Source organism: Rhizobium sp. 57MFTsu3.2 (assembly GCF_012932765.1).
GTDB lineage: Bacteria > Pseudomonadota > Alphaproteobacteria > Rhizobiales > Rhizobiaceae > Rhizobium > Rhizobium altiplani.
Window position 1 is genome coordinate 1 of sequence record NZ_JDWI01000016.1, and the last position, 57,671, is coordinate 57,671.

At 61.4% G+C, this 57,671-nt stretch carries 50 protein-coding genes (1 of these 50 running past the window's edge); 30 read left to right on the forward strand and 20 right to left on the reverse strand.

All coding sequences use genetic code 11. The features are described from left to right. The 3 genes from AF71_RS17405 to AF71_RS17415 form a co-directional block, all read right to left on the reverse strand. Positions 1-267: reverse transcriptase domain-containing protein (locus AF71_RS17405; RefSeq protein ID WP_246733723.1), on the reverse strand; the 267-nt coding region annotated here is incomplete at its 3' end. 214 nt (positions 268-481) lie between these two features. After that, the gene (gene pyk / locus AF71_RS17410; protein WP_018860297.1) at positions 482-1,921 is read right to left on the reverse strand and encodes a pyruvate kinase; all 1,440 of its coding nucleotides are present in this window, start codon (positions 1,919-1,921) and stop codon (positions 482-484) included. Beyond that, the gene (locus AF71_RS17415) at positions 1,918-2,406 is read right to left on the reverse strand and encodes a DUF1036 domain-containing protein (protein ID WP_025658050.1); all 489 of its coding nucleotides are present in this window, start codon (positions 2,404-2,406) and stop codon (positions 1,918-1,920) included. Before AF71_RS17415 ends, pyk begins: the two co-directional genes overlap by 4 nt. 198 nt (positions 2,407-2,604) lie before the next feature. Here AF71_RS17415 and AF71_RS17420 point away from each other — a divergent pair, with 198 nt between their 5' ends. The 3 genes from AF71_RS17420 to AF71_RS17430 all read left to right on the forward strand — a co-directional run bounded on the left by AF71_RS17420 (position 2,605) and on the right by AF71_RS17430 (position 4,068). Next, on the forward strand, positions 2,605-3,396 hold the full coding sequence (locus AF71_RS17420) for an N-formylglutamate amidohydrolase (RefSeq protein WP_025658049.1): 792 nt from the start codon (positions 2,605-2,607) through the stop codon (positions 3,394-3,396). An 11-nt stretch (positions 3,397-3,407) separates the two neighbouring features. Next, on the forward strand, positions 3,408-3,713 hold the full coding sequence (locus AF71_RS17425; protein WP_018860293.1) for a DUF1244 domain-containing protein: 306 nt from the start codon (positions 3,408-3,410) through the stop codon (positions 3,711-3,713). A 91-nt stretch (positions 3,714-3,804) separates the two neighbouring features. Then, positions 3,805-4,068 carry a DUF2312 domain-containing protein gene (locus AF71_RS17430; protein WP_007527482.1) on the forward strand — a complete coding sequence of 88 codons (264 nt, stop codon included), beginning with the start codon at positions 3,805-3,807 and terminating at the stop codon, positions 4,066-4,068. A 74-nt stretch (positions 4,069-4,142) separates the two neighbouring features. Here AF71_RS17430 and AF71_RS17435 read toward each other — a convergent pair whose 3' ends face one another. Then, on the reverse strand, positions 4,143-4,901 hold the full coding sequence (locus AF71_RS17435) for an alpha/beta hydrolase (RefSeq protein ID WP_169682292.1): 759 nt from the start codon (positions 4,899-4,901) through the stop codon (positions 4,143-4,145). Between the two features lie 388 nt (positions 4,902-5,289). Between AF71_RS17435 and AF71_RS17440 the strand changes: the two genes are divergently transcribed. The 8 genes from AF71_RS17440 to AF71_RS17475 all read left to right on the forward strand — a co-directional run bounded on the left by AF71_RS17440 (position 5,290) and on the right by AF71_RS17475 (position 15,950). Continuing rightward, positions 5,290-5,907 (forward strand): ANTAR domain-containing response regulator, encoded by a 618-nt coding sequence (locus AF71_RS17440; protein WP_169682294.1) that lies wholly within the window; start codon positions 5,290-5,292, stop codon positions 5,905-5,907. Next, positions 5,904-7,118 carry a CmpA/NrtA family ABC transporter substrate-binding protein gene (locus tag AF71_RS17445; protein WP_169682296.1) on the forward strand — a complete coding sequence of 405 codons (1,215 nt, stop codon included), beginning with the start codon at positions 5,904-5,906 and terminating at the stop codon, positions 7,116-7,118. The genes AF71_RS17440 and AF71_RS17445 overlap by 4 nt, the downstream gene beginning before the upstream one ends. A gap of 319 nt (positions 7,119-7,437) precedes the next feature. Further along, positions 7,438-8,700, forward strand: a complete 1,263-nt coding sequence (locus tag AF71_RS17450; protein ID WP_025658044.1) for a nitrate/nitrite transporter — start codon at positions 7,438-7,440, stop codon at positions 8,698-8,700. 17 nt (positions 8,701-8,717) lie between these two features. Continuing rightward, the gene (nirB, locus tag AF71_RS17455; protein WP_018860288.1) at positions 8,718-11,168 is read left to right on the forward strand and encodes a nitrite reductase large subunit NirB; all 2,451 of its coding nucleotides are present in this window, start codon (positions 8,718-8,720) and stop codon (positions 11,166-11,168) included. A gap of 4 nt (positions 11,169-11,172) precedes the next feature. Continuing rightward, on the forward strand, positions 11,173-11,508 hold the full coding sequence (gene nirD, locus AF71_RS17460) for a nitrite reductase small subunit NirD (protein WP_025658043.1): 336 nt from the start codon (positions 11,173-11,175) through the stop codon (positions 11,506-11,508). Beyond that, entirely contained in the window at positions 11,508-14,165 is a 2,658-nt protein-coding gene (locus AF71_RS17465) for a nitrate reductase (RefSeq protein ID WP_169682355.1), read from the forward strand. The genes nirD and AF71_RS17465 overlap by 1 nt, the downstream gene beginning before the upstream one ends. Further along, positions 14,137-15,633: a siroheme synthase CysG gene (gene cysG / locus AF71_RS17470; RefSeq protein WP_169682299.1), complete on the forward strand. Its 1,497-nt coding sequence runs from the start codon at positions 14,137-14,139 to the stop codon at positions 15,631-15,633. Before AF71_RS17465 ends, cysG begins: the two co-directional genes overlap by 29 nt. Further along, entirely contained in the window at positions 15,633-15,950 is a 318-nt protein-coding gene (locus tag AF71_RS17475; RefSeq protein WP_169682301.1) for a hypothetical protein, read from the forward strand. The genes cysG and AF71_RS17475 overlap by 1 nt, the downstream gene beginning before the upstream one ends. A gap of 7 nt (positions 15,951-15,957) precedes the next feature. Here the strand turns inward: AF71_RS17475 and AF71_RS17480 are convergent, their stop codons facing one another. From AF71_RS17480 to AF71_RS17495, 4 genes are all read right to left on the reverse strand, one after another. Continuing rightward, a complete protein-coding gene (locus AF71_RS17480; RefSeq protein WP_169682303.1) occupies positions 15,958-17,064 on the reverse strand; it encodes an HPP family protein in 1,107 nt (368 codons plus the stop codon). A gap of 60 nt (positions 17,065-17,124) precedes the next feature. Next, on the reverse strand, positions 17,125-18,033 hold the full coding sequence (locus tag AF71_RS17485; protein WP_113471945.1) for a LysR family transcriptional regulator: 909 nt from the start codon (positions 18,031-18,033) through the stop codon (positions 17,125-17,127). A 170-nt stretch (positions 18,034-18,203) separates the two neighbouring features. After that, positions 18,204-20,096: a DUF882 domain-containing protein gene (locus AF71_RS17490; protein WP_169682305.1), complete on the reverse strand. Its 1,893-nt coding sequence runs from the start codon at positions 20,094-20,096 to the stop codon at positions 18,204-18,206. Between the two features lie 178 nt (positions 20,097-20,274). Beyond that, a complete protein-coding gene (locus AF71_RS17495) occupies positions 20,275-21,828 on the reverse strand; it encodes a sigma-54 dependent transcriptional regulator (protein ID WP_113470654.1) in 1,554 nt (517 codons plus the stop codon). 205 nt (positions 21,829-22,033) lie between these two features. On the opposite strand from AF71_RS17495, the gene AF71_RS17500 reads away from it, so the two are divergent. From AF71_RS17500 to AF71_RS17510, 3 genes are read left to right on the forward strand one after another with little or no spacing between them, the layout of a single operon-like run. Then, the gene (locus tag AF71_RS17500) at positions 22,034-23,893 is read left to right on the forward strand and encodes a M3 family oligoendopeptidase (RefSeq protein ID WP_113470653.1); all 1,860 of its coding nucleotides are present in this window, start codon (positions 22,034-22,036) and stop codon (positions 23,891-23,893) included. 21 nt (positions 23,894-23,914) lie between these two features. Beyond that, the gene (locus AF71_RS17505) at positions 23,915-25,075 is read left to right on the forward strand and encodes an aminodeoxychorismate synthase component I (RefSeq protein WP_169682307.1); all 1,161 of its coding nucleotides are present in this window, start codon (positions 23,915-23,917) and stop codon (positions 25,073-25,075) included. Beyond that, positions 25,072-25,698 (forward strand): aminotransferase class IV family protein, encoded by a 627-nt coding sequence (locus AF71_RS17510; protein ID WP_169682309.1) that lies wholly within the window; start codon positions 25,072-25,074, stop codon positions 25,696-25,698. The genes AF71_RS17505 and AF71_RS17510 overlap by 4 nt, the downstream gene beginning before the upstream one ends. Here AF71_RS17510 and AF71_RS17515 read toward each other — a convergent pair. Continuing rightward, entirely contained in the window at positions 25,695-26,603 is a 909-nt protein-coding gene (locus AF71_RS17515; RefSeq protein ID WP_169682311.1) for a GGDEF domain-containing protein, read from the reverse strand. The two genes, AF71_RS17510 and AF71_RS17515, sit on opposite strands and share 4 nt — an antisense overlap. Positions 26,604-26,736: 133 nt before the next feature. Here AF71_RS17515 and AF71_RS17520 point away from each other — a divergent pair, with 133 nt between their 5' ends. The 7 genes from AF71_RS17520 (at position 26,737) to hemH (ending at position 34,684) form a co-directional block, all read left to right on the forward strand. Then, positions 26,737-27,021, forward strand: a complete 285-nt coding sequence (locus AF71_RS17520; RefSeq protein WP_018856047.1) for a YciI family protein — start codon at positions 26,737-26,739, stop codon at positions 27,019-27,021. Between the two features lie 150 nt (positions 27,022-27,171). Beyond that, positions 27,172-28,140, forward strand: coding sequence for an MBL fold metallo-hydrolase (locus tag AF71_RS17525; protein ID WP_169682314.1), 969 nt, complete (start codon positions 27,172-27,174; stop codon positions 28,138-28,140). Between the two features lie 100 nt (positions 28,141-28,240). Continuing rightward, positions 28,241-29,116, forward strand: a complete 876-nt coding sequence (locus AF71_RS17530; protein WP_169682316.1) for a DUF3445 domain-containing protein — start codon at positions 28,241-28,243, stop codon at positions 29,114-29,116. Between the two features lie 133 nt (positions 29,117-29,249). Continuing rightward, positions 29,250-30,701: a homospermidine synthase gene (locus AF71_RS17535; RefSeq protein ID WP_062373039.1), complete on the forward strand. Its 1,452-nt coding sequence runs from the start codon at positions 29,250-29,252 to the stop codon at positions 30,699-30,701. Between the two features lie 170 nt (positions 30,702-30,871). Continuing rightward, a complete protein-coding gene (omp10, locus tag AF71_RS17540) occupies positions 30,872-31,240 on the forward strand; it encodes an outer membrane lipoprotein Omp10 (RefSeq protein WP_018859923.1) in 369 nt (122 codons plus the stop codon). Positions 31,241-31,640: 400 nt separating this feature from the next. Then, the gene (locus tag AF71_RS17545; protein ID WP_169682318.1) at positions 31,641-33,524 is read left to right on the forward strand and encodes a bifunctional metallophosphatase/5'-nucleotidase; all 1,884 of its coding nucleotides are present in this window, start codon (positions 31,641-31,643) and stop codon (positions 33,522-33,524) included. Between the two features lie 122 nt (positions 33,525-33,646). After that, positions 33,647-34,684, forward strand: a complete 1,038-nt coding sequence (hemH, locus tag AF71_RS17550) for a ferrochelatase (protein WP_169682321.1) — start codon at positions 33,647-33,649, stop codon at positions 34,682-34,684. Here hemH and queE read toward each other — a convergent pair whose 3' ends face one another. From queE to queC, 3 genes are read right to left on the reverse strand one after another with little or no spacing between them, the layout of a single operon-like run. Next, positions 34,685-35,422 carry a 7-carboxy-7-deazaguanine synthase QueE gene (queE, locus tag AF71_RS17555; protein ID WP_113470646.1) on the reverse strand — a complete coding sequence of 246 codons (738 nt, stop codon included), beginning with the start codon at positions 35,420-35,422 and terminating at the stop codon, positions 34,685-34,687. Next, positions 35,419-35,775 carry a 6-carboxytetrahydropterin synthase QueD gene (gene queD, locus AF71_RS17560; protein WP_018859919.1) on the reverse strand — a complete coding sequence of 119 codons (357 nt, stop codon included), beginning with the start codon at positions 35,773-35,775 and terminating at the stop codon, positions 35,419-35,421. Before queD ends, queE begins: the two co-directional genes overlap by 4 nt. Beyond that, complete coding sequence (gene queC / locus AF71_RS17565; RefSeq protein ID WP_018859918.1) at positions 35,775-36,485, reverse strand: 7-cyano-7-deazaguanine synthase QueC; 711 nt, start codon at positions 36,483-36,485, stop codon at positions 35,775-35,777. Before queC ends, queD begins: the two co-directional genes overlap by 1 nt. A 203-nt stretch (positions 36,486-36,688) precedes the next feature. Here queC and AF71_RS17570 point away from each other — a divergent pair, with 203 nt between their 5' ends. Together AF71_RS17570 and AF71_RS17575 are read left to right on the forward strand one after the other, a co-directional pair. Beyond that, positions 36,689-37,696: an SPFH domain-containing protein gene (locus AF71_RS17570; protein WP_018859917.1), complete on the forward strand. Its 1,008-nt coding sequence runs from the start codon at positions 36,689-36,691 to the stop codon at positions 37,694-37,696. A 3-nt stretch (positions 37,697-37,699) separates the two neighbouring features. Continuing rightward, the gene (locus AF71_RS17575; RefSeq protein ID WP_018859916.1) at positions 37,700-38,155 is read left to right on the forward strand and encodes an NfeD family protein; all 456 of its coding nucleotides are present in this window, start codon (positions 37,700-37,702) and stop codon (positions 38,153-38,155) included. Here AF71_RS17575 and AF71_RS17580 read toward each other — a convergent pair whose 3' ends face one another. Then, a complete protein-coding gene (locus AF71_RS17580) occupies positions 38,156-39,151 on the reverse strand; it encodes a KpsF/GutQ family sugar-phosphate isomerase (RefSeq protein ID WP_169682323.1) in 996 nt (331 codons plus the stop codon). A gap of 125 nt (positions 39,152-39,276) precedes the next feature. Here AF71_RS17580 and AF71_RS17585 point away from each other — a divergent pair, with 125 nt between their 5' ends. Continuing rightward, positions 39,277-40,800: an outer membrane beta-barrel protein gene (locus AF71_RS17585; RefSeq protein ID WP_169682325.1), complete on the forward strand. Its 1,524-nt coding sequence runs from the start codon at positions 39,277-39,279 to the stop codon at positions 40,798-40,800. A gap of 65 nt (positions 40,801-40,865) precedes the next feature. Here AF71_RS17585 and galU read toward each other — a convergent pair whose 3' ends face one another. Further along, the gene (gene galU / locus AF71_RS17590; RefSeq protein WP_007797839.1) at positions 40,866-41,753 is read right to left on the reverse strand and encodes a UTP--glucose-1-phosphate uridylyltransferase GalU; all 888 of its coding nucleotides are present in this window, start codon (positions 41,751-41,753) and stop codon (positions 40,866-40,868) included. A gap of 199 nt (positions 41,754-41,952) precedes the next feature. Here galU and AF71_RS17595 point away from each other — a divergent pair, with 199 nt between their 5' ends. Further along, positions 41,953-43,176, forward strand: a complete 1,224-nt coding sequence (locus AF71_RS17595) for a lytic murein transglycosylase (protein ID WP_018859913.1) — start codon at positions 41,953-41,955, stop codon at positions 43,174-43,176. A 61-nt stretch (positions 43,177-43,237) separates the two neighbouring features. Further along, entirely contained in the window at positions 43,238-44,470 is a 1,233-nt protein-coding gene (locus AF71_RS17600) for a DUF459 domain-containing protein (protein ID WP_169682327.1), read from the forward strand. Between the two features lie 118 nt (positions 44,471-44,588). On the opposite strand, the gene AF71_RS17605 is transcribed toward AF71_RS17600, so the two are convergent. Then, a complete protein-coding gene (locus AF71_RS17605) occupies positions 44,589-46,043 on the reverse strand; it encodes a glutamate synthase subunit beta (protein ID WP_026372160.1) in 1,455 nt (484 codons plus the stop codon). A 222-nt stretch (positions 46,044-46,265) separates the two neighbouring features. Further along, a complete protein-coding gene (gene gltB, locus AF71_RS17610; protein ID WP_018859910.1) occupies positions 46,266-50,987 on the reverse strand; it encodes a glutamate synthase large subunit in 4,722 nt (1,573 codons plus the stop codon). Between the two features lie 540 nt (positions 50,988-51,527). On the opposite strand from gltB, the gene AF71_RS17615 reads away from it, so the two are divergent. Beyond that, positions 51,528-52,577 (forward strand): low specificity L-threonine aldolase, encoded by a 1,050-nt coding sequence (locus AF71_RS17615; protein WP_169682329.1) that lies wholly within the window; start codon positions 51,528-51,530, stop codon positions 52,575-52,577. Positions 52,578-52,587: 10 nt separating this feature from the next. On the opposite strand, the gene AF71_RS32130 is transcribed toward AF71_RS17615, so the two are convergent. Then, a complete protein-coding gene (locus tag AF71_RS32130) occupies positions 52,588-52,716 on the reverse strand; it encodes a hypothetical protein (protein WP_019280707.1) in 129 nt (42 codons plus the stop codon). A 269-nt stretch (positions 52,717-52,985) separates the two neighbouring features. Between AF71_RS32130 and AF71_RS17620 the strand changes: the two genes are divergently transcribed. After that, positions 52,986-53,483: an N-acetyltransferase gene (locus AF71_RS17620; protein WP_169682331.1), complete on the forward strand. Its 498-nt coding sequence runs from the start codon at positions 52,986-52,988 to the stop codon at positions 53,481-53,483. 16 nt (positions 53,484-53,499) lie between these two features. Here the strand turns inward: AF71_RS17620 and AF71_RS17625 are convergent, their stop codons facing one another. After that, a complete protein-coding gene (locus AF71_RS17625) occupies positions 53,500-54,357 on the reverse strand; it encodes a LysR substrate-binding domain-containing protein (RefSeq protein WP_018859906.1) in 858 nt (285 codons plus the stop codon). Positions 54,358-54,448: 91 nt separating this feature from the next. Here AF71_RS17625 and AF71_RS17630 point away from each other — a divergent pair, with 91 nt between their 5' ends. After that, positions 54,449-55,453, forward strand: a complete 1,005-nt coding sequence (locus AF71_RS17630) for a bile acid:sodium symporter family protein (RefSeq protein WP_169682333.1) — start codon at positions 54,449-54,451, stop codon at positions 55,451-55,453. Positions 55,454-55,524: 71 nt separating this feature from the next. Here the strand turns inward: AF71_RS17630 and AF71_RS17635 are convergent, their stop codons facing one another. Next, positions 55,525-55,992, reverse strand: a complete 468-nt coding sequence (locus AF71_RS17635; RefSeq protein ID WP_018859904.1) for an Hsp20 family protein — start codon at positions 55,990-55,992, stop codon at positions 55,525-55,527. Between the two features lie 464 nt (positions 55,993-56,456). On the opposite strand from AF71_RS17635, the gene AF71_RS17640 reads away from it, so the two are divergent. Further along, a complete protein-coding gene (locus tag AF71_RS17640; RefSeq protein ID WP_169682335.1) occupies positions 56,457-57,431 on the forward strand; it encodes an alpha/beta hydrolase in 975 nt (324 codons plus the stop codon). Positions 57,432-57,474: 43 nt separating this feature from the next. On the opposite strand, the gene hisN is transcribed toward AF71_RS17640, so the two are convergent. Next, positions 57,475-57,671 carry the end of a histidinol-phosphatase gene (gene hisN / locus AF71_RS17645; RefSeq protein WP_026372158.1) on the reverse strand. Its footprint extends 577 nt past the window's final position, so only the last 197 of its 774 coding nucleotides appear in the window; the start codon falls outside the window, past its right edge; it ends in the stop codon at positions 57,475-57,477.

A 57,671-nucleotide genomic window follows, 5' to 3' on the forward strand; every position in this document is an offset into this window, starting at 1 on the left:
ACGGTCGATCAGGATGTCATGGTCAACCCGGTCGAAGAATTTCTCCAGGTCAACGTCCACGACAACCCGCCGTCCGGACTGCACGAACGATTGCGCCGCCAGGACGGCATCGTGTGCACTCCTTCCAGGACGGAAGCCGTAGCTGTGCTGACTAAAAGTCGGATCAAGAATAGGCTGGAGGACTTGCAGGAGCGCCTGTTGGATCAGACGGTCCAGCACCGTGGGGATGCCAAGCTCGCGCTCGCCGCCCCCTGGCTTCGGGATCATCACATATCCGGTTCTTGTCCATCGGCCCGCAGGTTCGATCCACGCTTCCTCCCCACGGTTGGTCACCCTTCCGCAGTTGCGCTTCACTTCGCTCGCTGTGACCAGCTTACGGTGGGACTTCCACCCACAAGAATGCGCCCATGCTGGGCGCACAACAAAAAAAGCCGTCGCCTAGGTCAGGCGACGGGCTTTCGTTCAATCCCTACGGAAAATCTTAGACGCCGCTCTGGCCGTCGGAGCCGATATAGGCGATGCGCAGCATGTTGGTGGCACCAGGTGTCCCGAGCGGCACGCCGGCCGAGATAATGATGCGGTCGCCCGGCTTGCCGAAGCCTTCATCGGCTACTATGCGGCAGGCACGGTTGACCATGTCGTCAAGGTCGGTCGCGTCATGCGTGACGACGCAGTGCAGGCCCCACACGATGGCAAGGCGGCGAGCCGTCTGGATGACAGGCGACAGCGCCAGGATCGGCACCTGCGGGCGCTCGCGCGAGGCGCGCAAGCCGGTTGTGCCTGACGAGGTATAACAGACGATGGCCGACAGGCGCAGCGTCTCGGCGATCTGCCGGGCCGCGAGCGAAATCGCGTCGGCGCCGGTTGCCTCCGGCTGCGCACGCTGCGCGTAGATAATACCAGGATAGTGCGGCTCGCGCTCGATGGCGCTGGCGATCGAGGCCATCGTCGAGACCGCTTCGACCGGGTAGTCACCCGAAGCGGATTCCGCCGATAGCATCACCGCATCGGCGCCTTCGAAGACGGCCGTGGCGACGTCGGACACCTCGGCGCGGGTCGGAACCGGCGCGGAGATCATCGATTCCAGCATCTGCGTCGCGACGACGACCGGCTTGCCCGAACGGCGGCAGGCGCGGATCAATTGCTTCTGGATGCCCGGCACGGATTCGAGCGGCATTTCGACGCCGAGGTCACCACGGGCGACCATGAGCGCGTCGGACAGCTCGATGATTTCCTCGATGCGCTCGATCGCCTGCGGCTTTTCGATCTTCGACATGATGCCGACACGGCCGCGCGCGATCTTGCGCACTTCAGCCAGATCTTCCGGGCGCTGCACGAAGGAGAGCGCGACCCAGTCGACATCGTCGGTTTCGAGAACAGCTGCGAGGTCGGTGCGGTCCTTGTCGGTCAGAACCCCGACGGTGAGCAGCGTGTCGGGAAGGCTGACGCCCTTGCGGTCGGAAATCTTCGTGCCGGAAATGACCGTCGTGACGATGCTCTTGCCGTCGCACTTTTCAGCGCGCAGGGCGAGCTTGCCGTCGTCGATCAGCAGGCGGTGACCGGGCTGCACCGATTCCAGAATTTCCGGATGCGGCAGGAACACGCGGGTGGCGTCGCCGGGAATGTCCTTGTTGTCGAGCGTGAAGGTGTCGCCCGGCTTCAGGTCGACCTTGCCTTCGGCGAACTTGCCGACGCGCAGCTTCGGGCCCTGCAGGTCGGCAAGGATGCCGATCGGACGGCCGGAGCGCGCTTCGACGGCGCGGATACGCTTGATCAGCGTGCGCATCACGTCATGGCTGGCGTGGCTCATGTTGATGCGAAAGACGTCGGCACCGGCCTGGTGCAGCTTCTCGATCATCGATTCCTCGGACGAGGCGGGTCCGAGGGTGGCGAGGATTTTAACTTTGCGGTTGCGCTTCATTGATTCGGGCTTTCTTGGGTGCCTGGGGTATCGGAAAGTTGAACCATCCAGCTGCCCTGGCGGCCCGTGTCATATTCCTTGAACCCCATCTTTTGATAGCCACGGGCGTAGCAATCATTGACTCCCGTGATCTTGAACTCGTTTTCCGCCACGCACATCTGCACGTCACCCGTCCATCGGCCTCCCCGGGCAGCGTCTTCGGCGTAGAGATAATAGTATCGGGACTGCAACTCCCCCTCGATCAGCGTCGCACAGGTCGTCGCCGGCACTTGCCACCAGCCTTCCGTCATCCAGCCATCCTTGGCTCGATATCCGATCGCCACGCCCACCAGATTCTGCGTTCCGTTGCACACACGGAAATCCGCGCGGGCCACATCGGCAATGAAGAACGGCGAGAACGCCGCAAGGACAAAAAGGGCAAAACGGGCAAGCGGCCCGGAACGCGTAAGGAAACTTGGCGCGGTCTGGATCAACACGACTTCCAATTGGCTCCCGGTTATTCGATGTTTGTGCTTTCTTGCGCTGCCTCCCGGCGAATGTCAACGCAATGCTAATCGATTATATCCTAGATGACCGACCGTACTTCGGCCGGGCCGCAGCCTTTGCTTGCCAAGCGCGCTTGAACCCATCGGTGACGCGTGCGATCAAAGACGGCCCCGTAAACTGCGATCGACATTTCATCCATGAGCACTTTCAAATCATTTGAACTACTAGCCGGCGATCATGACAAAGGCATGGTGCTGCTCGGCGATCACGCGATGAATCGACTGCCGGAGCGCTATGGACGACTTGGCTTGCCGGACAATGCCTTCGAGCGCCACATCGCCTATGACATCGGCATCGAGGGACTTGTCAGGAACCTGTCGACGAGGCTCCGAGTGCCCGCCGTCCTGGGCGGCTTTTCGCGGTTGCTGATCGACCCGAACCGGGGCGAAGACGACCCCACGCTGATCATGAAGATATCGGACGGCGCGATCGTGCCGGGCAACCATCCGATCACCGTGGAGGAGTGGAATTACCGGATCGAAACGTTCCACCGGCCCTATCACAATGCCGTCAGCGAAACGATCGACAGAGTCGCCAACAAGACCGGGAGTGCGCCGCTCGTTCTCTCGCTTCATTCCTACACGCCGGTCTGGAAACACTTTCCCCGCCCCTGGCACGCAGCCGTCCTGTGGGATACCGACAAGCGCGCAGTCGCCCCCTTGCTTGATTTGTTGCGCAGCGATCCCGATCTCGTGGTCGGTGACAACGAGCCTTACGACGGCGCGCTGAAGGGCGATACAATGTATCGACATTGCATGCTGACCGGCATTCCGCACGCGCTGCTCGAGGTACGCCAGGATCTGATCGGCGACGAGCCGGGTATTGCTGCGTGGGCGGACCGTCTCGCACCGATCTTCGAGACCATGAATGCCGATCCGGCACTGCACGAGTACAACGTGCATGTGTCGCGCACCGGTCCGTACGAATAAAGGAGACCGAGATGGCCGCCCTGACGAGACAACAACAGACCGAATTCGAGGCTGCGGCTTTTCGTCGCCTCGTGGAGCACCTGCGCGAGCGCAGCGATGTCCAGAACATCGATTTGATGAACCTTGCGGGCTTCTGCCGCAACTGCCTGTCCAACTGGTACCGCGAAGCAGCCGAGACGGACGGAGTTCCGCTCTCCAAAGACGAATCGCGCGAAATCGTCTACGGCATGCCGTATGACGATTGGAAGAACCTCCACCAGAACGACGCCTCGGCGGAGCAAAAAGCAGCGTTTGAGCTGAACAAGCCGCACAAATAATTCCTGTGCGGCTCGAATCGGCTTGACCCCGGACACGCTTCGCGGCAGTCAACGCCATCCGAATTTTCCCACCCCCAATCAGGAGAACACGATGTCTGATGCTCATGGCGTCGCCCGCGATCAGCTTCGCGCCTTTGTGGAGCGCATTGAACGCCTGGAAGAAGAAAAGAAGACCATCGCCGACGACATCAAGGACGTCTACGGCGAAGCCAAGGGCATGGGCTTCGATACCAAGATCCTCAAGAAGGTCGTTGCGCTGCGCAAAAAGGACGAGCAGGAACGTATGGAAGAGGACGCAATCCTCGACACCTATCTGCATGCACTCGGCATGATCGAAGCTCCGCCGGAAGGCTGATCGTTTCGCGCCTTACCTTCAAAGCCGCCGACATTCTCGGCGGCTATTTTGTTTGCGATTGGGTCGGGCAGAACTTATCTGCCGGCTTCCTTGGCCGCCTTCTCGATCACGTCAGCAACCTTTTTCGGCTGCGAGGCGAAGACCGCGTGACTGGACTTGATCTCGGTGACCACGCTGCCGGCACGCTTTGCCATGGTCCGCTCCAGTTCGGGGTTGATGGAGCGATCCTCGGTCGCCACGATGGACCAGCTCTTTTTCGTCCGCCAGGCAGGTTCCCCGACTTTGGTGCCAAAGACCTCTTTCGCAGCAAAGACCTGTGACTGCGCCACGAAGGCTGCTTCGGCCTTAGGCAGGTCGGCGGCAAAATCGGCGTGAAAGACGCTTGGATCGAGATAGAGATACTTGCCGTCCTTGGTTTCCTTGATGCCCTTTCCGGCCGGAGGCTTTGAGGCCGCAAGAGTAGCTACACTTTCGCCCTTGTCAGGCTGGAAGGCCGCCACATAGACAAGTCCCTCGACATGCGGGTTCCGGCCGGCTTCCGTAATGACCATGCCGCCATAGCTATGCCCGACCAGTAGCGTCGGCCCATCCTGCAGGTCCAGCACGCGGTTCGCCGCAGCGACGTCGTCGGCGAGCGAGGTCAAAGGTTCCTGTACGACCGTAACGTGAAAGCCGCGCCGCTCCAGGATTTCGGTGGCCTGGCGCCAGCCGGATCCGTCGGCGAAGGCGCCGTGAACAATGACGATGTTCTTGATGTCAGCGGCCTGGGACGCAAAGGCGATGACGCTGGTGGCGAGTGCCAGTGCGAAGGTGGAAACGATACGGCGGTTCATGCGGTCGCTCCTTTAATCTATGGGATGCCGGGCTTGAAATGGTCGGGAGGCGCGGCTGAGGTTGAAAACGTGGGTAATCTGGTCTGCGCGACGTATCGCTGATATGTCAGGCTCCATCGCGATATGTAACGCAGTGTAGGAAGCTCAACCCTGTGCAAATTTGCGTGGGAACGCTGCGCCCGCCGCCCTCGCCAATGCTCATAGAATAAGCATTGAAACAAATTGCTTGATTTTGAGGCGTCGTTCGCGCATTCAATGCCGCACAAGGGACTTCGACCTTGGCCTCAGAGATCATAGGGCAAGACAACCGCAGCATGGCACCTTTCGCGATATCAATGCCGACGCTATCTCATCTGACGCAAATCCCTGACGACCGGCGGTAGACCCCGTGGCCAACCGCTCTTCCAAGCCTGGTGACCTCAACGTGCTCGTCATCGACGAGAACAGCATCCGCGCGTCGATCATCGATGTTGGCCTGCGGGAGGCAGGCTACGACAACGTCACGATCATCGACGACATGAACGGCCTCGCGAGGCGTATCACGGAGATCAACCCCGACGTCATCGTCATCGACCTCGAGAACCCGAACCGCGACATGCTGGAAAGCATCTTCCAGATTTCCCGCGCGGTTAAGCGCCCCATTGCAATGTTCGTTGACCAGTCGGACGAGGCCTCCATCGAGGCCGCCGTCGAGGCCGGCGTCTCCGCCTATATCGTCGACGGTCTGAAGCAGGAGCGTGTCCGCCCGATCCTCAAGATGGCGATCAGCCGTTTCAATGCCTTCTCGCGCCTGAACCGCGAGTTGGAGGAAACGCGCGGCGAACTGGAAAACCGCAAGCTGATCGACCGCGCGAAGGGATTTCTGATGCGATCCCGTGGACTGAGCGAAGATGAGGCCTATGCGCTCATGCGGCGAACGGCCATGAACCAGAATAGAAAAATCGTCGAGATTGCCCAAAGCCTGATCACGGCTGCGAGCCTTCTGGATCCGGGAACCGACGCATGACGAGCACACATCAGATCACCGCCGGCTTTCTGCCGCTTCTCGACAGCGCAATTCTGGTCGCCGCCAAGGAGAAGGGCTTTGCAGCGGAACAGGACATCGAGCTGAGGCTCGTGCGTGAACGCTCATGGGCGACGATTCGCGACCGGCTTGCGGTCAGCCATTTCGACGTGGCGCATATTCTCGGCCCCATGCCGATCGCCTGCAATCTCGGACTGACCGCGCCGGCGCCGCGTATGATCGTGCCGATGGCGCTTGGACTTGGCGGCAATGCCGTGACTGTCTCCGCCGACGTCTGGAGCGAGATGGCCGCATGCGGTGCCTCGCCCGATCTCGACGCCCACGCGAGCGGCCTTGCCCTGCGGCGCGTCATTGATAACAGGAACGGCGAGCGTCTGCGCTTCGGAGTCGTCCACCCCTATTCAGGTCATAACTACGAGCTGCGCTACTGGCTCTCCGCAAGCGGCATCGATCCCGACAAGGATGTGGAGATCGGCGTCCTGCCTCCGCCCGATATGGCGGACGCGCTGACATCAGGCCTCATCGACGGCTACTGCGCCGGCGAGCCATGGAACACACTCGGCGTGCTCCATAACCGCGCGCATCTGGCGACGGTGAAGGCCGCCATCTGGAAATCGAGCCCTGAAAAGGTGCTTGGCGTCAACAGCCGCTGGGCCGACGGGCATCCGGAAGCGCTCGCGGCCCTCCTGCGGGCGCTTTACACGGCCTCCCGCTGGTGCGCCGACATCCGCAATCACGAGGAGCTTGCCAAGCTGCTCGCGAAGCCCGCCTATGTCGATCGGCCTTTGGAAAGTCTGCTACCCGCATTGACCGGTCTGCTGCACATTGGCGGGAAGGAGACGCTGAGCATCAAGGACTTCTTTGTCCCCAATGCCAAGGCAGCGACGTTCCCTTGGAAGAGCCACGCCTTGTGGTTCTACACGCAGATGGTTCGCTGGGGGCACATCCGGCATACCGCAGAAAACCAGCAGATCGCCAACGACACCTACAGGCCCGATATTTACCGAAGCGCCTTGAAGGCGCTTGATGTCTCGATGCCGGCGGCGAGTTCGAAGGTGGAGGGTGCGCTCAAGGTCGAGACGCCCGTCGGCTCGAGCGGCGCGCTAACCCTTGGGCCGGACGGCTTCTTCGACGGCGGCCTGTTCGATCCCGATGACGTCGACAGCTATATCGCGAGCCAAGCTCGCCGCTGAGCACGTGCTTATTTTATACGCATTGCACAAATTTTAGAGTGATTGTTGCACGTGCGTTGACACCGAGGACGTTCGCGGGATCTCCGCGACCAACGATTTTCATTCAAAACCAATAGCTTACTAAAACTGGCACGGCCCTTGCTTTGTTATAAGCAGGCCAACAGGCCAAGAATTCCGCGTCCAACGACGGGCGCCCACAGCAAAGCCGCTGATCAGGATATCTCGCGCACGTCTAGTGAAAGCGCGCCCTGACCAGCGGCTTTTTGTTTTTAACCCCTAGCGATGGATAGGCACGACCTTGTCGGGCCCCGGAGAAGCCATGTCTGTTATCAGGAACACGCAGTCCATGTCCGCCGGCGAACCAGCCAAAGCATTGTGGATGTCCACGATTGCCTTCACCCTCTGTTTTGCCGTCTGGACGATCTTCGCGATCATCGGCATCCGCATCAAACAGGATCTCGGCCTGAACGAAGCCGAGTTCGGATTGCTGGTCGGCACGCCCGTTCTGACCGGTTCGCTTGTCCGTATCGTCCTTGGCATCTGGACCGGCCGTTATGGCGGCCGCCTCGTCTACACGCTCACCATGTTGGCTGCTGCCCTGGCGACCTTCCTCCTCTCCTATGCCCAGACCTACACGCAGATGCTGATCGCCGGCCTCGGCGTCGGCCTTGCCGGCGGCTCCTTCGCAGTCGGCGTCGCCTATGTCTCGCCCTTCTTCCCGCCTCAAAAGCAGGGAACGGCGCTCGGCATCTTCGGTGCCGGCAACGTCGGCGCCGCAGTGACCAAATTCGCGGCACCCTTCGTCTTGATCGCCTGGGGCTGGCAGGCGGTTGCTCAGATCTGGGCGGTCGGCCTGGCATTAATGGCAATCGTCTTCTGGTTCACCACAACGGATGATCCAGCCTTCCGCCTTCGCCGCGAGGGCAAGGTTGCCTCCAAGAGCCTGGCACAGGAATTCGCGCCGCTGAAAAACGTCCAGGTCTGGCGTTTCTCCCTCTACTACTTCTTCGCCTTCGGCGGTTTCGTTGCCCTGTCGCTGTGGCTGCCCCGCTATCTGGTCGGTGTTTACGGCTTCAATCTAGCAACTGCAGGCATGGTCGCAGCCGCTTATTCCATTCCGGGCAGCATCTTTCGTGCATTCGGCGGTGTTGTCTCCGACAAGAAGGGCGCCCGCAGCGTGATGTATGTGATGTTCGCCGTCGCAGCTGTCGCGACACTCATCCTGTCACTCCCGGCTGCCGGCGCAAGCGCAACGGTCGGCATCACGCCTGCGGTCTTCATCGTCGTCATCTTCGCTCTCGGCTTCGTCATGAGCCTCGGCAAGGCCGCCGTCTACAAGCACATCCCGGCCTACTACCCTGAAAGCGTCGGCGCCGTTGGCGGCATCGTCGGCATGATGGGCGGCCTTGGCGGCTTCATCCTGCCGATCGCCTTCGGCTTTCTCAAGGATATGACCGGCCTCTGGTCGAGCTGCTTCATGCTGCTCTTTGCGATCGTGATCATTTCGCTGGTCTGGATGCACCTGTCGGTCAAGCAACTCGACCGCCGTGGCCTCTCCGCCCAAGCCGTCGCTGCCACCTGATCTGAGGACCTGAAACCATGACTGAGAAGCTTGTCATCATCGGCAACGGCATGGCGCCCGGGCGCATGCTCGAGCACCTGTTCGAAAGGACGCCGGGCCAATATCAGGTCACGATCTTCAACGCCGAGCCGCGCGTCAACTACGACCGCATCATGCTCTCGCCGGTTCTGTCCGGCGAAAAGGACTACGAAGAGATCATCATCCACGGCGATGGATGGTACATCAAGCACGGCATCACCCTCTACAAGGGCCACAAGATCATCAAGATCGACCGTGCGGCCAAGACGGTCACGTCGGATCACGGCGTCACGGAAAGCTACGACAAGCTGGTGATCGCCACTGGCTCCGTGCCCTTCATCATTCCCGTGCCCGGCAAGGATCTGCCCGGCGTCATCACCTATCGCGACCTCGACGACGTGCAGGCGATGCTGCTCGCCGCCCAGTCTCGCGAGAAAGCGATCGTCATCGGCGGCGGCCTGCTCGGCCTTGAAGCGGCGGCCGGCCTTGCCTCTCGCGGCATGGATGTCACTGTCCTGCATGTCATGCCGACACTGATGGAGCGCCAGCTCGATCCTGCTGCCGGCTATCTTCTGCAGAAGGCCGTGGAAGAGCGCGGCATCAAGGTCATCTGCAAGGCCAATACCAAGGCCATCATCGGTAACGGCAAGGTCGAGGGCATCGAGCTCGACGACGGCCGTATCATTCCGGCGACCCTCGTCGTCATGGCGGTCGGCATCCGCCCGAGCGTTGGGCTCGCCAAGGACGCCGGCATTGCCGTCAACCGCGGCATCGTCGTCGATGACGGCATGCTGACCTCGGACGGCAGCATCATGGCGCTCGGCGAATGCGCCGAAGTCGGCGGCATGGTCTACGGCCTTGTCGCTCCGCTTTACGAGATGGCCCGCGTCGCCGCCTCGCATCTATCCGGCGACCGTTCCGCTGCCTTCGTGCATTCCGACACGCCGACCAAGCTCAAAGTGACAGGCATCGAGCTCTTCTCGCTCGGTGACTTCGCCGATGGCGACGACCGAGAGGAAATCGTGCTGCGCGACGCCTCAGCCGGCGTCTATAAGCGCCTCGTGTTGAAGGACAACAGGATCATCGGCACCGTGCTCTACGGCGAAACCGCCGACGGCGCCTGGTTCAACGATCTGAAAAAGAAACAGACCGATATCAAGGAGATGCGCGAAACGCTGATCTTTGGTCAGGCCTACCAGGGAGGGTCGCCGCTGGACCCTATGGCGGCCGTTGCAGCCTTGCCGGATGACGCGGAAATCTGTGGCTGCAACGGCGTATGCAAGGGCAAGATCACGTCGACGATCACGTCCAAAGGCCTGACGTCGCTGGACGACGTGCGCGCCCACACCAAGGCGTCCGCCTCCTGCGGCTCCTGCACCGGCCTCGTTGAAAAGCTGATGACGCTGACGCTTGGCGACAGCTACAACCCGGCCGCCGTCACGCCGATGTGCACCTGCACCGAACTCAGCCATGACGACGTCCGCCGCCTCATCAAGGCCAAGGGTCTGAAGAGCATCCCTGCCGTCATGCAGGAGCTCGAATGGAAGACGTCGTGCGGTTGCGCCAAGTGTCGCCCGGCTCTCAACTACTACCTCGTCTGCGACTGGCCGGACGAATATGCCGACGACTACCAGTCGCGCTTCATCAACGAACGCGTCCACGCCAACATCCAGAAGGACGGCACCTATTCCGTCGTTCCGCGCATGTGGGGCGGCGTGACGAACTCCAACGAACTGCGCGCAATCGCTGATGTCGTCGACAAGTTCGAAATCCCGATGGTGAAGGTGACGGGCGGCCAGCGCATCGACCTGCTCGGCATCGAGAAGGAAGACCTCCCGGCTGTCTGGGCCGATCTCGGCAAGGCAGGATTTGTTTCCGGACAGGCCTATGCCAAGGGCCTGCGCACGGTGAAGACCTGCGTCGGCTCCGATTGGTGCCGCTTCGGCACGCAGGACTCCACCGGCCTCGGCATCCGCATCGAGAAGTTCATGTGGGGCTCCTGGACGCCGGCGAAGCTGAAGCTCGCCGTCTCCGGCTGCCCGCGCAACTGCGCCGAAGCGACCTGCAAGGATATAGGCGTCATCTGCGTCGACTCGGGTTTCGAGATCCACTTCGCCGGCGCCGCCGGCCTCGACATCAAGGGCACGGAGGTCCTCGGCCTCGTCAGGACCGAGGACGAGGCGCTGGAGCATATCGTGGCGCTGACACAAATGTATCGCGAGCAGGCCCGCTATCTCGAGCGCATCTACAAGTGGGCAAAGCGCGTCGGCTTGGAGGAAATACGCCGCCAGATCATGGGCGACGCCGACAAGCGCGAGGCTTACTACGATCGCTTCGTCTTCTCCCAGAAATTCGCCCAGGTCGATCCCTGGTCGGAGCGCGTCTCCGGCAAGGACAAGCATGAGTTCAAGCCGATGGCGACCATCGGTTACCCGCAGGCCGCTGAGTAAGGAGATGGATATGAACTGGATTTCAATCGGCGACATCTCCGACATTCCGCTGCGGGGCGCTCGCTGCGTGAAGACACCCCAGGGAAAGATCGCCGTCTTCCGAACGGCCGAAAACGAGGTCTTCGCCATCGAGGACCACTGCCCGCACAAGGGCGGGCCGCTCTCCCAGGGCATCGTCCATGCCAAGGCCGTCACCTGCCCGTTGCACAACTGGGTGATCTCGCTAGAAACCGGCAAGGCGCTCGGCGCCGATGAGGGCGAAGTGCGGACCATTCCCGTCCGCAACGAGGACGGCGCCCTCTACATCGCGCTCGAAAGCCTGATGATGGCAGCCGAATGATGCAGAAAGAGGTCAAGACAACCTGTCCCTATTGCGGTGTCGGCTGCGGCGTCATCGCCAAGCTCGCGGAAGACGGCAAGGTGTCCGTCAAGGGCGACCCGGACCATCCCTCCAACTTCGGGCGGCTGTGCTCGAAGGGCTCGGCGCTCGGAGAAACCGTCGATCTCGACGGGCGCATCCTCCATCCGGAAATTGCGGGGGAGCGGGCGGAATGGGGACAGGCGCTTGACCTCGTCGCGCAACGATTTTCCGATGCCATCGCCGAGCACGGCCCCGATTCCGTTGCTTTCTATGTGTCCGGCCAGCTGCTGACCGAGGACTACTATATCGCCAACAAGCTGATGAAGGGCTTCATCGGTTCGGCCAACATCGACACCAATTCGCGGCTCTGTATGTCGTCCTCCGTCGCCGGTCACCGCCGCGCCTTCGGCTCGGACACAGTGCCGGGCACCTACGAAGACATCGAGCTTGCCGATCTGGTGATCCTCACCGGCTCGAACCTCGCCTGGTGCCACCCGGTCATCTACCAGCGGCTGGCGGCGGCCAAGGCCGCGCGCCCCGGCATGAAGGTCGTCGTCATCGATCCGCGGCGGACGATGACATCAGATATCGCCGACCTGCATCTCGCCATCCGCCCGGACAGCGATGTTGCCCTTTTCGTCGGCCTTTTCGAACACCTGATCGCAAGCAACGCCATCGACCAGAACTACGTCGCCGAACATACCAACGGCTTTGCGGAGGCCTTTACGGCTGCCACAGGCGTCTCCTTCAACGAGGTGCTTGATATGACCGGCCTGCCGGCCATGCAGCTTCGCGAATTCTACCGCCTCTTTGCCACGACCGAGAAGGTCGTCACCTGCTACAGCCAGGGCGTCAACCAGTCCTCATCTGGCACCGACAAGGTCAACGCGATCATCAACTGTCATCTCGCCACCGGCCGCATCGGCCGGCCGGGCATGGGCCCGTTCTCGCTCACCGGCCAGCCGAATGCGATGGGTGGTCGCGAAGTCGGTGGGCTTGCCAACATGCTTGCCGCCCACATGGCCATCGAAAATGCCGAGGACCGCGACCGTGTCCAGCGCTTCTGGAATGCGCCGGCCATTGCGCAAACGCCGGGCCTAAAGGCCGTCGACATGTTCAGGGCTGTCGCCGACGGCCGCATCAAGGCGCTCTGGATCATGGCGACCAACCCGGTTGTTTCCATGCCGGATGCCGACGCCGTCGAGGCCGCCATCAAGGCTTGTCCCTTCGTCGTCGTCTCCGATGTCCTGAAAAGCACAGACACCGCCCGTCACGCCCATGTCCTTCTGCCCTCGCTCGGCTGGGGTGAGAAGAGCGGCACTGTCACCAACTCCGAGCGCCGCATCTCCCGCCAGCGCCCCTTCCTCGATGCACCGGGAGAGGCCCGCGCCGACTGGTGGCAGCTTGCCGAAGTGGCGCGCCGCATGGATTTTGCCCAAGCCTTCGACTTCAGCTCCAATGCCGAAATCTTCGACGAGCACGCCGCTCTCTCCGCCTTCGAGAACAACGGCCGTCGCGACTTTGATATCGGCGCATACGTCGGCTTGAACCGTCAGTCGTACGACGAACTCCCCCCTTTCCAGTGGCCACAGCCCGCAGGCCACAACGCGACCGAGACCCGCTTCTTCGCCAAGGGCGGCTTCTACCACGCCGACGGCAAGGCACGTTTCATCGCCGTCGAACCGGTCGCCTCGGATCGCACCAGCGCCGACTATCCCTTCACACTGAACACCGGCCGTATCCGCGACCAGTGGCACACGATGACCCGGACGGGCAAAAGTGCGCGGCTCTCCTCGCACATCGCCGAGCCCTTCGCAGAGCTTCATCCGCGCGACGCCATCGAGATCCGCGTCGGCAATGCCGGCCTCGTCGAAATAGAAAGCCCTCACGGCAAAGCCGTGGTTCGCGCCCTGATCACCGAGCGCCAGGCGCGCGGCAGCATTTTCGTACCGATGCACTGGAACGATCAGTTCGCCGCGAAGGCACGCATCGACGCCGTCGTCGCACCCTTGACCGACGCAATCTCCGGCCAGCCGGCATCGAAGAATGGTGCGGTTGCTGCTCGACGCTTCAAAGCGGCGCGCTACGGCTTTGCCGTTTCCGCAGCCAAGCCTGATCACCTCGATGCCGCCTATTGGGCGCTGGCAAAGGCCGAAGGCGGCTGGCGAGTGGAGCTCGCCTTCGACCAGCCGGTCGAGGACTGGTGCACGTGGTGCCGCAGCACCTTCGCTATTCCCGAGGGCGTCGAGCCGCTTGGTTACGCCGACCAGCAATCCGGCGATCTGAGGCTTGCCTTCTTTGGCGGCCAGCGACTGCTTGCCGCCTTGTTCCTGGCGCGCGAACCGGTGGCTGTTGCGCGCAACTGGGCGATCTCTCAGCTCACCGCCGAGCACACCAATCTGCGCAAGCGCTTCGCTCTCGTTGCCGGTCGCCCGGGCGCAGACAAGCCCGATCCGGGTGCCACCGTCTGCTCCTGCTTCGGCGTCGGCGTCAACCAGATCGTCGCCGCTGTACGCGGCGGCTGCCACAGCGTCGAAGCCGTCGGCAAGGAACTCAATGCCGGAACCAACTGCGGCTCGTGCCGCGCCGAAATCAGGGGGATCATCGATGGATGTCTTGCAGCAGCCGCGGAATGAAGCACCCGCCCGCATGGAACCGCTTGCCAAGCTGCCGGTGTTCTGGGCACTTGAATCCAAGCGCGTGATCGTCGCCGGCGGATCCGATGCCGCCGCCTGGAAAGCCGAGCTTCTCGCTGCCTGCGGCGCGGAGGTGCATGTCTACGCCGACGCGGTTTCCGACACTTTCGAGAAGCTGATCTCGCGCGGCGCCGAGCATCCTCGGGGCAGTTTCGTCCGTCACTGCCATGGCTGGAATGAAACCATCTTCGCCGGCGCGGCCATCGCCATCGCCGACTGTGAGGAAGAGGACGAGGCGAAAGCCTTCTTCGACGCCGCCCGCATGGCCGGCGTCCCAGTCAACGTAATAGACAAGCCTGCCTTCTGCCAGTTCCAGTTCGGCTCCATCGTCAACCGCTCACCCGTCGTCGTCTCGATCTCGACGGATGGCGCCGCCCCGATCCTCGCCCAGGCGATCCGGCGTCGCATCGAGACATTGCTGCCTTGGACACTGAAGGGTTGGGCTGAACTCGCTCAGACATTGCGCGACCGGGTCAATGAACGACTGACTCCCGGCCCGCTCCGCCGCGCCTTTTGGGAGCGATTTGTCGATCGCGCCTTTTCAAGTTCGGATACGCCGGAGGAGGGCGTCGGCGGGCTGCTTCTCGAGGAGGCCGACAGGCTTCGGGAAGCGCCCGCCCACTCCTCGCGCGGTCGCGTGACGCTGGTCGGCGCCGGCCCGGGTGATGCGGAGCTTCTGACGTTGAAGGCCGTCCGCGCCCTGCAAGCCGCAGACGTGATCCTCTTCGACGACCTGGTTTCTTCAGAGGTTCTGGAGCTTGCCCGGCGAGAAGCCAAGCGCATGTTGGTTGGCAAGCGCGGTGGCCGCACAAGCTGCCGCCAGGAAGACATCAACGCCATGATGGTGAAGCTCGCCAAATCAGGCAAGCGGGTCGTACGACTGAAGTCCGGCGATCCGATGATCTTCGGCCGCGCCGGCGAAGAGATTGCCCATCTCGATCGCGAAAACATCCCCGTCGATGTCATCCCCGGCATAACAGCCGCAAGCGCCATGGCCTCCCGCCTCGGGATTTCGCTGACGCATCGCGACCATGCCCAATCCGTCCGCTTCATCACCGGCCATTCTCGTCATGGCGGCCTGCCGATCGATGTCGACTGGGCCGCTGTCGCCGATCGCCACACCACAGCTGTCTTCTACATGGGTGGCAGGACGGCACCGCTCATCGCCGACCGGTTGATCGAGGAAGGCCTGCCGCCGGAAACGCCGGCCATCATCATCAGCGACGTGAGCCGTTCGACCGAACGTGACTGGAGCGGCACGCTCGCAACCATCCCTGAGGGAATTGCGGCGATCGGCTACGACAATCCGGTACTGATTGCGGTCGGCACTGCGCTTGCAGCACGCCTGAACGTTCGCGACACGAACGGTTTCGACGGTGATCATCGTTTGGTCATGGGTGCGCGCTGATGCAACTCCACACGATCGCCCCCGCCCTCCTCGTTCTTGCCATTGCCTTGAGCTGGCCGCGCTTCAGCAGCATCTTTCGCGGCGAAACACAGGCCGCGGTGGCAACTGCGCCGCTGACCATGATCGCCAGCGCCGTCAGCCTTTCCGCTCTCGGATTGGCCTTCGCCGGCAACGGACCATGGCTCGGCATGCTGATCGCGGCGCTAGGCCTGCTTCTCGGCTGGACGATGCGCACGCCGGCGCCGCCGTTTGCCATCTCGCTTTCCGCGCTTAGTCTGGCCGCATACCTGCAGTTCGGACAGCCCACTCTCTTCTAGCCGCCATTCAGGCCGCGATCCGCGCCGTCCGTTCCGGCAGCATGTGGGCCATGGCGCTTAGCAGGTCCGTCTGCGAGATGAGCCCGACGACATGGCCGGTGGGATCGACGATGACAACGGCGTGGGTGCGCCCGTCCGTCAAGACGGGCAACAGACTGACGGCCGGCGCATCTGGAGGAGCGGTTGCCGCCGTCACGATATGGCCGGCAACCTGCTCGGCCTGCATCAATTCGCGCAGCCCGACCGTGCCGATCAATCGCCCACTGCCATCCTTAACGGGCAGCGTGCGGATGTTGTGCTTCAAAAGCAGCGCGCGCGCATCCTCCGCCGTGGCGTTCTCCCCGACCGCAATCACATCACGCGACATGATGTCGGCGCAGCTGACGGTGCCATGGGAACGAACGGCAGCCTCCACCTCGACCTGCCGCAGCAAGCGGCTCAGGTCGCCGCGGTCGATATCGAACGTTTCCTCGAACTTCGCGAGTGCCGCGTCGACGTCTTCCTCGCGGAAGCCTATCCGTGTCACGGACGGCGGATCGATCGTCTGATGCGTATTGACCGGCGCCGGCACGGCGACGTGCGGATAGTTTCGCCGTCCCAGTTTATGGAAAACAACGCCGAGCGCCACCAGGATGCAGGAATTCAGCGCCACCGGCACAAAGGGGAAAAGCAGCCCCCAGCTCGCTACCGCCGGGCCGCCCAGCACGGCGGTCAGCGCCGCGGCGCCACCCGGCGGGTGAAGGCAGCGGGTGAACGACATGGCGCCGATCGCCAGCGAGACGCCAACGCCGATCGCGATGATCGGTTCGTGAATGAAGTGTGCGGCGAGAATGCCCATCATGGCGGAGATCGTGTTGCCACCAATGATCGACCAGGGTTGTGCCAGCGGACTTGCCGGCACGGCGAAAAGCAGCACGGCCGAAGCCCCCATCGGCGCGACAATCAGCGGCAGATGCGGACCCTGGCCGAAGAAATAGCCACAGACCATGCCTGTCAGCGCGATCGCAATCAGCGCGCCAAGGCAGGCAAGCATGCGCTCACGCAGCGTGGCGCCGGCGAGGATCGGCGAGAACAGCCGGCGGCCGAGGGCCTTGGGAGTGCTGGAATTTGACATGACGAACCGACAGTTTGTGAAAACGAAGTGCCTGGGTTGTAAGAAGGTTGCGCGCCGAGGTCAGCCGCTTGGAGGTGAGAGGCCGTCCCTGCCCCTCGAGGCAATGAGGACATCGTGAAAAGCCTCGAACGCGTCCGATCGGTCACCCTTGCGGCGAACGAGAAAGGTCTCCACTGCGCCAATATCGCGGGTGACGATATCGGCGGGCCAGCGCAGAAGGTCGTAGACGGAGCGCGGCATGACGCCGAAGGCGTTGCCGGCGACAATGCTGGCGAGGATCGCATGATAGGAGCCGAGCTCGAGCGTGCGCGGCGAAGCGGCGTCCTCAGCCCACTCCTCGGCCATGCGCCGATAGGTGCAGCCTGGTTCCATCACGGCGAGCGTCCCGACACGCAGATCGGCTGCGGCTTTCACCTCGGGATGCTTCGGCGGAAGGACGAGGATCAGATCCTCGAGATAGATCCGCCGCGCTTCAAACCGGCCGAGGTCGAGATCGGCATAGCGCGTCTCGTCCAGCGACGTCTGCGGCGGCCGCGCGATCAACGCGCAATCCAGCTCTTCGGCGAGCACGCTCTGCATGAGCTCCCGTGTCGCCCCCATCGTCAATTGCAGGGAAACGTCGGGCCACAGCGACCCGAACCGCCTGATGACGTCGGGGAGTCGGCTCGCGGCCGTGCTTTCCATCGTTCCGACGCGCATCACGCCCGATGCAGCCAGCGGCCGCACGGCCTGCTTTGCTTCCACGGCCAGATCGGCAAGACGTGTCGCATAGGATAGAAAGATCGTGCCTTCGCGCGTCAACGACATCTTTTTGCCGTCTCGAGAAAACAGCGCCACCCCAAGATCCTCTTCGAGCTGCTGGACGCGCGTCGTGACGTTCGACGGCACACGCCCCACTGCGGCCGCCGCCTTCGTGACGCTGGAATGCGCCGCGACTGCCTTGAAGATTTCAATTGACGACAGATCCATATATTCGCTCGAAAAGAATACGGGAGGCGCTTTATTCTCTAAATGGAAACGAAAATCAACCGCTCTTTCTGGGATGTGACCGCGTTGCCCGATTTTTCCGCCCTGGCCCGGAAAACAAAAGAGCCGCCGGATTGCTCCGACGGCTCTTCGAAATTCTTGTTCTGTCCGACTTAGTTCGAGTCGAACTTCCGCACTTCCATGAAGTTGACCGCAGTGCCGCTGAAGCGGCCCGGATCGATGGAGGCTGTCTTCGTGAAGCCCTCGGCATAGACCGCGGTCGGCTGGGCACGAAGCGTCTGGCTGACGAAGCGAGGCGCCTTGACCGGCTTGGTGACCATTTCCATGCGGGCATTGGTGAGCGCCCACTGCGAGATGATCTTCTGCGTCAGCTTCGGCTCGGTGCGAACCGTTGCGCGGCTGGCGTCGGCCTCTGCCGCCTCATGCTTCGTCGGGCGGCCGCCCTTGGTCGGCAGGCCCTGCGACAGTCCATTCGCATCGGTCGGCTTCGGTGCATCGAACGCATCGCCGAAGCTTGCGGACTTCGTCGCCGGCACCAGAGCGGCAAGCTGCAATTGCGGCCTTTCGCCCGGAACCTTTTGCGGCATTGCCGCGTTAATAGCCTGCTCGACGCTCGTGACCGGCGCCTGGTTGGATGCGACTTGACGATCGCCATCAACATTTTGCTGGTCGAGGGCATCGGCAACGGCCGGAGAAAGCGTATCTTCCTGGTCCACCATGTCGTCCTCAGCTTCGGCATCGGCACTCGCCGCGGCCAGAAGCTTCTCGGCAAGCGCCGGTCGTTCACCCGGCGTCGGAACCGCTGTGAGATTCCCCGTCATCGCAGATGGATCAGCCGAGGCGACTTCCGCGTCTCCTGGAGAGCGGCGCGGTCCGAGTAGGGAAGGAACCGGTACGCTGTAGGCGCTGAGATCCGCGAACTGCTGCTGACCTTGCTCGGTCACAGCGGAAAGGGCTTGCTGCGCTGCATTTCCGGATTGCGGAGCGACGAGGGCGCTGGCCATCTCGCTACCGCCTGGCTGATTGGCGAACGCCGGACGCACCTGCGGAATCGGCGCGTTTACACTTGCGACTTCAGTAGCCTGCGCGGGCGCTTGCTCGCCGGGATTGGCGGCGTTCGGCATGTTAGCCGCTGGCGGCGTCGCCTTCGCGACCGCCACTGCTGCGCTGCTATCATCATCGGAGCTGTCTTCGGCCTCGTCGGCGCCGCCTCCAAACAGGGCTGCAAACAGCGTCTTATGCTTTGGCTGATCGCCGACCGACGAGCCCGAATAGGCGCCGGAGCTTGCCATCTGCACCTGCGTCGAGCTCACGCGACGCTTGTAATCGGCCACCGCCTGCTCGTAGCCCGGCAGCGGACGGCCATCCGATGGGATGTGCATCGTGTTGCCGTTCGGGAAGAGCCGGACCAGTTCTTCGCGGCTCATGCGCGGCCAGGCGCGGACGCCGCCGACGTCCATGTGGACGAAGGGAGAGCCGGATTTCGGATAGAATCCAACGCCGCCGACCTGCATTTTCATGCCGATGCCGCGCAAAGTGGCCAGTTTGACGTCGGGAATGAAGAAATCCATCGCCTTTCCAAGCATATGCTGGCTCTTCTCGGCGACGCCGGAATTGCGCGAACGCGACTTCAGCATGGCGTTGGTGGCCGGAGAACGGAAGCCGCAGACGACGTTGATGTAGTCGCGCGAGCCGCTCTGACGGTAGACTTCCCAGATGAGGTCGAAAAGGCGCGGGTCCATGTTCGTCGGCTGGTTCTTACGCCAGTCGCGAAGGAACCGGTTCAGTTGCTGGAGACCCTTCGGGTCAAACCGGCCGTTGCGCTTGTAGGTGATGACGGCTTTTTCGCCGGTATGGACGAAATAGAGTTTGAGACTACGCGTTTCGCCTGCCGCCTCGGAAGGCGAACTGACTAGAACAGGCGACGAAACGGCGAGTGCGAGAAGGGCGGCCATAGCCGTCCTAAACACCTTTCCGCAAAGGCCCGTGGACCTTGTGCGCCAGTTCAAGCGCGAAGGTCTCGTATTCCGATTCAGATCCGGCAACTCAATCCCCGTCAGACAGCCGATGGTCCCTCTTTGACACCGTTGACTGTTAAATGCGGTCACACGATGGCAAAAATGCCACACGCGTTCAACCTTTTCTTTACATAGTGAACAGCCCACTAACAAGTGGTTTATGTTTCGTAACAAAAGATGATTGCCGGAGTGTTAATTAGAAAACCTATGCCGCGTCCTTCAGCGGATTGTCGGGGTCTATGCCGTAATCCTTGAGTTTCCGGTACAATGTGGACCTTCCGATACCCAATTTCCGAGCCACTTGACTCATCTGCCCCCGATAGAATTTAAGGGCGAATCGGATCAGTTCTTCCTCCACATCCGCGAGCTTGCGCACATCCCCGGCAGGGTTTGTGCTCGCAATTGCGTTGTCGGGCGCCTCCGTGATTCGTGCAACCGCCTCTTCGACGCTGGCCTGATGGGCCGGATAATCGGTGGCTGAAAAGTCGTTTTGTCGATCGACACGCGTGTTGTCGGCGACCAGCGCCAAATGATCAACGACCTCGTATTCGGGCAGCTGTGCCGCAATCTGCGGGAAATCCGCTTCGGTCAGCTCACCGCCTTCGGCGAGGACCACCGCGCGGAAAATCGCGTTCTCGAGCTGGCGGATATTGCCCGGCCAGTCATAGGCTGTGAGCAAAGCCAATGCACCGGAGCTAACCGACATACGACGGCCGTTCTTCTGCTCGCTCGAGAAGCGCTCGGTGAAGACGCGCACGAGATGCGGAATGTCTTCCTTTCGCTTGCGGAGCGCGGGAATGGTGATCGGGAAGACATTCAGGCGATAGTAGAGGTCCTCGCGGAAGTGGCCGTTCTTGACCTCTTCGATCAGATCCTTGTTTGTCGCCGAAATCAGCCGGACATTGACCTTGTGCGCAGTGCGCGCGCCAACGGTCTCAATTTCCCCCTGCTGGACGGCGCGCAGCAGCTTGACTTGAACCTCGAGCGGCAGGTCGCCGATCTCATCGAGGAAGATGGTGCCGCCATCGGCTTCCATGAACTTGCCGATATGCTTTTCGGTGGCACCGGTGAAGGCGCCCTTTTCGTGGCCGAAGAGAATGCTTTCGACCAGATTGTGCGGAATGGCGCCGCAATTGACCGTGACGAATGGCTTGCCGGAACGGTCGCTGCCGGACTGGATCGCACGGGCGACCAGTTCCTTGCCGACGCCGGACTCGCCTTCAAGCACGACAGGAATGTTCGACTGCGCTGCGCGCTGCGCCAGATCGATGACGCGGAGCATTGCCGGGCTGGCCGAAACGATGTCATCGAAGCCGACGGCGCCGGAGCGCGATCGGCGGCCGGCGCGTGCCTTGACCTCGCGCTGGTCGAGCTTCAGGGCGTTGGAGATCGAATTGGCAATCCGCTCCGGAGAGACCGGCTTGACGACGAAATCGAAGGCGCCGGCGCGCATTGCCTGCACCACGGTCTCGATACCGCCCTGCCCTGTCTGGACAATCACCGGAACATGCGTGCCGAATTCGTGCAGTGCCTCGAGGAATTCGAGGCCCGTCATCTCCGGCATCATCAGGTCGAGAACGATGACATTATAGAGGCCGCTGCCTCTCTTCACCATCTCCAGCCCGATCCGGCCGTTTTCCGCCTGATGGACGACGTGGCCGTGACGCTCTATCGCGTTCTTGAGCAGTCGACGCTGGATCGGGTCGTCCTCGACGACGAGTATCTGCGCTGCACCCTTGAGCTCATGGTAACCGGTCATTGCTGCCTCACTTCATGCGAAACCTGAGAGGCACTTTGGCAGAAAGGCTTGAACATCCAGTTTTGAGAAACAATTGCATTTTAACGTTTGTGACGAGGCCGAATCCGACCCGAAACGGAGCTTGTGGGCAGGCGAAAGCCCCTTGATGCCAAGCCTTTAGCGGCATAGACAGTCAAGCCTGTCGCAAAAGAGGAAGAGGACCCCGATGATGAAAAACACGCTCTCCGGCACCGCCATTAATTTTTCGGCAAGTTCTGCTGCCTCCGCGACCGACGCCGCTCTGGGCGAACTGCCGACCTGGAAGCTGCAGGATCTCTACCCCTCCGCAACGTCCACGGCCTTTACCGCCGACATGGAGAAGGCCGGCAGACAGGCAATCGCCTTCGAAGAGAAGTGGAAGGGCAAGCTTGCCGATGCCGCGACAAAAAAAGGCGCCGAGGGCATCGGTCAGGCACTGAAGGAGTATGAGGCGCTGGACGACATTATCGGGCGCCTCGGCTCCTTTGCCGGCCTTACTTATTTCTCCGACACATCGAACCCGGTGAACGGCAAGCTCTATGGTGACGCCCAGACAAAGATCACCGAATTCTCCAGCCATCTGTTGTTTTTTGCGCTTGAACTCAATCGCATCGACGACGCCGTCATCAATGCCTGCATGGCAAACGACCCGGATGCCGGCCACTACCGACCCTGGCTCATCGACCTGCGCAAGGACAAGCCCTATCAGCTGGAAGACAAGCTCGAACAGCTGTTCCTAGAAAAATCGATGACCTCGGCGGCTGCCTTTAACCGCCTGTTCGACGAGACGATGGCGGACCTGCGCTTCGAGGTCGACGGCGAGAAGCTGCCGCTCGAAGTCACGCTGAACATGCTCCAGGAAAAGGATCCTGAGGTTCGCCATAAGGCTGCGATGGCGCTGGCGAAGACCTTCAAGGAAAACCTGCGCATCTTCGCGCTGATCACCAACACGCTCGCCAAGGATAAGGACATCTCGGACCGCTGGCGCGGCTTCGAGGACATTGCTGACAGCAGGCATCTTGCCAACCGTGTCGAGCGCGAGGTGGTCGACGCGCTGGCGGCTGCCGTCAAGGAAGCCTATCCCCGCCTCTCGCACCGATACTACAAGATGAAGGCAAAATGGCTCGGCATGGACCAAATGAACTTCTGGGACCGCAACGCACCGCTGCCGGAAACCTCCAATGCCGTGATTTCCTGGAACGAGGCGAAGGACACGGTGCTGTCGGCCTATGGCAACTTTGCGCCGGAGATGGCCGCAATCGCCAAGCGCTTCTTCGACGAGCAGTGGATCGACGCCCCCGTCCGCCCCGGCAAGGCGCCCGGCGCCTTCGCGCACCCGACCGTTCCGTCGGCGCACCCCTATGTGCTCGTCAACTATCTCGGCAAGCCGCGCGACGTGATGACGCTCGCCCACGAGCTTGGCCATGGCGTCCATCAGGTTCTGGCCGGCGCCCAGGGCGCGCTTATGTGCCAGACGCCGCTGACGCTTGCCGAAACCGCATCCGTCTTCGGCGAAATGCTGACTTTCCGCGCCCTTCTCGACAAGACCAAGGACAAGCGTGAGCGCAAGGCGATGCTTGCCCAGAAGGTCGAGGACATGATCAATACGGTCGTGCGCCAAATCGCCTTCTACGAGTTCGAGCGCAAAGTCCACACCGCCCGCAAGGCCGGCGAACTGACATCGGATGATATCGGAGAACTCTGGCTCTCAGTGCAATCCGAAAGCCTCGGGCCGGCGATCAAGATCTCGGAAGGCTACGAGACCTACTGGGCTTATATCCCGCACTTCATCCACTCGCCCTTCTACGTCTACGCCTACGCCTTCGGCGATTGCCTGGTGAACTCGCTCTATGCCGTCTACCAGAAGGCCGACAAGGGCTTTCAGGAGAAGTATTTCGAGCTTCTGAAGGCGGGCGGCACCAAGCATCATTCGGAGCTTTTGAAGCCATTCGGCCTCGACGCCACCGATCCGTCGTTCTGGAGCAAGGGGTTGTCGATGATCGAAGGGCTGATCGACGAATTGGAAGCACTTGATAAGAGCGCATAAGCTCTCGATCCAAAGGCAGGCATGACCAAGGCTGAACGCTACGTTCTGTTCCGGGATGACACGACCGGGCAAGTGATGCTCTTTTCCGATCCGTCGGAGATCATCATTGCCCGGACGCGCGCCGAGTTCCTTGCGGGCCTTGCCCGTATGGAAGAGGCAAAAGCGGCTGGCAAATGGCTGGCGGGCTACATGGCTTATGAAGCCGGCTACCTCTTCGAGGAAAAGCTCGCCGCTTTCCTGCCTGAAGGCCGGGAGACGCCGCTGCTCGCCTTCGGCGTCTTCGATACTCCCGAAGCCGGTATCCATCCTCTCGCGCAGCAGACACACCGCAGCGAAAACGACGAATTCCTGAGCGAGCCCAAGGCCGGTTGGGACTTTGCTCGATATAAAGAGCGATTCGATCGCCTGCATTGGCACCTACGTCAGGGCGATTGCTACCAGGCAAACCTCACCATGCCGATCACCGCCCGCTGGTCCGGCGATCCGCGCGCCGCCTTCTGGTCGCTGATTTCGAGGCAGCCTGTGAAATACGGCGCGCTGGTCGATCTCGGCGGCCCCATCCTGCTTTCACGCTCGCCCGAGCTCTTCTTCCGCACCGACGAAGAGGGCTGGATCGAAACACATCCGATGAAGGGAACGGCAAAACGCGGGGCCGATGATACCGAGGACGCGGCAATCGTCGCCGCGATGCGCGACGACATAAAGACGCAAGCCGAAAACCGCATGATCGTCGATCTGCTGCGCAACGACATCTCGCGCATCACGGAGGTCGGCACCCTGGATGTCCCGAAACTCTTCGACATCGAGACCTATCCGACCGTCCACCAGATGGTCAGCCACGTGCAGGCGAAACTCCTTCCGAATCTGACCATTCGCGATATCTTCGCTGCCCTCTTTCCCTGCGGATCGATCACCGGCGCCCCAAAACTCAGTGCCATGCAGATCCTGCACGCGCTGGAAGACACACCGCGCGACGCCTATTGCGGCGCGATCGGCATGATTGCGCCCGGCGGCGGCATGCGCTTCTCGGTGGCGATCCGCACCATTAGCCTCTTTTCCGATGGCAAGGCGGTCTTCAACGTCGGCGGCGGCATCGTCTTTGATTCCACCGCCGAAGCCGAATACGAGGAGTGCCTGCTGAAAGCGCGGTTTGCGATCGGCGATCAGGAGATCGTGCGATGAACGACTTCTCGCTGCTCGAAACACTGCGTTGGGAACCCGAAGCCGGTTTCGTCAGGCTGCGCCTGCACCTGGCGCGCCTCTCCCGCTCCGCGCGCCGCATCGGCTTTCCAGACCCCACGGATGCTACCGCGAAACTGAAAGAAGCGGTTAGCTGCGCCACAACGGCACGGCGAACGCGTCTGACGCTCGACCGGCTGGGGCAGATCGAGATCACCACGGCTCCCTTCGCGCCGATCCCAGAAGGCACCACATGGAAGGTCCGGATTGCCGAAACCCGTCTCGATTCCGCCGACAAATTGCTGCGGATGAAAACGACGCGCCGTGGTGTCTACGAGACCGCACGCGCCGACTATCCGTCGTCCGAAGTTGACGAAGTTCTGCTTCTGAACGAGCGCGGCGAGGTCTGCGAAGGCACCATCACCTCAGTCTTTCTCGACGACGGATCAGGCGTGTTGCGCACGCCACCAATCTCCTGCGGCCTGCTCGCCGGCGTCTTGCGCACCGAGTTGATCTGCCAGCGCAAGGCGCGGGTTGGACGCATCTCTGTCCACGATCTGACAGCCGGAACACTCTATATGGGTAATTCGTTGCGCGGACTGATACCGGCCCGCCTCCTCAGCTAGGCCACGATCTTCAACCGATCGCGGCCGCTTTGCTTGGCGTGATACAGGGCTTCGTCGGCGCGGGCATAGACCTCGCGCGCCGTCTCTCCTGGCCGCAACTCCGCCAACCCTGCAGAGCAGGTGTAAGAGAAGGACGGTGCGGTGGGTATAGGACGCGCGCCGCGCACCATTCCGATGAGGCGTTCTATGATCAGTTCGGCCTGCGCCAGGGTCGTATCCGGCAGGATCAACATGAATTCCTCGCCGCCGATCCGCCCGAAGCTGTCACGTCGGCGGATAACCGGCTGCACGCGGCGTGAGAAATCAATCAGCACATCGTCGCCGAACTGGTGGCCATAGATGTCATTGATGCGCTTGAAGAAATCAAGGTCGATGATGCAGATGCAGCCCACAGTGCCGGGATTGGCAGAGGCCTGCCCCGCGATCAGGCTCTCCAGCGCCGCCATCATGAAGCGACGGTTGGAAATACTGGTCAACTCATCCGTCTGCGAGGCCCGCAGCGCAAAGTCGCGGTCCTGCCGTACGTCTCGCCCGCTTTGCTTCAGAGAGGTGATGTCGCTAGCAACACAAAGCATCCAGCCGTCTTTCTGCACGGTCTCGGTCATCCAGAACCAGCGACCGTCGACGACGTCGGTTTCGAACGCCCTGAACGGCAGCTTGCCCCGGCGCGATTGCGCGGAAACGAGCCAAGTCTCGAAATCAGCAGTGCGAATGATCGTCCCCTTGCCCGCCTTCGTATTGCGCCGCATGAGTTCCGACCACAAGGGAGTCTCGTCCGGTTCGATGGCGAAAGTCGAACGAAAGGCAGCATTTGCATAGCGCAACCGGTCTTCCTGATCGTAAACGGCGATCAGGACCGCGCTTTCTTCCTGCAATTCGGCAAGCCGCTCAGATATCTGGTTCATCCAATTGTTCCGGGGCACGCTGCAAACAATGGTTCGCACTTTGGCGCAGAGCTCAAAAAAGAAGATGGATGGCTCGGCGCCGATTGAATATTCACATGCATCGGAACACAACACCCCGAAAGGAAATTCTGCGATGTTCATCCTCGCCCTGACCTATGTGAAGCCGAACGAGGAAGCCGACAGGCATATGGAGCCGCATATGGCCTGGGTCAAGGAAGGCTATGCAAAAGGCTGGTTCCTCGCCTCCGGCCGCAAGGTGCCGCGAACTGGCGGCGTGGTGCTCGCGGTCGGTCAGCATGCCGAAATCGAGGCCTACGTCGCAAAAGATCCCTTCACGGTGCATGGCATCGCCGAATACGAGATCACCGAGGTCGCCATCACCACGACTATCGAGGGATTGGATATTTTAAAGGGCTGATTCACAACCGGCGCACCGCCAATTCACTGTGCTCTACTTGGAGCACGGGCCGCCCCAAACTTAGGTGTACCTCGACCGCCAAAACGCTTCACCATAGAGTCCGCATGGTCCGTTGCCCGATATGTCTCTCACGAAAGACAGGAGCGCATTATGTCACAGGCTGAAGCAAAACGCGGTACGATGGGTCAGCAGAAGTCAGGTATGACCCAGAACAACACCTCACAGCCCGGAAGATTGCGGCCCGAAGAGTTGGTCCCGTCGCGCTACGCGGTCCGGGTCGGTGAGATTGACGTGCTGGTGGTCAGCGATGGGGTACTGCCGCTTCCAACCGCGATGTTGGGACATAACGCCGACCCGACCGCCCGGGCGGCTTGGCTTAAGGACATGTTCCTGCCGCCGGACGCTTTCGACTGGGCGCTGAACGTGGTCGTGGTGCGCAGCGGCGGGCAGACCATACTCATCGACGCTGGGCTGGGATTGGACCCGGACTTGAACTTGCCGCGGGCCGGGCAGTTGACCAAGCGACTGGAGGCGGCTGGCATCGATCTTGGATCCGTCACCGACATCGTGCTCACCCACATGCACATGGACCATGTTGGCGGGCTGCTCGTCGACGGAGTGAAGGAACGGCTGCGGCCGGACCTGCGGATTCACGTGGCGGCCGCCGAGGTCAAATTCTGGGAGTCGCCCGATTTCTCCCGCGTCTCGATGCCGCCGGGGTTCCCGGACGCGCTTCGGGCGGCCGCCAAACGTTTCACGGAAGAATACCGCAGCCATCTGCGGCTGTTCGATGAAGAGCAAGCGGTAGCGCCGGGCGTGGTCGCCACACGTACCGGCGGTCACACCCCTGGGCACAGCGTGGTCCGCGTGGCGTCCGGCAACGATCGGCTGATGTTTGCCGGCGACGCCGTGTTCGCGGTCGGGTTCGAACACCCCGACTGGTATAACGGTTTCGAACACGATCCAGAAGAAGCGGCCCGCGTCCGGGTCCGACTTTTGCGGGAGCTGGCGGAGACCGGCGGACTGCTGGTGGCTACTCATCTGCCGTTCCCGTCCGTTGGCCACGTTGCAGTCGAGGGCGACGATTTTCGTTGGGTGCCGGTCTTCTGGGACTACTGAGGGCTTGTCGGGTCAGGGCATGAGCCAAATCTGGCCCCATCCGGACAGTCTGTGGCGGACGGTCTTCCATCGGGGGACATTGGCGGCATAGAGTGCGATCATGACGCCTCTGACCTATACACCCTATGGCGGCTCCGCCCGGCCTTTCACCATCGGTTTGATGCCGCTCGATCCTAGCCGCTGGATCGAGCCGGATGACGATTGGGCCCGCTATGTCGGCGAGAAACGACGCCTGATCGAGACACATCGCGACGAGATCTTCGTTGCCGAGGCGGATACCGCGGAAGCACAGCAGGAGGTCTTCGATCTCCTGCTGGCTTATCTTGCGGAATATCATCCGAAGCTTGCCGACAGCGTTGCCCATGCAACCGAGCGGGATGCACCGCCCCTGCTGCGTGCCGGCCTGCTGGTGCAGGACGATCTCGTCATCATGCGACGTAGGGAAGACGGCTGGCATCTTGTCGCCGGCTTTGTCGCCTTCCCGTCCTCATGGTCGCTGCAGGAGAAGTTCGGTCGCCCGATGCAGGAAATTCACGCCGACGTGCCCGGTTTCGGCGAAGGTACGCGTAACGCGACACTCATCACCCGCATCTTCGATAACCTGCAGGTTTCGCAACCTGTGGAACGGCTGAACTGGTCCGTGAACGTCACGGATGAACTATTTTTGCCACTCTCCAAACACCGCCGCCCGCCGTCGGCCGACCCGTTCACGCTCGCCGAGCGCTTTGCTCGCGTCGAGCGCCAGACGCTGCACAAACTGCCGAAGTCGGGCGATATTCTGTTTACCATCCGCGTCTATGTCGATTCGATAGCCGCGATCGCCGACCACCCGAATGCCGCCAAACTTGCCGGAAGCTTCGCCGCGCAGCTGGATAGTCTCGATGAGCAGCAGGCGGCCTATAAAGGTCTGATACTGCAGAAGGCCGAACTCGTCGCGAAGCTTCGAGCGCTCGCGGACACCCTCTCTCCCGCCTGAGTTTTATGCTCTTGCTCTTTATTGTGACGCCGTTTTGTGGTTAGAGCCGATAATCTCGCATTCTCTGCGCAATTTCCAGATGAATTCCTAAAGGCCCATCGCCTTCGTCGCCTTCCACAGGAGAAAAGAAAGAATGACGGAACAAACCCACCCGGTATATGCCGAAATTACTGGCCCGATCGTGATGATCGGCTTTGGCTCCATCGGCCGCGGTACCCTGCCGCTGATCGAGCGCCACTTCAAATTCGACAAGAGCCGGATGGTAGTCATCGACCCGCGCGACGACGCAGATCACACCGAAATCATGGCAAAGCATGGCGTGAAGCACATCAAGGCTCATGTCACGAAGGAAAACTACAAGGAACTGCTGAAACCGCTTCTGACCGAAGGCAGTGGCCAGGGTTTTTGCGTCAATCTCTCCGTCGACACCGGTTCGGTCGACCTGATGAAGCTCTGCCGCAAGCTCGGCGCTCTCTACATCGATACCGTCATCGAGCCCTGGCTCGGTTTCTACTTCGACAAGAGCATGAAGAATGCCGACCGCACCAACTACGCACTGCGTGAAACTCTTCGCAAGGAAAAGGCGAAGAACCCGGGCGGTCCGACTGCTGTCTCCACCTGCGGCGCAAACCCGGGTATGGTTTCGTGGTTCGTCAAGAAGGCGCTCGTCAACCTCGCCAACGATATCGGTGTGAAGTTCGAAGAGCCGGATCAGCACGACCGCGAAGGCTGGGCGAAGCTGATGAAGAAGGTCGGCGTCAAGGGCATCCACATCGCCGAGCGCGACACGCAGCGTACCAAGCATCCGAAGCCGCTTAACGTCTTCTGGAACACCTGGTCGGTTGAAGGCTTCATCTCCGAAGGCTTGCAGCCGGCCGAACTCGGCTGGGGCACCCACGAAAACTGGATGCCGAAGAACGGCAAGAAGCACAAGAAGGGTTGCAAGGCTGGTATCTACCTCGAGCAGCCGGGCGCCAACACTCGCGTCCGCACGTGGTGCCCGACCCCCGGTCCGCAGTACGGCTTCCTCGTAACGCACAACGAGGCGATCTCGATCGCCGACTTCTTCACCGTTCGCGACAAGGACGGCGAAGTCACCTTCCGTCCGACCTGCCACTACGCCTACCATCCGGCGAACGACGCGGTTCTCTCGATGCATGAGATGTTCGGCAACGGCGGCAACCCGCAGCCGGTTCACCACGTTCTCGACGAGGACGAGTTGGAGGACGGCATCGACGAACTCGGCGTCCTGCTCTACGGCCATGAGAAGAACGCTTACTGGTACGGTTCCCGCCTGTCGCTGGAGGAAACGCGCCGCATCGCGCCTTACCAGAACGCGACGGGCATGCAGGTCACCTCCGCCGTTCTCGCCGGCATGGTCTGGGCCCTTGAAAATCCGACGGCCGGTATCGTCGAAGCCGACGAAATCGACTACAAGCGCTGCCTCGAGGTGCAGAGCCGGTACCTCGGCCCGGTCGAAGGCCACTACACCGAGTGGACGCCGCTGGAAGGTCGCCCGGGGCTCTTCCCGGAAGAGATCGACACCAAGGATCCGTGGCAGTTCAAGAACATCCTCGTTCGCTGATGCCAGCCCGAACCGCATTTGAAGATGCCCGCCTTGCGGCGGGCATTTTTGTAACGCCTGCTGTATAAATGCCGTCATGAGACCTTGAAGTCTTGCCTTAACTACCGGCTCGCGCCATGTGTTTCACAACCACACGGATAGTTCTCGTTCCGAAGCCCCGGGAGAAACTCATGAGAATCAGACCCCTCCTTGTCCTCATCGGCGCGTCCGCGGCGTTGAGCGCCTGCACCACGTCGTCGCCGCGCCCGGTACCGGTCGCTGCAACCCCGGCTCAGACAGGCGTTGAGGGTTCATGGTCGGATCCGAACGGCATCATCTCCACATTCCAGGCCGGAACCTTCACCACGCGCACGACCGACAGCAACCAGCTTCTCGCGTCGGGCACTTATGTGAACACCTCCCCGTCGCTGGTCGAGATCAACATGACCTCGCTGGTGCGCAAGACGCAATCCAAGGTCAACTGCGCGCTGGTGACCCAGAGCCAGCTCAATTGCACCTCCGACGCCGGTTCCCAATTCACGCTTACGCGCCGCATGTAGAGCTGTAAGGTTCGATTTGCGTTGGACTAAATGGTTCTGGTCTGCCAAAAGGCCCCGAGGACGCGACCGCCGTTATTTATAGAACGGGGTCGGGCGACCGATTGACGTCACGTTGCTGCCGCGAGATCACGCTGGCCGTCCTCAAATTCTCAACAAGCCGGTTTCAGAGGATGACTGCGTTCGCAGCCTGAGCGGATTTTCCTCGTTCGAAAAAAGAAAGCAGCTCTAGGGTTTGTTGAAAGCAGCCTCTCGCGAGGTTTTTCGTTTACCGCCCTTGGAATGCGCCGCTTCTGTCACAGCTTTTTCTCTTGCCGCCGCTAAATGCTTGGTGGAAACATTGATCACCTAGGGACGGCGGAGCGCAGGGGATATGGCTTCGCCGAAAAATCAGGAGAGCAGGATGACGAATTTTCAGTTCGGTCTGTTGACCGCGTCGATGTTGGCGCTGTCAAGCAGCGCCGCTTTTGCCGATTACGAACTCAATATCCTTCACATCAACGATTTCCATTCGCGCATCGAGTCGATCAACAAGTTCGATTCCACCTGCTCGGCCGAGGAAGAAGGCAAGAAGGAATGCTTCGGCGGCGCCGCCCGCCTGAAGACCGCGATCGACCAGCGTCGCGCCGCCCTGAACGGCAAGAACACGCTGCTGCTGAATGCCGGCGACAATTTCCAGGGATCGCTCTTCTACACGACCTACAAGGGCGCGGTCGAAGCCGAAATGCTGAATGACATGAAGTTCGACGTCATGACCGTCGGCAACCACGAGTTCGACGACAGCGAGGATGGCCTGGCGACCTTCCTCGACAAGGTGCAATTCCCAGTCATTTCGGCCAATGTCCTGGCCGGTGACGGCTCCAAGCTCGGCGATCGCATCAAGCCTTCGCTGGTGCTCGAGGTCGGCGGCCAGAAGATTGGCATCGTCGGCGCCGTGACCAACGATACCGAAGAACTGTCCTCGCCCGGCCCGAAGGTGATGATCGCCGACGACGTGCAGACCATCACCGCGGCCGTCGAAGACTTGAAGAAGCAAGGCATCAACAAGATCATCGCGCTGACCCATGTCGGCTATCCGCGCGACCTCGCAGCCATCGCCAAGATCCCCGATGTCGACGTCGTCGTCGGCGGCCATTCGCACAGCCTGCTGTCCAACACCGACCCGAAGGCGGAAGGCCCCTACCCGACGATGGTCGACAATCCCGGCGGCTACAAGGTGCCGGTGGTTCAGGCGGCATCGTACAGCAAGTATCTCGGCGACCTCGTCGTCACCTTCGATGACAACGGCGTCGTCAAGGACGCCAAGGGCGACCCGATCCTGATCGATTTCTCCTTCACTCCGGATCCGAGCCTCACCGCGCGTATCGCCGAACTCGCCAAGCCGATCGAAGAACTGCGCAAGAAGGTCATCGGTTCCAGCGAAGCCCCGATCCAAGGCGACCGCACTGTCTGCCGAGTCGAGGAATGCTCAATGGGCAACCTCGTCGCCGACGCCATGCTCGACCGCGGCAAGAGCCAGGGCATGAGCGTCGCCATCCAGAATGGCGGCGGTCTGCGCGCCTCGATCGATGCCGGCGACGTCACTCAGGGCGAAGTCATCACCGTGCTGCCGTTCCAGAACACGCTGGCGACCTTCCAGCTGACGGGTGCCGATATCCGCAAGGCTCTCGAAAATGGCCTGAGCCAGATTGAACAGGGCGCCGGCCGTTTCCCTCAGGTATCGGGCTTGAAATACACCTTCGATAAGACCAAACCTGCCGGCAGCCGCCTCGTTTCCGTCGAAGCGAAGGAAGGCGACGCCTATGTGGTGCTCGACGATGCTAAGACCTACGGCGTCGTCACCAACAACTTCATGCGTGCAGGTGGCGATGGCTACTCGATCTTCGAGACGGCGGGCAAGAATGCCTACGACTTCGGACCGGACCTCGCCGACGTGACTGCCGAATATCTTGCAGCGCACTCGCCCTACAAGCCTTATACGGACGGTCGCGTGACCGAAGTCGCAGCCTCCGGTACCCAGGCAGCTGCCACGACGGCACCCGCACAGGCCGCGCCCGCCTCCCCGGCAGCACCGGCCGCTTCTACGGCACCCACCGCGGCAGCTCCGGCAGCGCTCGCCCCGAATACGCCGACCAACCACGTCATCGCCGCCGGCGATACGCTTTGGGATCTCTCCAAGCAGTTCTATGGCGAGGGCGCGCTCTGGAAGAAGATTTCCGACGCCAACGGCACGCCGGCGCCACGCCACCTGACGATCGGTAAGGAACTGCAGATTCCGTCGAAGTAAGACGATTTGTCTCGATTCTGAAAGCCGGTCCGGGGTTCCGCGGACCGGCTTTTGTTTCTATAGGGTGAACCACCGAAGTCCGGCTGCGTGTGAGCCGGTCAGACAAGACACCAAGGGTTTAAATGACGACCATTGAAACTGCGCACCGCCCGGTGGACCACCCGCCCGTCAAATCAGGCAAGGTCGGCGTCCTGCTCGTTAATCTGGGCACGCCCGATGGCACCGATTACACGTCCATGCGCCGTTACCTGAAGGAATTCCTGACCGACAAGCGCGTCATCGAGTGGTCACCCTGGAAGTGGTACCCGATCCTCTTCGGCATCGTCCTCAACACGCGCCCGCAAAAGGTGGGCAAGGCCTATGAGACGATCTGGAACAAGGACAGGAACGAGAGCTACCTGCGCACCTACACGCGCAACCAGTCCGATCTCATGGCCGAACGCTTGAAGGACCTGCCAAACGTGAAGGTGGAATGGGCAATGCGCTATGGCACGCCCTCGATTCCATCGCGCATCGAGGCGCTGAAGGACGAGGGTTGCGATCGCATCGTTCTTTTCCCGCTTTATCCGCAATACGCCGCCGCAACGACGGCAACCGTCAACGACAAGGCCTTCCAGCAGCTACTGAAGATGCGCTGGCAGCCGGCGCTGCGGACCGTCCCTGACTATCACGACGACGAGACCTACATCGAAGCGCTTGCCAATTCGGTGAAGAACCATTTGGCGACGCTCGACTGGCAGCCGGACATGGTACTCGCCTCCTTCCACGGCATTCCTATGTCCTATTTCAAGCTTGGCGATCCCTATTATTGCCAGTGCCAGAAGACCGGCCGCCTGCTGCGCGAACGGCTGGGACTGCCGGAAGACAAGTTCATGGTGACCTTCCAATCCCGTTTCGGGCCGGAAGAGTGGCTGCAGCCCTATACCGACAAGACGGTGGAGAAGCTGGCCCAAGACGGCGTCAAGAAGATCGCCGTTCTGAACCCCGGTTTCGTGTCCGACTGTCTGGAGACACTGGAAGAAATCGCCGAGCAGGCCGCTCATTCCTTCCATGAGAATGGCGGCGAGAAGTTCGCTCACATCCCCTGCCTCAACGACAGCGAGGATGGCATGCGAGTGCTCGAAAAGGTCGTTCGCCGCGAACTGCTCGGCTGGGCCTGATCAGACGCCGCGCTTGTTGCCCCAGAGCAGAACATGCAACTGGGGCAGCACACGGGCCTCGAACCACCGGTCCTCGGTCACCTTGTCGACCAGCCACAGCATCCTGTCCATGATACCGTCGATATCGACGCGCGCATCGTCGTCGTCAGGCGGCGGAGGCGTGTGGTTCCCCGGCTGCAGATAGACGGGCAGATCGGGATAGCGCGCCGCCGCCTCGCGGGCATAGGCATAGTCGCGGTCGTCGAAGACGACGATCTTCAGCGCGATATCGGGCCCGCAGGCCGCCATCTTGAGACAGACCTCGAACGCATCCCAATCCGTCGCCATGCCGCTCGAGGGCGGCTTCGGGCTCAGCACCAGCACATCAAGATCGGCAAACCACTCCTTGGCGACGCTCCCCTGCGTTTCCAGCGCGAATCTGTAGCCTTGCTCATGCCCATGCGCGATCAGACCGCCAAGCGGCTGGATCGCCGGGTTGCCACCCGAAAGCGAGACCATCAGAGGCTTGCCGCCGGAGAGCCGCGTCACCTCCGCCCATATGCCATCGACGGTCATCGGCAGCCATTGATCGCGATACTCGCTATCCACAGCATGCAGGCTGTCGCACCAAGAACAGCGATAATCGCAGCCGCCGGTGCGAACGAAGACGGTCGGCAGGCCGATCAGGACGCCTTCCCCCTGGATCGTCGGCCCGAAGATCTCGCTGACGCGGATCTGGGCCTCGCGAGCCCCGCTCACGGTCGGTATTCCGCCCAGGTCTTCGGTGTCTCGCTGACGCGCACGGCGGAAGTCTCCGGCAGTCGCTCCTTGCACCAGTCGTAGAAGTGCTTGGCGAGATATTCCGAGGTCACGCGATCATGGCCGAACACCTCATTCAGATGCCGATGGTCGAAGCGCTCGTCGATGTAGCGCTTCAGCGGCGAAAGCTCTTGATAGTCTCGAACGAAGCCGTTCTCGTCGAGTTCGGCGGCGGCCAGTTCCACCACGACGATATAGTTGTGACCGTGCAGGCGAGCACACTGGTGATCGGCGGGCAGATGCGTCAGCTGATGCGACGCGGAAAAGTGAAACTCCTTGGTGATGCGAAACATCACTTCACCTCCCTGGCCGAATAGCCTGCTGTGGCCGCCACCCAGAAATCCGGATCCTCGTATTCCGTGGGGTCGGCGACGCCGGCCAGATGAAAGGCCTCGCGCCGCTCGACGCAGGTGCCGCACCGTCCGCAATGGCGCGTACCGCCCTTGTAGCAGGACCATGTCTCGGCAAATGGCGTCCCGTATTTCGCACCATCGGTAACGATATCGGCTTTCGAGACGTTGACGTAGGGAGCGAGCAGCGAAACACTGGCATAGCCATCCAGCGCCTGGTTCTGCATCTCCTGGAAAGCATCGATGAAGCCCGGGCGGCAATCGGGATAGATGAAGTGGTCGCCGCCATGCACGGCAACGGCGACCGCGTCGGCTTTCTGGGCCGCTGCGAGACCGAACGCGATTGCAAGCATGATTGCGTTGCGGTTCGGCACCACGGTCGCCTTCATCGTCTCCTCGGCATAGTGGCCGTCGGGCACGTCGACATCGTCGGTCAGGGCCGAACCCGTCAGGTGCCGGCCGATGGTGCGGATGTCGATGATCTGGTGCGGTACGCCGAGCCGCTTGGCGCAGGCTGTGGCAAAGTCCAGTTCCTTGCGGTGGCGCTGTCCGTAATCGAAGGAAAGCAGGCTGATAAGCTGATGCTCCGCCGCCACGCGATGGGCGAGCGAAATGGAGTCCAATCCGCCGGAGCAGATGACGATCGTCTTCATGATGAGGATCCCTTGTTTTGACCGGGTGGGCTGCGACCGGTATTTCCTGCGCGCCTTCTAATGCAAAGCGCTCCCGTTGTGAATAGTCGACTGACATCCCATATCGAATCCATAAACCGGATAGCTTCGCCAGCCGAAGATGCTGGCGTTTCAGGCCGGCTCGTCTAAGGTTGCATCAGTCGATTCTATCGCGGGGGAGTTTCATGGTTCTGAGTGGCTTCGATATCGTCGTCATAGCACTGGTGATCTTCGTCATCCTCGTGCTGTTTGCAGGCATCAAGATCGTGCCGCAGGGCTACCGCTACACCCTCGAGCGTTTCGGCCGCTATACGCGCACGCTGGAGCCCGGCCTCAACCTCATCACCCCCTTCATCGAGCGTATCGGCGCCCGCATGAACGTCATGGAACAGGTCCTGAACGTGCCGACCCAGGAGGTTATAACCAAGGATAACGCCTCCATCTCGACCGACGCCGTCGCTTTCTACCAGGTCCTCAACGCCGCCGAGGCAGCCTATCAGGTCGCGAACCTCGAGAATGCCGTCTTGAACCTGACGATGACCAACATCCGTACCGTCATGGGGTCGATGGATCTCGACGAATTGCTCTCGAACCGTGATGCCATCAACGACCGGCTGCTGCACGTCGTCGACGATGCCGTCCGGCCTTGGGGCATCAAGGTGACGCGCATCGAGATCAAGGACATCCAGCCACCACGCGACCTGGTGGACGCCATGGCGCGGCAGATGAAGGCCGAACGCGAGAAGCGCGCGCAGGTGCTGGAGGCCGAAGGCTCCCGTAACGCTCAGATCCTGCGTGCCGAGGGCTCCAAGCAATCGGCAATCCTGCAGGCCGAGGGTCAGCGCGAAGCCGCCTTCCGCAACGCCGAGGCTCGAGAACGCCTCGCCGAAGCAGAAGCCAAGGCAACCAAGATGGTGTCGGAGGCGATTGCATCGGGCAACATTCAGGCCGTCAACTATTTCGTAGCCCAGAAATATACCGAAGCTCTCACCGCGATCGGTACCGCCGGTAGTTCGAAGGTCGTGCTGATGCCGGTCGAGGCTTCGTCCATCATCGGCTCGCTTGGCGGCATTGGAGCGATCGCCAGGGAGGTCTTCGGCGACAACCCGACGCCGCCGCCACCACCACGCCAGCAGTCAACCCCGCGAACCACCCCGGCCGTCAACCCCTTCAACCCGCCAACGGAGCGCTGAGCCATGATCGCCAGCCTCGTCGCGGAACTCGGACCCTGGAGCTGGTGGATCGCCGGCTTGGTGCTGCTGGCCGCAGAATTGATCGCGCCGGGCGTCTTCCTTGTCTGGATCGGGCTTGCCGCCCTTATCGTCGGCATGCTGTCGCTACTGTTCTGGGACAGCAGCTTCTGGCTTTGGCAGGTTCAGGCCATCCTCTTTGCGCTTCTTGCAGTCGTGGCAACGGTGGTCGGCCGCAAGCTGACCCTGCAGCACGGTGAAACCGATCAGCCTTTCCTCAATCAGCGGGCCGAAAGCCTCATCGGGCGCACCGCGACGCTGGCGGAGCCCATCCGCGAAGGGCGCGGTCGTATTCGCCTCGACGATACGTTCTGGCTCGTAAACGGCCCGGACCTGCCTGTAGGCACCAAGGTAAAGGTGGTGGCGAGCAGCGGGCGCGATCTGACGGTAGAACAGGTCTGATCAGGCCACGCCGATCCGAAGCAGATCATGGAAGTGCACGAGCCCGATCGGGCGGTTGTCGTCGTCGACCACGATCAGTGCTCCGATGCTGTGCTGGTTGAGCATGGCAAGCGCGGCCGTTGCCAGCACTGTCGGCTTCACCGTCTTTGGTGTCCGCGTCATGATATCGTCGACAACGAGCTCGGAGAGGTTGCGCGTCAGGTTGCGTGCCAGGTCGCCTTCCGTGATGATGCCGCAGAGGCGCTCATCGTCGTCCAGAATACCGACGCAGCCGAAATGCTTCCGAGACAACGTCGAGATCGCCAGCGGCACCGGCGTTCCCTTGGCCACCAACGGGACGCGATCGCCCGTATGCATGATATCGGCGACATGGCTGAGACTCGCCCCGAGTTTGCCGCCCGGATGGAACACGTGAAAGTCGCGCGCCGTAAAGCCTCGTGCCTCAAGCAGCGCGATGGCAAGCGCATCGCCCATGGCGAGCTGCATCAGCGTCGAAGTGGTCGGAGCCAGCCCATGCGGACAGGCCTCTTCCTCGTTCGGCATCAACAGGACAATGTCGGATGCCGTGGCAAGCGACGATCTTTCGGAACATGTGACGGCAATCAGCGGAATCGAGAACCGGCGCGTATAGCCGATGATGCTGCGAAGCTCGGCACTTTCGCCGCCCTTGGAAAGGGCAAGGACGATATCCGTCGTGCCGATCATCCCGAGATCGCCATGGTTTGCCTCGGCCGCATGGACAAAGAAGGCCGGCGTTCCTGTCGACGCCAGCGTCGCCGCGATCTTCACACCGATGTGGCCGCTCTTGCCGACGCCTGTAACGATGACGCGACCGGTGACGCCGTTGATCGTCTCGACGGCCCGCATGAAAGGCCCGGCCAAGCCGTCGTCAAAAGCTCGCTCCAGGGCCTCAAGCGCCCGCCTCTCGGTGCCGATTGTCCGTTTCGCAGACTCCAGGACACCGTTTTCGATGACATTTACCGCTCTCTTGATCATGGCACTGCGTTAGCGGTTTTCATCCGCCGTGTCCATCGGCTGCCCTCACGGGCATCGCAGCGCAACGAATGGTTAACCACAAGCCTTTACGTTCGGGTAACGCTTCGACGCATGCCAGGATACACATGAGCCATTGGAAGGACACGAGCAGTCTCACGCCGCTCCGCGCGACGGGCTTTGCCGTGTCCATGGCTCTGATGGCAGGCACTTTCCTCGCGCCCCACGCCGTACTTGCGCAGTCGACGCCCGTTTCCAACAGCTCGATCCGCTCGTCCACCGCACCTGCTGCTGCGGCGGTGGAGGATGAAAGCGATATCCCTGAAACACCGGCCGGCACTATGTCAACGGCCGACAATGCGGCGCCAGCAGCCACTGCTGCGCCGATTGCGGCTGCCGATCAAAAACCGAGCGACGAGACGACCGGTGCGATCCTCGATGAGGACATGATACGCCTCAACACGCGCGAAGCGCCGCTCGACGAGCGGCTGCCGGCCCGCAAGCCGGAGCCGAATCCGGCGGCCGAGGAAACGCCGGGCATCAGCATCGGCACCTTCGTCCTGCGTCCGACCGTTACCCAGAGCATCAACACCGAGACGCAGAAGGACGCCGGCATCAAACAGACGCGTGGCTTCCTCGAAACGGATCTGCACGCCACGATGACCTCCGACTGGGCGCTGCACCAACTCACGGTGACCACCGACGGCGCCTGGCAGAAGAACGTCAGCGGCGAAGGCGAGGAACAGCCGGATTTCAGGATCGACGGCGACCTGCGGCTCGATCTTCCCGAGGATACGACCGCACATATCATCGGCGGCTACCATTTCTACCGCGAAGACACTGATGATCCGAATGCCATCCAGAACGCGGACCAGCAATCGGATGTTCAGGAATTCAGCACCGGCGCCTCGATCGAACGCGACTTCGGCATCCTGCGCGGCAACACCGCTATCGATGTCAGCCGTACGATCTATTCCGACGCGACATTGTCCGATGGAACGACCGTTTCGCTGGCCGATCGCAACGAGACGAGCGGCACGATCCGCGGCCGCATCGGCTACGAGCTTTCCCCGGCTCTCATCCCCTTCATCGAAGGCAATGTCGGCAAGACGGTCTATGACGAGAGTATCGATTCCGCCGGCTTCCGCAGGTCGGGAGATAGCTATGGCGCCAAGGTCGGCGTCGAACTCGATTTGGGTGAAAAGCTCCGCGGCGAGGTCGGGGTTGGCTATCAGACTGCCACCTTCGACGACGACCGCCTCTCGGACATCGACGCGGCCGTGGTGGATGCTCAGCTATTCTGGTCGCCGCTCAGAGGTACGGACGTCAACATCGGCCTGCTGACAAGCATCAACCCGTCGACCACAGCTGGCGAATCCGGCTACGTTTCGCATGCTTTGACGACGGGCGTCACGCATCAACTGCGTGATAATCTGACAGGCACTGTCCTCGGCGGCATCATCTATCGCGACTATCCGTCGGATAGCCCGACCAGCGACGAGACGGTCTACACCACGAGCGCCGGGCTGACCTGGAACATCAACCGCTACCTCGATATGACCAGCACCATTGGCTACGAGCTGACGTCCCGCAAGACAAGCAGCGATTCCGAGCAATGGCGGGCCGGCGTCGGTGTGAAACTGAAGCACTGAAACGAAATCCGCCTCCAAGTGGGAGCCTTGGAGGCGGACTAATTCGTTTGACAGGCAGGCTGGTTTCAGAGGCCCTTCAGCAGCGCCTTGAAGCCTTCCTCGACGGTCGGGCGGATGTCCGCACGTTCCAGGGCGAAGGCCACGTTGGCCAGGATGAAGCCGTCCTTGGCGCCGCAGTCATAGGTCGTGCCGCGGAAGTGATAGCCCGCGAACGTCTGGTCCTTCAGCAGCTTCAGCATGCCGTCGGTCAGCTGGATTTCGTTGCCAGCGCCTCGTTCCTGGGTTTCCAGGATCTTGAAGACTTCAGGCTGCAGGATATAGCGGCCGTTGATGAAATAGTTCGACGGTGCCGTGCCCTTGGCAGGCTTCTCGACCATGCCGGTGATGCGGAAGCCATCACCGATCGCTTCGCCGACGCCGACGATGCCGTACTTGTGAGCTTGATCCGGGGCGCATTCCTCGACGGCGATGATGTTGCCGCCGCTCTGGGCATAAAGGTCGATCATGCCCTTCATGCAGCCCTTGCCTTCGCTCTTCATGATCATGTCGGGCAAGAGCAGCGCAAACGGCTCGTTGCCGACGATCTCGCGAGCACACCAGACGGCATGGCCGAGGCCAAGCGGCTCCTGCTGACGAGTGAAGCTGACCGTACCAGCCTTGGGAAGCTGGCCAGCAAGCAGCGTCATTTCCGCCTGCTTGCTGCGCTCGCGCAGCGTCTGCTCAAGCTCGAAATGGATATCGAAGTAGTCTTCGATGATGTGTTTGTTACGACCTGTGACGAAAACGAAATGCTCGATGCCCGCTTCCAAAGCTTCGTCGACCACATACTGAATGATCGGTTTGTCGACGACAGTCAGCATTTCCTTCGGCACGGCTTTGGTGGCCGGGAGAAAGCGAGTCCCGAGACCCGCGACCGGAAATACAGCTTTGCGAACTTTTTTATGCTCTGCCACACAATCCTCCTGCGATAACTACACCGCTTGAAATAAAGGCATTTTTGATTGAACTAGATGCGATTTGCTACAGTTTTGCAAATGGTGACTGCGTTCCTACGTCATGGTAAAGAATTTGTTGACTTCGTTCAGGTAGTCTCAGGCCTGAGCGGAAATTTGCGCTCCGCTGTGCCTGAAACGAAAGGACGGATGACCGCCGATGACTCAAAATCACAGAAATTCCCTTCGTGGTCTTGCTATTGCACTCATCGTGACCGCGTCCGCCGGCCTGGCCCCCATCAACGCGAAAGCAGATCAGCGGTTCCAGAAGTGGATCGCGGACTTCTATCAAACTGCCGCTCAAAATGGCATCAGCAAGGCAACCTATCGCAAAGCCTTCTCAGGCGTCAGCGATCCGGATCCGACAGTGCTGGAAAAGGCTGCCTATCAGCCTGAATTTACAACGAAAATCTGGGACTACGTTGATTCCCGTGTAAATCCGTACACGGTGCAGATCGGCCGTCAGATGGCCGCCAAACATGCCTCGACGCTGAATGCGGTTCAACGCCAGTTTGGTGTGGACAAGACGATTCTCCTGGCCATCTGGTCGATGGAATCCAATTATGGCGCAGTTCTCGACAAGGACGACCGCCTGCACTACGTGCCGCGCGCCTTGGCGACCCTCGCCTATGCCGACGAACGCCGCGCGAAGTTCGCCAAGAAGCAACTCATTGCGGCGCTGAAGATCCTGCAGAATGGCGATATCTCGCCCGATGGCATGACCGGCTCCTGGGCCGGCGCCATGGGCCACACCCAATTCATTCCGACAAGCTACCTGCTCTATGCGGTCGACGCCGACGGCAACGGACATCGCGACATCTGGAACTCCGTGCCTGATGCTCTCGCCACGTCCGCCAACCTGCTGCGGAAAAACGGGTGGGATGCCGGCAAAACCTGGGGCTATGAAGTGGTCGTGCCGCCGAATGCCAGAAAACAGGTCGGTAAAACGCATACACTGGCGCAGTGGGCCTCCCTCGGCCTTAGCCGGCCGAACGGCAAGAGCTTCCGCGATGGCGGCAGCAAGGCCGTGCTCAAGATGCCGGCCGGCCCCGATGGCCCGGGCTTCCTGATGACCAGCAATTTCTTCACCATCAAGAACTACAACGCGTCGGACAGTTACGCGATTGCGGTCGGACTGCTGGCGGACGAGATCGCCGGCTACGGCGGCATGAAGCAGCCCTGGCCACGACCGAACGGTACGCTTGATATGAAGCAAAAGTTCGAACTGCAGACGCGCCTGAAGACACTCGGTTATTACGACGGCGAGGTCGACGGGAACTTCGGCAGCGGATCCAAGGCCGCGATTGCCGCGGTCCAGGCTCGCATCGGAATGCAGCAGGACGGTGAGCCATCGCTGCCGCTCCTGAACGCGCTTCGCAAGTAGACGGAATAATCGGCAACATACACTTTTGGAGTGTGGACGCGAGTTCCCGCTCCATGCGAGAATGCCGGCAGATGCGAGGCTGCTGATTATGCGTAAACGAGTACACCGGGCAACGCTCCGCTGGGGTGCGATTGGCACCGCAACGTTGGTGCTCGTCTTCAGCGCGCTGCCGGTGCACGTGGCCGATGCGCAGGAGCGGTATTACTATCGCCGCTCGATTCTCGATTTTTTCTTTGGCCGTCGCTACATCCAGGAATATCCGCCACAGGCACCGTCTCAGAACGCGCCGCAGCGACAGCCTGCGCCGAGAAGGAAAGCGCCGTCGCCGAAGGCGGCTGCGGCTCCCCGTCCCGCCGCTCCCGTCGTCGTTGAGGAAAAGGCGGTCGAGAAGCTTGCCAACGCCCAGAAGATCCTCGTCGTCGGCGATTTTCTCGCCGGCGGTCTTGGCGTCGGCATGGACGCTGCTTTCAAGGATTCTCCCGGCGTCGTGGTCGAGACACATAGCAACGTCGCCTCGGGTCTGGTCCGAGACGACTACTATGACTGGCCGCAACAGCTGACAAAATTCATGGACGAGGCGAAGCCCGCCATGGTCATCGTCATGCTCGGCGCGAATGACCGCCAGCAGATGGTGACGGATATCGGCAAGGAGAAATTCAGGACCGACGGTTGGTATTCCGAATATCAGCGCCGCGTCGTGGCCTTCGGCCAGCAGGTCACCAGCCGCAAGATTCCGCTGCTCTGGGTCGGACTACCCGCCTTCGATTCGCCTGCGATGACCGCCGATGCCGTGCAGCTTAACCAGTTGTTCCGCAAGCAGATGGAGAGCGTCGGCGGCGAGTTCGTCGACATCTGGGACGGTTTCGTCAGCGAAGGCGGCGACTTCATCGTCACCGGCTCGGATATCAACGGCCAGCAGGTCCGCCTACGCACCTCGGATGGCATCAACCTCACGGAAGCAGGCCGGCGCAAGCTTGCCTTCTATGTCGAAAAGCCCGTGCGCCGCATTCTCGGGGTACAGGCAAGCCCGGACCTCGTCCGCCTTGACGCGGGCAATGCGCCGGTGATCGACGCTGTGGCAATGCCCGGCCGCACCGAGCCGATCAGCCTCTCCGATCCCAACCTGGATGGCGGCGCGGAACTTCTTGGCGGCAGGGCACTCCCGGTCAGTGCCACCAAGTCGCCACGTGATCTTCTGGTTCAGGATGGCGAGATGGCGGCTCCCCCTGTTGGCCGCGTCGATGACTATCGCATGGCTCCTGTGAAGCCCACCGCTCAGGTCACCATCAAATAGCCCGGCTGCATGAAGCCGCGCTCCAAAAACGCGCTCTTGATCTCAGTCGAACGCGAGGCTCACCAAACGAAAAAGGGCCGCTCAGAGCGGCCCAAAATCCAATCATCAACTGTGTCGCTTACCGCGGCAGAACCGTCGAGCCCATCAGGGCTTCGTCGATGGCGCGGGCGGCCTGGCGGCCTTCGCGGATCGCCCAGACCACCAGCGACTGACCGCGGCGCACGTCGCCCGCCGTCCAGAGCTTGTCGACCGAGGTCTTGTAGTCGCGGTCGTCGGCAACGACGTTGGTCGAGCCGCGACGGTCGGTGTTGAGCGTGAGCTTGCCGTCGAGTTCCTTGAGCACGCTGTCCTTGAACGGGCCGCTGAAACCGATCGCGATGAAAGCGAGGTCGGCCTTGATGATGAACTCGGTGCCGGCGATCGGCTTGCGACGCTCGTCGACTTCGCAGCACTTCACGCCGGTCAGAACGCCATCTTCACCGACGAACTCGAGTGTTGCCACCTGGAACTCGCGAATTGCGCCTTCCGCTTGCGAGGACGACGTGCGCATCTTCGTTGCCCAGAACGGCCAGACAGCGAGCTTGTCTTCCTTCTCCGGCGGCTGCGGGCGGATGTCGAGCTGCGTGACCTTCACCGCGCCCTGGCGGAACGCCGTACCGACGCAGTCCGATGCGGTATCGCCACCGCCGACGACGACGACATGCTTGGCGCCGGCGAGGATCGGGTCAGAGGCCCAGCCGACGCTGTCGATGTTTTCACGGCCGACGCGCTTGTTCTGCTGCACGAGGTAGGGCATCGCGTCATGGACGCCCGAAAGCTCGATGCCCGGGATACCCGCTTCGCGTGGCGTTTCAGAACCGCCGCAATAGAGAACCGCATCGTGGTCTGCGAGCAGCTGCTCGACCTTCACGTCGACACCGACATTGACGCCACAGTGGAAGGTGACGCCTTCGCCCTTCATCTGCTCGACGCGGCGATCGATGAAGTTCTTTTCCATCTTGAAGTCAGGGATACCGTAGCGCAGCAGGCCGCCGGGCTTGCTTTCGCGTTCGTACACGTGAACCTCATGCCCTGCGCGGCCGAGCTGCTGTGCAGCCGCCATGCCGGCCGGGCCGGAACCGACGATCGCAACCTTCTTGCCGGTGTGAACCGTTGCCGGCTGCGGACGGATGAAGCCGAGCTCGTAGGCCTTGTCAGCGATCGCCTGTTCGACGGTCTTGATCGCAACCGGCGTGTCCTCGAGGTTCAGCGTGCAGGCTTCCTCGCAGGGCGCCGGGCAGACGCGGCCGGTGAACTCCGGGAAGTTGTTCGTCGAATGCAGGTTCTGGATCGCCGCTTCCCAGTTGTTGTTGTAGACGAGGTCGTTCCAATCCGGGATCTGGTTATGAACAGGGCAGCCGGTTGGCCCATGGCAATAGGGAATGCCACAGTCCATGCAGCGCGCTGCCTGTTTCTGCACTTCCTGGTCCGACATCGGGATCGTGAATTCGCGGAAATGCCGGATGCGATCCGAGGCAGGCTGATACTTTGCCACCTGCCGGTCGATTTCCAGAAACCCTGTGACCTTACCCATATTTTCGTCCCTTACACTCATGACCGCCTCGCCTGCGGCCAGTTGTCCATCGTCAGCCTCGACAGTGGAGGCAAGTTGCTTCTTTCGACCGTCATCCAGCATATCCCTTGAGTGCTATCCACGCGTCTGCGCTGCCTGAGGCTGCTGCCGATCCGTGGGTCATTGAGATATTTCGGTCATCCGCCGCGCCAGCCTTCGCCGGCGCAACGGAAGTAAGCGTATTTACTCGGCCGCAATTCCCATGCGGGCGCGTTCCATTTCTTCAAGCGCACGGCGGTACTCGACCGGCATGACCTTGCGGAACTTCGGACGGTAGTCGGCCCAGTTGTCCAAGATCTGCTTGGCGCGGGTGGAGCCCGTATAGTGCAGGTGGTTGGAGATCAACTGGTAGAGGCGCTCCTCATCGTGGCGCGTCATGTCACCGGAGACGTCGACGCGTCCCTTGTGCATGAGGTCGCCGCCGTGATGATGCAGCTTCTCCAGCATGTCGTCCTCCTCAGGAACCGGCTCGAGCTCGACCATCGCCATGTTGCAGCGCTTGGCGAAATCGCCGGCCTCGTCGAGTACGTAGGCAACGCCACCGGACATACCGGCCGCGAAGTTACGGCCCGTTTGGCCGAGAACGACCACCACGCCACCCGTCATGTATTCGCAGCCGTGGTCGCCCACGCCTTCGACGATGGCGATCGCACCCGAGTTGCGGACCGCGAAGCGCTCGCCCGCGACACCGCGGAAGTAGCACTCGCCTTCGGTCGCACCATAGAGAACGGTGTTGCCGACGATGATCGACTCTTCCGCGACGATCTTCGAATTCTCAGGTGGCCGGACGATGATCTTGCCGCCCGAGAGGCCTTTGCCGACATAGTCATTGCCGTCACCGACCAGATTGAATGTGATGCCGCGTGCCAGGAAGGCGCCGAACGACTGGCCGGCCGTGCCCTTGAGCGTCACGTTGATCGTGTCGTCTTTGAGGCCGCGGTGGTTGTAGCGCTTGGCGACTTCGCCGGACAGCATCGCGCCAGCCGAACGGTCGACGTTCTTGATATCGACCTCGAAGGACACAGGGGTCTTCGAAGACAGTGCCGGCTCGGCCTCCGCGATCAGCTTGCGGTCGAGAACGTCGTCGATCGGGTGCTTCTGGCGTGATGTCCAGTAGGTCGCATCCTTCGGCGCCTCGACCTTGTGGAAGATGCGGCTGAAGTCGAGGCCCTTGGACTTCCAATGCGCCAGCATCTCGTCCTTCTCGAGCAGCTCCGAAGCGCCGATGATGTCATCGAGCTTGGTGAAGCCGAGCGAGGCCAAGATTTCGCGCACTTCGTTGGCGACGAAGAAGAAGTAGTTGACGACGTGCTCAGGCGTGCCCTTGAAGCGCTTGCGCAGGACCGGATCCTGCGTGGCAACGCCGACAGGACAGGTGTTCAGGTGGCACTTGCGCATCATAATGCAGCCGGCGGCGATGAGCGGCGCGGTCGCGAAGCCGAATTCGTCGGCACCGAGAAGCGCACCGATAATGACGTCGCGGCCGGTCTTCAGACCGCCATCGACCTGCAGGGCGATACGCGAACGCAGGCCGTTCAAGACAAGCGTCTGCTGCGTCTCGGCAAGGCCGATTTCCCACGGAGAACCGGCATGCTTCAGCGAGGTCAGCGGCGATGCGCCGGTGCCACCGTCGAAGCCGGAGACGGTGATGTGGTCGGCGCGCGCCTTGGCAACGCCGGCGGCGACCGTGCCGACGCCGACTTCCGAGACGAGCTTGACCGAGACATCGGACGTCGGGTTGACGTTCTTCAGGTCGTAGATCAGCTGCGCCAGATCTTCGATCGAATAGATGTCATGGTGCGGCGGCGGCGAGATAAGGCCGACACCCGGGGTCGAGTGACGTGTCTTGGCAACGGTCGCGTCGACCTTGTGGCCGGGCAGCTGGCCACCCTCGCCGGGCTTTGCGCCCTGCGCGACCTTGATCTGCAGCATATCGGCGTTGACGAGATATTCGGTCGTGACACCGAAACGTCCCGACGCGATCTGCTTGATCGCCGAACGCTCGGGGTTCGACGAACCATCCGGCAGCGGCATGTAGCGGTCGGACTCTTCGCCACCTTCGCCGGTGTTTGACTTGCCGCCGATCTTGTTCATCGCGATCGCGAGCGTCGTGTGCGCCTCGCGGGAGATCGAGCCGAAGGACATCGCGCCCGTCGAGAAACGCTTGACGATATCGGCAGCAGGCTCGACCTCATCGACCGAAACCGGCTCGCGGCCGAGCTGTTCGGCGCTCTTGATGTTAAAGAGGCCGCGGATGGTGTTCATGCGCAAGGCCGAGGTGTTCACCATCTCGGCGAACTCGCGGTAGCGGTCCTCGGCATTGCCGCGAACGGCGTGCTGCAGTGTGGCCACCGCATCCGGAGTCCAGGCATGGCTTTCACCGCGCATGCGGTAGGCATATTCGCCACCGATATCGAGCGTGGTCGCGAGCAGCGGATCCTTGCCGAAGGCGGAGGTGTGACGCGCAACAGTCTCTTCGGCGATCGCCGTGAGATCGACGCCTTCGATCATCGTCGCGGTACCGAAGAAGTACTTGTCAACCAGTTCCTGCTGCAGGCCGATCGCATCGAAGATCTGACCGCCGCAATAGGACTGATAGGTCGAGATGCCCATCTTCGACATGACCTTGAGGATGCCCTTACCGACCGCCTTGATGTAGCGGTAGACAACTTCGGAGGCGTCCACTTCCTTCGGGAACTCGCCCTTGGCATGCATGTCGAGCAGCGTGTCGAAGGCAAGATAAGGGTTGATCGCTTCGGCGCCGTAACCTGCGAGCAGGCAGAAGTGATGCACTTCGCGCGGCTCGCCGGTCTCGACGACGAGGCCGACCGAGGTGCGCAGACCCTTGCGGATCAGGTGATGGTGCACGGCAGCCGTCGCCAGCAGTGCCGGGATCGCTATACGATCAGGCCCGATCTGGCGGTCGGAGAGAACGATGATGTTGTAGCCGCCCTTGACGGCCGCTTCCGCGCGCTCGCAGAGGCGATCGAGCATCTCAGGCATGCCTTCGGCGCCACGCTCGACATCATAGGTGAAGTCGAGCGTCTTCGTGTCGAAGCGGTCTTCCGTGTGACCGATCGAACGGATCTTTTCGAGATCGCCGTTGGTAAGGATCGGCTGACGCACTTCCAGGCGCTTGGCGTTTGCCATGCCGGTATGGTCGAGAATGTTCGGACGCGGCCCGATGAACGAAACGAGGCTCATGACGAGCTCTTCGCGGATCGGGTCGATCGGCGGGTTGGTAACCTGCGCGAAGTTCTGCTTGAAGTAGGTGTAGAGCAGCTTCGACTTTTCCGACATGGCCGAGATCGGCGTGTCCGTGCCCATCGAGCCGACGGCTTCCTGGCCCGTGGTCGCCATCGGCGACATCAGGATCTTGGTGTCTTCGGTCGTGTAGCCGAAAGCCTGCTGGCGGTTGAGCAGCGACACGTCGCGGCGCAGCGCACGCGGCTCGACCGGCTTCAGGTCTTCGAGGATGAGCTGAGTGCGATCCAGCCAGTTGCGGTAAGGATGCTTGGTCGCGAGTTCGGACTTCACTTCCTCGTCGGAAACGATGCGGCCCTTCTCCATGTCGATCAGCAGCATCTTGCCCGGCTGCAGGCGCCACTTCTGCACGATATCCTCTTCAGCCACCGGCAGCGTGCCGGCTTCCGAAGCGAGGATGACGCGGTCGTCTGACGTGACGAGATAGCGGGCCGGGCGCAGACCGTTACGGTCGAGCGTCGCGCCGATCTGCTTGCCATCGGTGAAGGCGACAGCAGCCGGTCCGTCCCACGGCTCCATCAGGGCCGCATGGTATTCGTAGAATGCCTTCCGCTCGGCCGCCATCGACTGGTTGCCGGCCCAGGCTTCCGGGATCAGCATCATCACGGCATGTGCCATGGAGTAGCCGCCGCGCACGAGGAACTCGAGCGCGTTGTCAAAACAGGCAGTGTCCGACTGGCCTTCATACGAGATCGGCCAGAGCTTGGAGATATCCTCACCGAAGAGCGGCGAAGACACCGATGCCTGGCGCGCCGCCATCCAGTTGACGTTGGAGCGCAGCGTGTTGATTTCGCCGTTGTGGGCGACCATGCGGTAAGGGTGCGCCAGCTTCCAGGACGGGAAGGTGTTGGTCGAGAAGCGCTGGTGCACGAGGGCAACCGCGGACTCGAAGCGCGGGTCCGACAGGTCCTTGTAGTAGGCACCGACCTGATAGGCCAGGAACATGCCCTTGTAGACGACGGTCGCCGACGACAGCGACACCGGGTAGAAGTTGCTCTCCTCGCCGTCGAACTCGTCGTAGATGCGGTTGGAGATCACCTTGCGGAGCGTGAACAGGCGGCGCTCGAACTCGTCGTTCGTCGCCGCGTCCTTGCCAGCGCCGATGAAGACCTGAACGTGATGCGGCTCGGTGGCGGCGATGTCGGGCGCCTTCGACAGCGAGGAGTTGTCGACGGGCACGTCGCGGAATCCGATGAAGACCTGGCCTTCATCGGTGATGACGTCCTGGATCACCTTCTTGAAATGCGCGATCTGCTTTTCGTCGTGCGGCATGAAGATGTGACCCATGCCGTACTCGCCGACCTTCGGCAGGGTGATGCCCTGCTTGGCCATTTCCTCACGGAAGAAGCGGTCCGGGATCTGCACGAGAATGCCCGCGCCATCACCCATAAGGGGGTCGGCGCCGACGGCACCGCGGTGCGTCAGGTTCTCGAGAATGAAGAGACCGTCCTTGACGATCTGGTGCGACTTCTGACCCTTCATATGGGCGACAAAGCCGACGCCGCAGGCATCGTGCTCGTTGCGTGGGTCGTAAAGCCCCTGTTTTCGCGGCAGACCGGAGGCGAATTTACGCGTGTTGGCCGTCGCGCGCGTCGTTGCTGCTGCGAACTGGTCAAAACCCGTGGATGGCGTCTTCGTCATCTTTCCCTCCTGTCAGAGCCCGCGGGGCCGCGGGCGGCTTCTTGTCCCGCGCCGTCCCTGATCCTAGGTTCGGCGCGTGACAGCGCTGTTGCATTATCGAAGATCCGGTCGCCGGCGGCAGGCTCTCCAGGGAAAGCACCGTTGCGCTACCGCGCCTGCCATCCGCCTCCGCATGCGGGCTCTTACCCGCTTTTGAAGAACTATAGCGTGAAACCCCACGAGTGTAAGGTTTTTTGGCGCCTCTTCGGCCGTCGCGGCCAAAATAGGACAACAACACTGTCCTAATTCGCTTGATGTATGCCAGAAACATCCAGCCTTCGCAAGAGTGCAGATTCAAAAAATCGGCAGTTTGCGACCTAATATTGCTCAAACAGCCTATCGGCAAGACATAAAATTACACGTTTACGCATTATTTTGTTTATTGATTGCCGACGTCAATTTTTGTGATGGATTTCACGCCGCCCCTTTGACCAGCCGGAGCGTTGGCGTAATGTCGCCGCCGAACCTGATCCTCCACCACATCCCAAGCGGTCTCCTTTCATGTATTTTGCATCCGACAACTGGGCAGGCGCCCATCGATCCATCGCCGAACGTCTGCTCAGGGAATCCGACGGCTTTGCCGCGGCCTATGGCGCAAGTGATCTCGACCGGCGTGTCGAGCGCCGCTTTGCAGAAGTCTTCGAGCGTGAAGTCGCCGTTCTTTTCGTCGGCACCGGCACAGCAGCGAACTCCTTGTCGCTCGCGAGCGTCCAACGGCCGGGCGGCATCACCTTCTGCCATTCCGAAGCACATGTGATTGCGGACGAATGCGGCGCACCCGACTTCTTCAGCGGTGCCCGCCTGCTCGGCGTTCCTGGCCCGGAAGGAAAGATCGACCCGGAAAAACTCAGGGAAAGGATCGCGGAGTTCCCGCAGACGGCAGTGCAGCACGGGCGGGCAACGGCGGTCACGATCACTCAGGCAACGGAAGCCGGAACGGTCTACTCGCTCACGGAGATCGACGAGATCGCTGCGATCGCCCGAAAGGACGGGCTGCCGCTTCATATGGACGGCGCGCGCTTTGCCAATGCCCTCGTCTCCCTTGGTGTCAGCCCGGCCGAGATGACCTGGAAGCGCGGCATCGACATGCTGTCCTTCGGCGGCACGAAGAACGGTTGCTGGTGCGCGGAAGCGATCGTCTTCCTCAATCCGGAGCAGGCCAAGGAGATGCCGTTCATCCGCAAGCGCGCCGCCCAGCTGTTCTCGAAGTCACGCTTCATCGCCGCCCAGTTCGATGCCTATTTCGAGCACGATCTCTGGCTCGATCTCGCCCGCCATGCGAACGGTATGTCCGATCGTCTGCGCGCGGGCATCACCGCGAGCAACGCGTCCCGGCTGGCGTGGCCGACCTCGGCCAACGAAGTCTTCGCCGTCATTCCGAAAGGCGCGGCGAAAACGGCACAAGAAAAGGGCGCGAAGTTCTATGAATGGCCGGTGCCACCGGCCACACCCGAGCTTGTCGGCCGGGATGAGACGCTGATCCGCCTCGTCACCAGCTTTGCGACCAGCGAGGCAGATGTCGATGGTTTCCTGGACTGCCTCGCAAACTGAGTTCTGAGCCTCAATTCTGATGGCCTGTCACGGCGGATTGCGGCTTGCCACCATCCGTCGTTTTCGCGTCGTGTCCTGCCACGACAATCAGCATCACACAGGCAACCAGCCCGGATACGAAGAGTACACCATACGTCATCGGTCCGTTCTCCTTGCCCCGAAGATCGACCATGGTGATCCGAGCCTAGGCTCCGAACCTAACCAGATGCCTAAGTGGTACGGTTGAGGGCACCTTAAGATGGCAAGCAGGCCATTAACTTTTGGGCGAGGCAGCGAATGAACATTGCGCGGCAACGAAGCGTTATTGCGTGATCGGACCATGATTGATTGCCGATCTGCTGGCCACCATGCCGAGGTCGCGCTATCACGGGCCATGCCCTGATACCTGAAGACGACTAGAGAACGCCGATGGAAATCCGTCCTGAACAGCCGAGCGACATCGCGACGATCCGCCAGATTACAAAGGCCGCCTTCGCGCCGATGGAATACGGTAGCCAGACAGAGGCGGAAATCATCGACGCGCTCCGCAAGGCCAACGCGTTGAAAATTTCGCTCGTCGCCGTCGACGGTGGCGCAGTCATCGGACATGTCGCCTTCTCGCCCGTCACGATCGATGGTGGCGACTACGGCTGGTACGGGCTTGGTCCGGTTTCGGTGCGACCCGACCGCCAGAACGAGGGCATCGGTGGAAACCTCATTCGCGACGGCCTGTTGCGGCTGACCGGTATCGGCGCCGGGGGCTGCGTTGTTCTCGGCGACCCCGGCTACTACGAGCGCTTCGGCTTCGAGAATGACGTCAATCTGATTTTCGAGGGCGTGCCGGCGGAGTATTTCATGCGCCAACGGTTCGATGGCCCGCTGCCTGTCGGCAAAGTCTGCTATCACGACGCCTTCACCGCCACTTAAGACGCCTTAACAGGTCTCATCCGCCGGAACCAAGACGACGTACCTTGCCGAGGATGTCCTCCGACAGCGCATGCACCAGCGCCTGGTCGGCGCCCTTGCGCGGCACAAGGACGAACTCCACCTCCTCGAGGATGGGAAGCCTATCGCGCCCGATCTCCTTCAGACCGGAAGGTGCCATGCTGCGCGGCTGCACCAGCACGCCCATGCCGGCCCGTGCGGCCGCCGTCAGTCCGCTGAGGCTGCCGCAGGTGCAGACGATCCGCCAGGCGACCTGGCTTCGGCCCAGGGCTTCGAGCGCGATGCTGCGCGTCACGCTCGGCGGCGGAAACGCGATCAGCGGCAGAGGCCCACCGCTTAAGACATGCTCCGGATCACGCGCCAGCCACACCAGCGGCTCACGGTAGACCAGCCGTCCGCGCGCATCGCCCAACCGGCGCTTCGCCAACACGAGGTCGATCTCGCCGTTGTCCTGCATTTCGTAAAGCGTTCCTGACAGGGCTACCGTCAGCTCGAGATCGACGGAGGGGTGCGAGCGAACGAAATCCTCGAGCACCGCCGGAAGCTGGCTGGTCACGAAATCCTCGGAGACGCCGAGCCGCAGGTTGCCGCGCAGATTTTGCCCTTTGAATTGCGATTGCACTTGCGCTTCGATCGCCAGCATCGCCCGCGCGTGGCTGAGCAACGCTTCCCCGTCTGTCGTCATGACTACCTTGTGGGTGTCGCGCGCCAGCAATCGCCGCCCGACCGCGCTTTCGAGCCGCTGGATGTGCTGGCTGACGGTCGACTGCCCGAGACCGAGCCGTTCGGCAGCCAGCGTGAAGCTTCCCATCTGTTCGACGGCAACAAAGCTGCGGAGTTGGGTAAGATCGAGCATGGTGATCCAGAAATACGATAACTGTTATTCCTTGCATCCTGTATCATAATGGAAGAAAGAGAAATGATCCACCGATCCGATGAGTAAAGCCATGCGCCGCTTCTTGCCCGATACATTTACGATCCTGCTCGTCTGCACAGTCATCCTCGCCTCATTCCTGCCGGCCACGGGCACCTTTGCCGGCTATTTCGGCATAGCGACGAACCTCGCGGTGGCCCTACTCTTCTTCCTGCATGGCGCACGCCTGTCCCGCGACGTCGTTATCGCCGGCGTTCTGCACTGGCGGCTGCATCTCGTGATCCTGCTGACGACGTTTGGCCTGTTTCCCATCCTTGGCCTCGGCCTTGGCTTTGTGCCGGAGTGGATTCTGCCGAAGCCTCTTTATCTCGGCATACTCTATCTCTGCGTACTGCCTTCGACGGTGCAGTCGTCGATCGCCTTCACCTCCATGGCAGGTGGCAACGTACCGGCCGCCATCTGCTCTGCATCGGCATCGAACATCTTCGGCATGTTCCTGACGCCGCTGCTGGTCGGACTGCTGTTTTCCGTCGGCGGCCATGGCGGCTTCTCATGGGAGGTGCTCGGGCAAATCCTCATGCAACTGCTGCTGCCGTTCATCGTCGGCCAGGTGCTGCAGCCATGGATCGGGGCCTGGATCCGCGCGAAAAAGACGCTGCTGATGCCTGTTGATCGTGGCTCGATCCTGATGGTCGTCTACCTCGCCTTCAGCAAGGCAATCGTTGAAGGGCTGTGGCACGAGTTCTCGGTCACCGACATCGCGGCCGTCATCATCGCCGACACGGCGCTGCTTGCCTTCGTATTGTGTTTCACCATGTTTGGCAGCCGCCTGCTCGGTTTCAACAAGGCCGACGAGATCACCATCACCTTTTGCGGATCGAAGAAGAGCCTCGCCAGCGGCGCGCCGATGGCCAGCGTCATTTTTGCCGGGCAATCGATCGGCGCGATCGTGCTGCCGCTGATGCTGTTCCACCAGATCCAGCTGATGGTTTGCGCGGTCATCGCACAGAAGTACGCGGCAAAGACGGCACATCGCATCACCACGCAAGAAACCGAGGAAGCGGCAAGCCCGGCTTGATGGCAGACAACAAAAAGGCGGCGCTCAAACGAGCGCCGCCGGCATGCTTGGTCTTGGGAGGACCGATTGGGTTAGTTGGTGACCTGTGCCTCGATGGCCTTCGGCGCGCTGACCGGCTCAGCCGCAATCGCGATCTTGCGCGGCTTCATTGCTTCCGGAATGCTGCGAAGCAGGTCGATGTGGAGAAGACCGTTCTTCAGCGAAGCGGCGGTAACCTCGACATGGTCGGCAAGCTGGAAGCGGCGCTCGAAGGCGCGCTTGGCAATGCCGCGATAGAGGAACTCGCTGCCATCAACCTTGTCTTCGCTCTTTTCACCCTTGACGGTGAGAGCGTGAGCCTGTGCCTCGATGGAGATTTCGGTCTCATCGAAACCGGCAACGGCCATGGTGATGCGGTAGGTGTTTTCACCAGTACGCTCGATGTTGTAGGGCGGATAAGTCTGGCCCTGGTCAGGTTGGCCGAGGCTGTCGAGCATGGTGAAGAGACGGTCGAAACCGACGGTCGAACGATAAAGGGGAGAGAAGTCTACGTGACGCATGATGTCCTCCTTAAGGAAGCGACGTGTTGCGATAGTTGCCCCTGAAACCCCTTGATCGGCAGCTTCGGGACGGTTTAGCAGGCCCGTTTGGCACCCGCAGGATTGAGATGGGGATGGCCTTTGCGCAGTTCAAGACCCTGGCGTTGGGAGGGAACTCACGCAGCGTGAACCCCGCATGAACAGCCGGTTCGGAAGCCATTCATGCGCAGGGGATTAGGAATCGTGCCTATCGGGTGACACTGGCCCGATGGCTGGAGTGTATCGTCCCTTCGTCTTCAGCCCGATCTCCAGCCGGCATCGCGGAACCTCAAGTTCAGCATGCCGGCTTTTTTTATGGCGTGACGGCAAAACGGCCAGCTTACGTTCACCGCCTGTTACCAAGCCTCTTTTCTTTGATTTGACAGCCCAATCAGCTATCCGTTTTACTCAATAGGCGAATCCGCGAAGCACACGATCGATCGGCCATGGAACAAGTTCTTTTCTCGACCCCCGAAAATCCGGCTCCGGAGAACCGAACCGAAGGCTTCTTCGAAACGCATGACGGCCATCGGCTGCGCTATGCCGTCTTCCGCTCCGACGCGCCGGTGGCGAAGGGTACGGTCGTCCTCCTCCAGGGCCGCAACGAGTATATCGAGAAGTATTTCGAGACGATCCGCGACCTGACGGCCAAGGGCCTGTGGGTCGCGACCTTCGATCTGCGTGGCCAGGGCGGCTCGGACCGGCTTCTGAAGACGCGCACCTATGGCCATGTCCGCCGCTTCGTCGATTACGAGCACGACCTCGACACGTTCCTCGAGAAAATCGTGCTGCCGGATACCCGCCTGCCGTTCTTTCTTCTGGCGCATTCGACCGGAGCGCTGATCGCGATGTCCGCCGCCCCGTACCTATCGACACGTATCGAGCGGATGGTGCTGACGGCACCCTTTATTGGTCTTTCAGGTCAGGCAGCATCGGAAGGTACGATCCGGGCGCTTGCCGGGATCGCCTGTTCGCTCGGTCTCGGCTCGTTCCCGCTGACGCGCAAGCTCAAGGAGAAGCCGTTCAGCGACAACCCTCTGACATCGGACGAGACCCGTTTCGAGCGCAATGTCGCTGTTGCCGCCGCACATCCGGAGCTGACGCTCGGCCCCCCGACAGCGCGCTGGCTGCACGACTCGCTGCTGACGATCGACCGCGTAACCGCTCCGAGCCATTTGTTCTCGATCACCATCCCGACGGTCGTCATCGCGCCGACGCGCGACGCCATCGTGCCCTATATCGCGCAGGAGCGGATCTCGCGCTATTTCCGCGCCGCCCAGTTCGTGCCGATCAATGGTGCGCGGCATGAGGTGCTGCAGGAACGCGACGTCTACCGCAAGGCGGCGCTTGCCGCCTTTCACGCCTTCATCCCCGGCAGTGACGCCGAGGCCGTCGAGGAAGTCGAAGGGTTTGGTACCTAGCCCCGGTCTCTATCCAAGCGACCGCGACAAATGCCGGTGGATGCTATCGATTGAGAACCGCCATCGCCTGCTCGTAGACGGCGCGGCTGCCGGCCGCAATGATCGAGCCGCCATTTTCCGGACGCCCGCCATCCCAGGTCGTGATGATCCCGCCGGCATTCTCAATGACGGGGATGATGCCACCGACATCGTAGGGCTTCAGGCCGTTTTCGATCACAAGATCGACATGGCCGGCGGCGA

Bases quoted from the DNA above. Each gene is read 5' to 3' on its own strand.
- pyk (WP_018860297.1), bottom strand. From the start codon at position 1,921: ATGAAGCGCAACCGCAAAGTTAAAATCCTCGCCACCCTCGGACCCGCC.
- AF71_RS17420 (WP_025658049.1), top strand. From the start codon at position 2,605: ATGAGCACTTTCAAATCATTTGAACTACTAGCCGGCGATCATGACAAA.
- AF71_RS17425 (WP_018860293.1), top strand. From the start codon at position 3,408: ATGGCCGCCCTGACGAGACAACAACAGACCGAATTCGAGGCTGCGGCT.
- AF71_RS17430 (WP_007527482.1), top strand. From the start codon at position 3,805: ATGTCTGATGCTCATGGCGTCGCCCGCGATCAGCTTCGCGCCTTTGTG.
- AF71_RS17435 (WP_169682292.1), bottom strand. From the start codon at position 4,901: ATGAACCGCCGTATCGTTTCCACCTTCGCACTGGCACTCGCCACCAGC.
- AF71_RS17445 (WP_169682296.1), top strand. From the start codon at position 5,904: ATGACGAGCACACATCAGATCACCGCCGGCTTTCTGCCGCTTCTCGAC.
- AF71_RS17450 (WP_025658044.1), top strand. From the start codon at position 7,438: ATGTCTGTTATCAGGAACACGCAGTCCATGTCCGCCGGCGAACCAGCC.
- nirB (WP_018860288.1), top strand. From the start codon at position 8,718: ATGACTGAGAAGCTTGTCATCATCGGCAACGGCATGGCGCCCGGGCGC.
- nirD (WP_025658043.1), top strand. From the start codon at position 11,173: ATGGATATGAACTGGATTTCAATCGGCGACATCTCCGACATTCCGCTG.
- AF71_RS17465 (WP_169682355.1), top strand. From the start codon at position 11,508: ATGCAGAAAGAGGTCAAGACAACCTGTCCCTATTGCGGTGTCGGCTGC.
- cysG (WP_169682299.1), top strand. From the start codon at position 14,137: ATGGATGTCTTGCAGCAGCCGCGGAATGAAGCACCCGCCCGCATGGAA.
- AF71_RS17475 (WP_169682301.1), top strand. From the start codon at position 15,633: ATGCAACTCCACACGATCGCCCCCGCCCTCCTCGTTCTTGCCATTGCC.
- AF71_RS17480 (WP_169682303.1), bottom strand. From the start codon at position 17,064: ATGTCAAATTCCAGCACTCCCAAGGCCCTCGGCCGCCGGCTGTTCTCG.
- AF71_RS17485 (WP_113471945.1), bottom strand. From the start codon at position 18,033: ATGGATCTGTCGTCAATTGAAATCTTCAAGGCAGTCGCGGCGCATTCC.
- AF71_RS17495 (WP_113470654.1), bottom strand. From the start codon at position 21,828: ATGACCGGTTACCATGAGCTCAAGGGTGCAGCGCAGATACTCGTCGTC.
- AF71_RS17500 (WP_113470653.1), top strand. From the start codon at position 22,034: ATGATGAAAAACACGCTCTCCGGCACCGCCATTAATTTTTCGGCAAGT.
- AF71_RS17505 (WP_169682307.1), top strand. From the start codon at position 23,915: ATGACCAAGGCTGAACGCTACGTTCTGTTCCGGGATGACACGACCGGG.
- AF71_RS17510 (WP_169682309.1), top strand. From the start codon at position 25,072: ATGAACGACTTCTCGCTGCTCGAAACACTGCGTTGGGAACCCGAAGCC.
- AF71_RS17515 (WP_169682311.1), bottom strand. From the start codon at position 26,603: ATGAACCAGATATCTGAGCGGCTTGCCGAATTGCAGGAAGAAAGCGCG.
- AF71_RS17520 (WP_018856047.1), top strand. From the start codon at position 26,737: ATGTTCATCCTCGCCCTGACCTATGTGAAGCCGAACGAGGAAGCCGAC.
- AF71_RS17525 (WP_169682314.1), top strand. From the start codon at position 27,172: ATGTCACAGGCTGAAGCAAAACGCGGTACGATGGGTCAGCAGAAGTCA.
- AF71_RS17530 (WP_169682316.1), top strand. From the start codon at position 28,241: ATGACGCCTCTGACCTATACACCCTATGGCGGCTCCGCCCGGCCTTTC.
- AF71_RS17535 (WP_062373039.1), top strand. From the start codon at position 29,250: ATGACGGAACAAACCCACCCGGTATATGCCGAAATTACTGGCCCGATC.
- omp10 (WP_018859923.1), top strand. From the start codon at position 30,872: ATGAGAATCAGACCCCTCCTTGTCCTCATCGGCGCGTCCGCGGCGTTG.
- AF71_RS17545 (WP_169682318.1), top strand. From the start codon at position 31,641: ATGACGAATTTTCAGTTCGGTCTGTTGACCGCGTCGATGTTGGCGCTG.
- hemH (WP_169682321.1), top strand. From the start codon at position 33,647: ATGACGACCATTGAAACTGCGCACCGCCCGGTGGACCACCCGCCCGTC.
- queD (WP_018859919.1), bottom strand. From the start codon at position 35,775: ATGTTTCGCATCACCAAGGAGTTTCACTTTTCCGCGTCGCATCAGCTG.
- queC (WP_018859918.1), bottom strand. From the start codon at position 36,485: ATGAAGACGATCGTCATCTGCTCCGGCGGATTGGACTCCATTTCGCTC.
- AF71_RS17570 (WP_018859917.1), top strand. From the start codon at position 36,689: ATGGTTCTGAGTGGCTTCGATATCGTCGTCATAGCACTGGTGATCTTC.
- AF71_RS17575 (WP_018859916.1), top strand. From the start codon at position 37,700: ATGATCGCCAGCCTCGTCGCGGAACTCGGACCCTGGAGCTGGTGGATC.
- AF71_RS17580 (WP_169682323.1), bottom strand. From the start codon at position 39,151: ATGATCAAGAGAGCGGTAAATGTCATCGAAAACGGTGTCCTGGAGTCT.
- AF71_RS17585 (WP_169682325.1), top strand. From the start codon at position 39,277: ATGAGCCATTGGAAGGACACGAGCAGTCTCACGCCGCTCCGCGCGACG.
- AF71_RS17595 (WP_018859913.1), top strand. From the start codon at position 41,953: ATGACTCAAAATCACAGAAATTCCCTTCGTGGTCTTGCTATTGCACTC.
- AF71_RS17600 (WP_169682327.1), top strand. From the start codon at position 43,238: ATGCCGGCAGATGCGAGGCTGCTGATTATGCGTAAACGAGTACACCGG.
- AF71_RS17605 (WP_026372160.1), bottom strand. From the start codon at position 46,043: ATGGGTAAGGTCACAGGGTTTCTGGAAATCGACCGGCAGGTGGCAAAG.
- gltB (WP_018859910.1), bottom strand. From the start codon at position 50,987: ATGACGAAGACGCCATCCACGGGTTTTGACCAGTTCGCAGCAGCAACG.
- AF71_RS17615 (WP_169682329.1), top strand. From the start codon at position 51,528: ATGTATTTTGCATCCGACAACTGGGCAGGCGCCCATCGATCCATCGCC.
- AF71_RS32130 (WP_019280707.1), bottom strand. From the start codon at position 52,716: ATGACGTATGGTGTACTCTTCGTATCCGGGCTGGTTGCCTGTGTGATG.
- AF71_RS17620 (WP_169682331.1), top strand. From the start codon at position 52,986: ATGGAAATCCGTCCTGAACAGCCGAGCGACATCGCGACGATCCGCCAG.
- AF71_RS17625 (WP_018859906.1), bottom strand. From the start codon at position 54,357: ATGCTCGATCTTACCCAACTCCGCAGCTTTGTTGCCGTCGAACAGATG.
- AF71_RS17630 (WP_169682333.1), top strand. From the start codon at position 54,449: ATGCGCCGCTTCTTGCCCGATACATTTACGATCCTGCTCGTCTGCACA.
- AF71_RS17635 (WP_018859904.1), bottom strand. From the start codon at position 55,992: ATGCGTCACGTAGACTTCTCTCCCCTTTATCGTTCGACCGTCGGTTTC.
- AF71_RS17640 (WP_169682335.1), top strand. From the start codon at position 56,457: ATGGAACAAGTTCTTTTCTCGACCCCCGAAAATCCGGCTCCGGAGAAC.